This is a genomic window from Mesoflavibacter sp. CH_XMU1422-2 (genome assembly GCF_037029245.1).
Taxonomy (GTDB): domain Bacteria; phylum Bacteroidota; class Bacteroidia; order Flavobacteriales; family Flavobacteriaceae; genus Mesoflavibacter; species Mesoflavibacter zeaxanthinifaciens.
In genome coordinates this window covers 1-57,671 of sequence record NZ_JAYMEE010000005.1, presented here as the reverse complement: position 1 = coordinate 57,671, position 57,671 = coordinate 1, and the positions used below count along the sequence as shown (strand labels likewise).

At 30.6% G+C, this 57,671-nt stretch carries 49 protein-coding genes, 2 tRNA genes, 1 pseudogene and 1 CRISPR repeat array (1 of these 53 running past the window's edge); of the genes and pseudogenes, 19 read left to right on the top strand and 33 right to left on the bottom strand.

Annotated elements, in window-relative coordinates; translation table 11 throughout:
* A CRISPR array of direct repeats spans nucleotides 1-825; the repeat unit is 36 nt; unit sequence AATATCGTGTTTTCTAATCTTTAATCAAACCACAAC (it extends 1,449 nt beyond the left edge of the window).
* A 310-nt stretch (nucleotides 826-1,135) separates the two neighbouring features.
* The 3 genes from cas9 to WA340_RS01390 form a co-directional block, all read right to left on the bottom strand.
* The gene (cas9, locus tag WA340_RS01400) at nucleotides 1,136-5,470 is read right to left on the bottom strand and encodes a type II CRISPR RNA-guided endonuclease Cas9 (RefSeq protein WP_336126991.1); all 4,335 of its coding nucleotides are present in this window, start codon (nucleotides 5,468-5,470) and stop codon (nucleotides 1,136-1,138) included.
* A gap of 283 nt (nucleotides 5,471-5,753) precedes the next feature.
* Nucleotides 5,754-6,491, bottom strand: a complete 738-nt coding sequence (locus tag WA340_RS01395; RefSeq protein WP_336126990.1) for a hypothetical protein — start codon at nucleotides 6,489-6,491, stop codon at nucleotides 5,754-5,756.
* Nucleotides 6,492-6,682: 191 nt separating this feature from the next.
* A complete protein-coding gene (locus WA340_RS01390; RefSeq protein WP_336126989.1) occupies nucleotides 6,683-10,171 on the bottom strand; it encodes a methylmalonyl-CoA mutase family protein in 3,489 nt (1,162 codons plus the stop codon).
* Nucleotides 10,172-10,361: 190 nt separating this feature from the next.
* Here WA340_RS01390 and WA340_RS01385 point away from each other — a divergent pair, with 190 nt between their 5' ends.
* The 4 genes from WA340_RS01385 to WA340_RS01370 all read left to right on the top strand — a co-directional run bounded on the left by WA340_RS01385 (nucleotide 10,362) and on the right by WA340_RS01370 (nucleotide 13,761).
* Entirely contained in the window at nucleotides 10,362-11,945 is a 1,584-nt protein-coding gene (locus WA340_RS01385; protein ID WP_336126988.1) for a sensor histidine kinase, read from the top strand.
* Entirely contained in the window at nucleotides 11,942-12,337 is a 396-nt protein-coding gene (locus WA340_RS01380; protein ID WP_336126987.1) for a response regulator, read from the top strand. The genes WA340_RS01385 and WA340_RS01380 overlap by 4 nt, the downstream gene beginning before the upstream one ends.
* 278 nt (nucleotides 12,338-12,615) lie before the next feature.
* Entirely contained in the window at nucleotides 12,616-13,317 is a 702-nt protein-coding gene (locus tag WA340_RS01375) for a DUF4197 domain-containing protein (protein WP_106679211.1), read from the top strand.
* A gap of 246 nt (nucleotides 13,318-13,563) precedes the next feature.
* Nucleotides 13,564-13,761 (top strand): Lacal_2735 family protein, encoded by a 198-nt coding sequence (locus WA340_RS01370; RefSeq protein ID WP_027880741.1) that lies wholly within the window; start codon nucleotides 13,564-13,566, stop codon nucleotides 13,759-13,761.
* On the opposite strand, the gene WA340_RS01365 is transcribed toward WA340_RS01370, so the two are convergent.
* From WA340_RS01365 to prfA, 5 genes are all read right to left on the bottom strand, one after another.
* Entirely contained in the window at nucleotides 13,729-14,529 is an 801-nt protein-coding gene (locus WA340_RS01365; RefSeq protein WP_336126986.1) for a helical backbone metal receptor, read from the bottom strand. The genes WA340_RS01370 and WA340_RS01365 overlap by 33 nt on opposite strands.
* Entirely contained in the window at nucleotides 14,529-15,344 is an 816-nt protein-coding gene (pyrF, locus tag WA340_RS01360; RefSeq protein ID WP_336126985.1) for an orotidine-5'-phosphate decarboxylase, read from the bottom strand. Before pyrF ends, WA340_RS01365 begins: the two co-directional genes overlap by 1 nt.
* 24 nt (nucleotides 15,345-15,368) lie before the next feature.
* A complete protein-coding gene (locus tag WA340_RS01355) occupies nucleotides 15,369-15,815 on the bottom strand; it encodes a hypothetical protein (protein WP_336126984.1) in 447 nt (148 codons plus the stop codon).
* 128 nt (nucleotides 15,816-15,943) lie between these two features.
* The gene (locus tag WA340_RS01350) at nucleotides 15,944-17,305 is read right to left on the bottom strand and encodes a DUF5723 family protein (RefSeq protein WP_336126983.1); all 1,362 of its coding nucleotides are present in this window, start codon (nucleotides 17,303-17,305) and stop codon (nucleotides 15,944-15,946) included.
* A 20-nt stretch (nucleotides 17,306-17,325) separates the two neighbouring features.
* On the bottom strand, nucleotides 17,326-18,402 hold the full coding sequence (gene prfA, locus WA340_RS01345; RefSeq protein WP_027880737.1) for a peptide chain release factor 1: 1,077 nt from the start codon (nucleotides 18,400-18,402) through the stop codon (nucleotides 17,326-17,328).
* 426 nt (nucleotides 18,403-18,828) lie between these two features.
* On the opposite strand from prfA, the gene WA340_RS01340 reads away from it, so the two are divergent.
* Nucleotides 18,829-19,491, top strand: a complete 663-nt coding sequence (locus WA340_RS01340; RefSeq protein WP_336126982.1) for an ATP-binding cassette domain-containing protein — start codon at nucleotides 18,829-18,831, stop codon at nucleotides 19,489-19,491.
* 25 nt (nucleotides 19,492-19,516) lie between these two features.
* On the opposite strand, the gene WA340_RS01335 is transcribed toward WA340_RS01340, so the two are convergent.
* From WA340_RS01335 to WA340_RS01290, 10 genes are all read right to left on the bottom strand, one after another.
* Nucleotides 19,517-20,215, bottom strand: coding sequence for a hypothetical protein (locus tag WA340_RS01335; protein ID WP_336126981.1), 699 nt, complete (start codon nucleotides 20,213-20,215; stop codon nucleotides 19,517-19,519).
* Between the two features lie 113 nt (nucleotides 20,216-20,328).
* Complete coding sequence (locus WA340_RS01330; RefSeq protein WP_336126980.1) at nucleotides 20,329-21,279, bottom strand: DUF3078 domain-containing protein; 951 nt, start codon at nucleotides 21,277-21,279, stop codon at nucleotides 20,329-20,331.
* Between the two features lie 15 nt (nucleotides 21,280-21,294).
* On the bottom strand, nucleotides 21,295-22,473 hold the full coding sequence (locus WA340_RS01325) for an AIR synthase related protein (RefSeq protein ID WP_223076256.1): 1,179 nt from the start codon (nucleotides 22,471-22,473) through the stop codon (nucleotides 21,295-21,297).
* A gap of 97 nt (nucleotides 22,474-22,570) precedes the next feature.
* Nucleotides 22,571-24,064, bottom strand: a complete 1,494-nt coding sequence (locus tag WA340_RS01320) for a carboxypeptidase regulatory-like domain-containing protein (RefSeq protein ID WP_336126979.1) — start codon at nucleotides 24,062-24,064, stop codon at nucleotides 22,571-22,573.
* Nucleotides 24,065-24,101: 37 nt separating this feature from the next.
* Nucleotides 24,102-25,577 (bottom strand): CsgG/HfaB family protein, encoded by a 1,476-nt coding sequence (locus WA340_RS01315; RefSeq protein WP_106679192.1) that lies wholly within the window; start codon nucleotides 25,575-25,577, stop codon nucleotides 24,102-24,104.
* 13 nt (nucleotides 25,578-25,590) lie between these two features.
* Nucleotides 25,591-25,992 carry a curli production assembly/transport component CsgF gene (locus WA340_RS01310; RefSeq protein WP_027880732.1) on the bottom strand — a complete coding sequence of 134 codons (402 nt, stop codon included), beginning with the start codon at nucleotides 25,990-25,992 and terminating at the stop codon, nucleotides 25,591-25,593.
* Between the two features lies 1 nt (nucleotide 25,993).
* Nucleotides 25,994-26,767 carry a CsgE family curli-type amyloid fiber assembly protein gene (locus tag WA340_RS01305; RefSeq protein ID WP_336126978.1) on the bottom strand — a complete coding sequence of 258 codons (774 nt, stop codon included), beginning with the start codon at nucleotides 26,765-26,767 and terminating at the stop codon, nucleotides 25,994-25,996.
* Between the two features lie 13 nt (nucleotides 26,768-26,780).
* Entirely contained in the window at nucleotides 26,781-27,308 is a 528-nt protein-coding gene (locus WA340_RS01300; RefSeq protein WP_027880730.1) for a hypothetical protein, read from the bottom strand.
* Between the two features lie 90 nt (nucleotides 27,309-27,398).
* Entirely contained in the window at nucleotides 27,399-28,514 is a 1,116-nt protein-coding gene (locus WA340_RS01295) for a hypothetical protein (protein WP_336126977.1), read from the bottom strand.
* A gap of 271 nt (nucleotides 28,515-28,785) precedes the next feature.
* Nucleotides 28,786-30,972, bottom strand: coding sequence for a glutamine synthetase III family protein (locus tag WA340_RS01290; RefSeq protein WP_106679184.1), 2,187 nt, complete (start codon nucleotides 30,970-30,972; stop codon nucleotides 28,786-28,788).
* Between the two features lie 182 nt (nucleotides 30,973-31,154).
* Here WA340_RS01290 and WA340_RS01285 point away from each other — a divergent pair, with 182 nt between their 5' ends.
* Nucleotides 31,155-32,174 carry a glutamine synthetase beta-grasp domain-containing protein gene (locus WA340_RS01285; protein WP_027880727.1) on the top strand — a complete coding sequence of 340 codons (1,020 nt, stop codon included), beginning with the start codon at nucleotides 31,155-31,157 and terminating at the stop codon, nucleotides 32,172-32,174.
* Nucleotides 32,175-32,243: 69 nt separating this feature from the next.
* Here WA340_RS01285 and WA340_RS01280 read toward each other — a convergent pair whose 3' ends face one another.
* Nucleotides 32,244-33,185: a calcium/sodium antiporter gene (locus WA340_RS01280; RefSeq protein WP_336126976.1), complete on the bottom strand. Its 942-nt coding sequence runs from the start codon at nucleotides 33,183-33,185 to the stop codon at nucleotides 32,244-32,246.
* A gap of 157 nt (nucleotides 33,186-33,342) precedes the next feature.
* Between WA340_RS01280 and WA340_RS01275 the strand changes: the two genes are divergently transcribed.
* Together WA340_RS01275 and WA340_RS01270 are read left to right on the top strand one after the other, a co-directional pair.
* Nucleotides 33,343-33,702 carry a BlaI/MecI/CopY family transcriptional regulator gene (locus WA340_RS01275; protein WP_027880725.1) on the top strand — a complete coding sequence of 120 codons (360 nt, stop codon included), beginning with the start codon at nucleotides 33,343-33,345 and terminating at the stop codon, nucleotides 33,700-33,702.
* Nucleotides 33,703-33,704: 2 nt separating this feature from the next.
* On the top strand, nucleotides 33,705-35,771 hold the full coding sequence (locus WA340_RS01270) for a M56 family metallopeptidase (RefSeq protein ID WP_336126975.1): 2,067 nt from the start codon (nucleotides 33,705-33,707) through the stop codon (nucleotides 35,769-35,771).
* A gap of 64 nt (nucleotides 35,772-35,835) precedes the next feature.
* Here WA340_RS01270 and WA340_RS01265 read toward each other — a convergent pair whose 3' ends face one another.
* Nucleotides 35,836-37,785: an endonuclease gene (locus WA340_RS01265; RefSeq protein WP_336126974.1), complete on the bottom strand. Its 1,950-nt coding sequence runs from the start codon at nucleotides 37,783-37,785 to the stop codon at nucleotides 35,836-35,838.
* Nucleotides 37,786-38,338: 553 nt separating this feature from the next.
* On the opposite strand from WA340_RS01265, the gene WA340_RS01260 reads away from it, so the two are divergent.
* The 3 genes from WA340_RS01260 (at nucleotide 38,339) to WA340_RS01250 (ending at nucleotide 38,961) form a co-directional block, all read left to right on the top strand.
* Nucleotides 38,339-38,491: a hypothetical protein gene (locus WA340_RS01260; protein WP_027880722.1), complete on the top strand. Its 153-nt coding sequence runs from the start codon at nucleotides 38,339-38,341 to the stop codon at nucleotides 38,489-38,491.
* 64 nt (nucleotides 38,492-38,555) lie between these two features.
* Nucleotides 38,556-38,629, top strand: a tRNA-Arg gene (locus WA340_RS01255).
* Nucleotides 38,630-38,754: 125 nt separating this feature from the next.
* Nucleotides 38,755-38,961 carry a YgaP family membrane protein gene (locus WA340_RS01250; protein WP_336126973.1) on the top strand — a complete coding sequence of 69 codons (207 nt, stop codon included), beginning with the start codon at nucleotides 38,755-38,757 and terminating at the stop codon, nucleotides 38,959-38,961.
* A 34-nt stretch (nucleotides 38,962-38,995) separates the two neighbouring features.
* Here the strand turns inward: WA340_RS01250 and WA340_RS01245 are convergent, their stop codons facing one another.
* The 6 genes from WA340_RS01245 to WA340_RS01220 all read right to left on the bottom strand — a co-directional run bounded on the left by WA340_RS01245 (nucleotide 38,996) and on the right by WA340_RS01220 (nucleotide 44,174).
* Nucleotides 38,996-39,271 (bottom strand): ATP-dependent Clp protease adaptor ClpS, encoded by a 276-nt coding sequence (locus tag WA340_RS01245; protein WP_336066258.1) that lies wholly within the window; start codon nucleotides 39,269-39,271, stop codon nucleotides 38,996-38,998.
* A gap of 38 nt (nucleotides 39,272-39,309) precedes the next feature.
* On the bottom strand, nucleotides 39,310-40,146 hold the full coding sequence (gene prmA / locus WA340_RS01240; RefSeq protein WP_336126972.1) for a 50S ribosomal protein L11 methyltransferase: 837 nt from the start codon (nucleotides 40,144-40,146) through the stop codon (nucleotides 39,310-39,312).
* Nucleotides 40,147-40,289: 143 nt separating this feature from the next.
* Nucleotides 40,290-41,039: a triose-phosphate isomerase gene (gene tpiA / locus WA340_RS01235; RefSeq protein WP_336126971.1), complete on the bottom strand. Its 750-nt coding sequence runs from the start codon at nucleotides 41,037-41,039 to the stop codon at nucleotides 40,290-40,292.
* Between the two features lie 139 nt (nucleotides 41,040-41,178).
* Nucleotides 41,179-42,255 (bottom strand): ABC transporter permease, encoded by a 1,077-nt coding sequence (locus WA340_RS01230; RefSeq protein WP_336127042.1) that lies wholly within the window; start codon nucleotides 42,253-42,255, stop codon nucleotides 41,179-41,181.
* Between the two features lie 22 nt (nucleotides 42,256-42,277).
* On the bottom strand, nucleotides 42,278-43,609 hold the full coding sequence (locus WA340_RS01225) for a BT_3928 family protein (protein ID WP_336126970.1): 1,332 nt from the start codon (nucleotides 43,607-43,609) through the stop codon (nucleotides 42,278-42,280).
* Between the two features lie 25 nt (nucleotides 43,610-43,634).
* Nucleotides 43,635-44,174 carry a DUF1599 domain-containing protein gene (locus tag WA340_RS01220; protein WP_336126969.1) on the bottom strand — a complete coding sequence of 180 codons (540 nt, stop codon included), beginning with the start codon at nucleotides 44,172-44,174 and terminating at the stop codon, nucleotides 43,635-43,637.
* A 115-nt stretch (nucleotides 44,175-44,289) separates the two neighbouring features.
* On the opposite strand from WA340_RS01220, the gene folP reads away from it, so the two are divergent.
* From folP to cdaA, 3 genes are read left to right on the top strand one after another with little or no spacing between them, the layout of a single operon-like run.
* Complete coding sequence (gene folP, locus WA340_RS01215; protein WP_336126968.1) at nucleotides 44,290-45,114, top strand: dihydropteroate synthase; 825 nt, start codon at nucleotides 44,290-44,292, stop codon at nucleotides 45,112-45,114.
* Nucleotides 45,107-45,763, top strand: a complete 657-nt coding sequence (locus WA340_RS01210) for a hypothetical protein (protein WP_336126967.1) — start codon at nucleotides 45,107-45,109, stop codon at nucleotides 45,761-45,763. Before folP ends, WA340_RS01210 begins: the two co-directional genes overlap by 8 nt.
* Before the next feature lie 36 nt (nucleotides 45,764-45,799).
* Nucleotides 45,800-46,585: a diadenylate cyclase CdaA gene (gene cdaA / locus WA340_RS01205; RefSeq protein WP_336126966.1), complete on the top strand. Its 786-nt coding sequence runs from the start codon at nucleotides 45,800-45,802 to the stop codon at nucleotides 46,583-46,585.
* Here the strand turns inward: cdaA and WA340_RS01200 are convergent.
* Both WA340_RS01200 and truA read right to left on the bottom strand, forming a co-directional pair.
* Nucleotides 46,582-48,348, bottom strand: coding sequence for an ABC transporter ATP-binding protein (locus tag WA340_RS01200; protein WP_336126965.1), 1,767 nt, complete (start codon nucleotides 48,346-48,348; stop codon nucleotides 46,582-46,584). The two genes, cdaA and WA340_RS01200, sit on opposite strands and share 4 nt — an antisense overlap.
* On the bottom strand, nucleotides 48,341-49,090 hold the full coding sequence (gene truA / locus WA340_RS01195; RefSeq protein ID WP_336126964.1) for a tRNA pseudouridine(38-40) synthase TruA: 750 nt from the start codon (nucleotides 49,088-49,090) through the stop codon (nucleotides 48,341-48,343). Before truA ends, WA340_RS01200 begins: the two co-directional genes overlap by 8 nt.
* Before the next feature lie 97 nt (nucleotides 49,091-49,187).
* Here truA and WA340_RS01190 point away from each other — a divergent pair, with 97 nt between their 5' ends.
* Entirely contained in the window at nucleotides 49,188-49,682 is a 495-nt protein-coding gene (locus WA340_RS01190; protein ID WP_336126963.1) for a metallophosphoesterase family protein, read from the top strand.
* A 45-nt stretch (nucleotides 49,683-49,727) separates the two neighbouring features.
* Here the strand turns inward: WA340_RS01190 and WA340_RS01185 are convergent, their stop codons facing one another.
* Complete coding sequence (locus WA340_RS01185) at nucleotides 49,728-50,336, bottom strand: hypothetical protein (RefSeq protein ID WP_336126962.1); 609 nt, start codon at nucleotides 50,334-50,336, stop codon at nucleotides 49,728-49,730.
* Nucleotides 50,337-50,469: 133 nt separating this feature from the next.
* Nucleotides 50,470-50,883 carry a DUF4293 domain-containing protein gene (locus WA340_RS01180; RefSeq protein WP_336126961.1) on the bottom strand — a complete coding sequence of 138 codons (414 nt, stop codon included), beginning with the start codon at nucleotides 50,881-50,883 and terminating at the stop codon, nucleotides 50,470-50,472.
* A 201-nt stretch (nucleotides 50,884-51,084) separates the two neighbouring features.
* Between WA340_RS01180 and rho the strand changes: the two genes are divergently transcribed.
* Nucleotides 51,085-52,731 carry a transcription termination factor Rho gene (gene rho, locus WA340_RS01175; protein WP_106679003.1) on the top strand — a complete coding sequence of 549 codons (1,647 nt, stop codon included), beginning with the start codon at nucleotides 51,085-51,087 and terminating at the stop codon, nucleotides 52,729-52,731.
* Between the two features lie 160 nt (nucleotides 52,732-52,891).
* Here the strand turns inward: rho and rpsT are convergent, their stop codons facing one another.
* From rpsT to proS, 3 genes are all read right to left on the bottom strand, one after another.
* The gene (gene rpsT, locus WA340_RS01170; RefSeq protein ID WP_027880707.1) at nucleotides 52,892-53,143 is read right to left on the bottom strand and encodes a 30S ribosomal protein S20; all 252 of its coding nucleotides are present in this window, start codon (nucleotides 53,141-53,143) and stop codon (nucleotides 52,892-52,894) included.
* Nucleotides 53,144-53,168: 25 nt separating this feature from the next.
* Nucleotides 53,169-53,240: transfer RNA gene (locus WA340_RS01165), tRNA-Glu, on the bottom strand.
* Between the two features lie 158 nt (nucleotides 53,241-53,398).
* Nucleotides 53,399-54,877, bottom strand: coding sequence for a proline--tRNA ligase (gene proS, locus WA340_RS01160; RefSeq protein WP_336126960.1), 1,479 nt, complete (start codon nucleotides 54,875-54,877; stop codon nucleotides 53,399-53,401).
* 100 nt (nucleotides 54,878-54,977) lie between these two features.
* On the opposite strand from proS, the gene WA340_RS01155 reads away from it, so the two are divergent.
* The 3 genes and pseudogenes from WA340_RS01155 to WA340_RS01145 form a co-directional block, all read left to right on the top strand.
* Nucleotides 54,978-55,946: a hypothetical protein gene (locus WA340_RS01155; RefSeq protein ID WP_336126959.1), complete on the top strand. Its 969-nt coding sequence runs from the start codon at nucleotides 54,978-54,980 to the stop codon at nucleotides 55,944-55,946.
* Between the two features lie 70 nt (nucleotides 55,947-56,016).
* The gene (locus WA340_RS01150; RefSeq protein WP_336126958.1) at nucleotides 56,017-57,528 is read left to right on the top strand and encodes an OmpP1/FadL family transporter; all 1,512 of its coding nucleotides are present in this window, start codon (nucleotides 56,017-56,019) and stop codon (nucleotides 57,526-57,528) included.
* Nucleotides 57,529-57,588: 60 nt separating this feature from the next.
* A pseudogene (locus WA340_RS01145) lies at nucleotides 57,589-57,671 on the top strand (dodecin domain-containing protein); the annotation flags it as partial.

Here is a 57,671-nt window from a genome sequence, read left to right as displayed (position 1 = left end):
AATATCGTGTTTTCTAATCTTTAATCAAACCACAACAGTAATCTATAATCGTCTAACGTGCCTAAAAATATCGTGTTTTCTAATCTTTAATCAAACCACAACAAAACAGCTGTCAAGTATTTTAAAAAAAGCAATATCGTGTTTTCTAATCTTTAATCAAACCACAACAACAGATAAAAAAAGTGTATCCAGAAAAAGAATATCGTGTTTTCTAATCTTTAATCAAACCACAACTATTGCAATTCTATATTTTCAGCAATTATGAATATCGTGTTTTCTAATCTTTAATCAAACCACAACTTAATATAAAGCGTGAAGATACATATATTGAATATCGTGTTTTCTAATCTTTAATCAAACCACAACGGTGCAGTAGAAAACAACTACAATACTATAATATCGTGTTTTCTAATCTTTAATCAAACCACAACAAATATAGCTACACAACACCAGATACAAGTAATATCGTGTTTTCTAATCTTTAATCAAACCACAACTATGATAATATCAAAAAACAAATACCAAAAATATCGTGTTTTCTAATCTTTAATCAAACCACAACTACAAGCAGGTACAGAGATAATTAACCGTAAATATCGTGTTTTCTAATCTTTAATCAAACCACAACTGTACTAAATAATCTAAAATTACCAATACTAATATCGTGTTTTCTAATCTTTAATCAAACCACAACTTAACTAAATCTATACCTAGCCAATTACCCAATATCGTGTTTTCTAATCTTTAATCAAACCACAACAAGTCGTGCAGAAACTGACAACGACGGTAAATATCGTGTTTTCTAATCTTTAATCAAATCGACGAAGGAGATTCACAAACACACTTCTATAAAATAAATATGAAGTGTTTGTAAACCACTTATTAATAACTATTGAGTGTTAAAAAAACATAATCATATAACTAAATCGACAAAAGAGATTCACAAACACACTTCTATAAAATAAATATGAAGTGTTTGTGAACCACAACGTGCGCTTTAGGGTTTTAATATAACATTTAAAATTATTAAAGTTATATATCAATAAACTTTTTTGTCATTCCGAGGAACGAGGAATCTCATAATTACTAAGTTGCTTTATAATGTGATTTCTCACTACATACGAAATAATATAGACTATACGCTTTCTATTTTACCTGTGAGTTTAATTTTAAAATCAACATTATTGACAATAAAATTTAAATTCCCTTTAGTCAATCTCAGCCAAGGAACTGGAGTTTTAAAATTAATTTCTGAATTCTTAAGTTCATTTTCTTTCATGTATTTAACGATAGTCATTTCATCGACATTCATACTACTTTGTTGCATTGCTGTTTGATGCAACCTAAATTGTATACGACCATCTCCCTCAAAACCAATTATTTTATAAAGCCTTTTAGTCTTTTCATGGTCTGTTAACTCCCAAATTTCATCAGGATGTTTATCATACATTAACACCGTCATACCTTTTTTTAGGATATACTTTAATGGTAATTCTGATTTTAAATGTGGGTTAGGTACTAAATCGTGATTTGTACGATGAGTTTTATTACTTAACTTGTAATACTCTCCAGCATCTATGTTATTAACAAGTTCAAAATCACGCTTTAATTTTCCTCTTTTATTAATTCCTTCATATATAGCCATACAATAATTTTCATCATTTACCACATTATACTGTTGTTTATAGAGTTTTTTTGATCTAAAATGTTCAGGATGTTTTTTAAAGTCTTTTAATGGCGATTTTACTGTTGGTGTAAATATTCTTACTTTTTTAAGTGGTATGTGTTTGTCTTTATTTTGCCATATCGTTTCATTTACTTTTGCTCCATTATTATTAAATTTTATTAAGCCATCCTTAGCTGCTTGCTCTACAATCGCTCTAATATTATTATCTACTATTTTAGCTACTTCTGTTTTTTTAAGCTTAGTAAGTTCTTTTCTTACTACATAATTTGGTTTTATGTTACCTGCTTCATCTTTTTTTACTTCACCATTATTATCTTTTGCAATAGCACCATAAAAGGTATCTAAGTGCAAAGAACCTCTAACTGTATCGCCTTGTTGATAAATAATTTTTTTATTCTTATTCCTTTGTATCTTTCCTCGCTTTCTAAATTTCTTTTTTGTTTGTATGGGTAACACATCTTTGCTTTGATGCACAATAAATACTTCATTTTCTAAATTTAGAACATCTTGTGTAAACGTGTCCCAAGGTTTTTCTTTCTCTAACGTTTTTTTAGCTCGAGTGTAATCTTCTTTATCTTCTAATCCCCAAGCATGTGCTAATTTGTCATATTTACTTTTATTCATGCAGGCTATAGTAACGGCATCTATACAATGATGGATGTGATTACTTCTGTCTTTAGTTTTGTATTGGGTTCTACCTCTTTTGTCTATAAAAGTATCGTGCAAGCCCCAAGCTTTTCGGTATTCCGAAACCATTTCGCCTTTTACGGAATATACTTTTTTAAAAACCGACTTTAGGTAAGCTCTAGAATATTTAGAAATAATACCTATATCTACTGCTTGACTATTTTTAAACCCTGCTTTTATTTCTTCCATTACAAAACGGTCGTATTTACCTTTCCAGTAATCGTGTTCCATTTTTAAATAATGACGTTCCTGTATTAGTTTATCTTTTTGATCCTTATCGGTTGCGCCTCTTGTACTTCTTTTTTTCTTTTCAATGTCATTGGCTAATGCTTCGTATTTATCTTTCCAATGTTGTATTCTTGGTAATATTTCATCGTTCATCTGCAACTCAAAAGGCATTTTGTTTCCTTTATTTTTTTGATTGAAAGCTTTATCACAAAGCGTTTTATTCATTCGCGAATTATCCCATGAACGGCTTCTAGGCAATGTATGCTCTATATCAAACTGTGGATTTGCTCCTAAAAAGCTTGATAGGCTAATGGTTTTTCCGGTATAAATACAAATGTGGTTTTGTTCTTTCCATAAAGTGTATTTCAAAACATCCTCTTTACTTACCAGTTTACCATCTTTTCTTTGCTCTAAGACAAAGCTAAATTTTTCTATATCAGTATCAGTAACTTCTTTTAGTTCTTCACCTGTTTCAATTCTATAGAGTTCCTTAATCTTTTTTTCGTACGTTTCATAAAGTTCTTTCCTATCGTCTTGCCATTTTTTAATGGCTTTACGTTTATTTGCATCATTTAATTGGCGAGATAGCTCGATGTTTATCTTGGTGTTTTCATCTATTTTTCCCTCTAAGATTAAGGTGTTGATTAGTTTTTTTAATTGATGTAAGGCTTTCATTGCCATAGGATTCTTAATAGAACCTACATCAGGTGAACCAAGTCCTATATATTCATTTCCTTTTTTATCTTTAATGATAGTCGGTTTAAATTTTTCAATATCTGAAGGATGATAAAGTTTGTCTAAGGCATTAGTTTTTAATAAATCATTATCAGATAAAAAATCTTTTATTTTCTCATCTATTCTTTTAATGGCAGGATGGCTTCTTTCTTTTAGATGTTCTTTAAAAACATTAAAAGCCTCTTCAAACATGACAATCTTATCGGTCTTATTTTCCCATGTTTTTATTCCAAACTCCTTTTTAAGTTGTTTTTCAATATCGCCTTTATATAACTTCTCGGCTTCTTTAGAGTAGGTTTGGTGATTATTAAAACAAATTTTCAAAGCACTATTTACAGCAAACAACATTTTGTTTTCTTCTTGATATTTATTGATAATGTTGCCTATTTCCTTTTCAATAAGCTCTCTATCTTCTTTGTTTTTCCATCGCTCTGGTTTAATTACTTTTTCCATATTAGCCATAAAAACAGCATGAGAGTACAATAATCCGTTTTCTAAATACGGAAGTATCTTTTTTATGGCATAAAGACTTAATGAAGCATAATCTTTCTTTAAATGAATTTTAGAGAATTTTTCAGCTTTCTTTTCGTCTAGTTGAAGTTTATTTTTGGCAAAATCAATTAGCTTTTCATCAGACGTAAATGTAGATAATACATGCCACACATCTGCAATTACTTCTTCTTCCGTTTTTACTTCTTCCGATTTATCGTTTTTTATATTTCTAATTGTTTTATCTGTATAGTTTTCATAAATGGTATTCACCCAGTCATTGCCAAATACTGAAATCAAAGCAGAAATAGTAGGACATCCACTTACTGTTGCATTATCCTTATAATTATAGCTGTTTTCATCTCCAAGTGTTTTTTTTATATCAACAAACAAGAATGTTGGCTTTGATTTTCTAAAAAATTTAGATTTAATATTTTCTATTTCATCTCCTCTTAGAAACCTAAAATTTTCAGCAGTCGACTCTTTTAGTTTTATGGTATTTATAAAACTATACATTCTAAACAATTCATATTCTGGACGTGAAACTGAACATCTAACTCTATTTGGTTCAAGTGAACATTTTCCTATCAACCCTTTTTGAGATTTTAATGGGCGTTGGTAAAAAATAGCTTTATACAATTCTTTGACTATAGCTGAATATCTTTCGCTTGGGTCTTTTTTAGCTTCATTGATACCATCTAAACCTTGTGTTTTACAGATGATTTCAAACTCATCTAAATAATGTTCTTCACGTGAAGTATAATTATTTCTTATTTTGTTTTTTGCATCATTTCTGTCTTGTTGGTATAATTTCCAAAAATACTGTCCTAAGGTTTTACAATTTGCTTCAGCGATTGCTGTATTTAGTTCAGAAATATTTCCCTGTACAGCTCCTAGGTTTTCGGGTTTGTTGATGTATTGGTCTATATCTTTGACTGCTTCTTGTGTTGAAAGTTTTTTATCATTTAACTTTTTGATTATAAAATACCTAATACTCCAAAGCTTTTCTTCTGTTGCATTAGTGCAATCTTTTTTCTTTTTCTCTTTAAATTCATAGGTTTCAAAAACACTTTCAATGAAATCAATCAAATCTATTTTATTAAGACTAATATTATCAATAATACTTTGAATTTCATCTTTTTTTGATTTAATTAAGTTGTCATCAGACTGATCTAATCGATTACTTAAAAAACCCCTACGTTGTGCTATATGATAAAAAGCTCTACCCAATTCATATTTGCTTACTTTTTCTCGACTTGCTTTATCTCTAAAATAATAAGGGTTTACATTGTTATCTTCATTTGTTCTTAACCATTCTAAAAACTCTGGCTTAGTAGGGTATTTCTTAAAATTAGATTTGCGCCATTCTTTTACTTCTCCAACACTCAAAGGACACATATTATGCTTTGCTAAAACTAAAAGTGTTTCGTATTTCCTTATTTTTCTTCTAAACTTTATACGTCTAGCACTTCTAAAACTTGTACGTTCTGCTGCTTTAGATTTTTCCTGACCTTTTTCACTTTTAACACCTTGAGAGAAAATTAAAACTCCTTTATCCTCAAGTTTATTTATTTCCTGATTCTTCTCTACAATTGCCCATCCAATACTATTAGTACCAAGATCAAGACCTAAAACTTTTGCCATACTTTTTATATTTTATTATGTTTTGAAAATACAACAATCAAAATAATTTACATTACGGTTTCCCTCATTGTTTATTAAAATTGTTTTTTTATCTTTGAAATAGATTAAACTTTCTAATCTTTAATCTTATCACAATAAGGCTATATGCCGTAGATGAAAATCTTAAGTCCTGCTTCGGTAGGACTTTTTTTGTTTACACAAAAAACATTAAATAACTCCCTTAAAAAATCTCCACTAACTTCTAACCACTAACCACTAACCACTAACTACTAACTACTCACTACTAATAAAACACCTCTACCCCATAAGCACTACCGCCTGATAATAAATAAGATTCACCATTTACATCTTGATAAAAACTAACACGAACTAATGCAAATAACACACCGTCTCCTGTAGGTGTACCAGAAACTTCTATAGAAAAAACATCATTATTATAATCGCGTTCTATAATTAATGGTGTTTCAATAACCTGTGTATAAGTATTAGTTTCAAAATCAAATCGTATCACACCTACCAATACTTCCATATAAGTAGCATCTTTAGGAAATCCAACCATATCTGCATTAAAATCACTCACATTAAAGGTTAAGGTATCCCAATCAAAACCATAACGACAAGACAATAAACTAGACCGCTTAGGCGTAATAATAAAATCTTTAAACAACTGCTTTCCTCGCTCTGATGCTATACCAACTGCAACTTTACGCTGTCCTCTTTCAGAAATAGTATCACAATTTTTAATCTTCAAAAACAACTGCATTAGTCTACTATGTAGCGTTCCGTCTTTATAACCCAATAAAAAAGGACGTATCGCTTGTTTAAACACCTTATTATTTTTTGAACACACTGCAAACTCACTATTACTTTCCCTAACACGTACCATGTTTGCTCCAGTTTTGATAGCTTTCCTTGTAAAGCCTCCTCCGGCAACTCTAGCTGTTGGTACTCCTTTTCTATAATAAAAATTAATACCTCCAAGTGTCCCTTCTATAAAAATAATACCACGTTGTTTAGCCATAATAATAGTTGTTTTCTTATACAAGACCCTAATATAATGAAAATCAAAAACATAAAACATACATATATCATATTTACACTGATTATATATCAACTATATGCCGACTTTATTTCGACTAAAACAAAACTTTTTTATATAAAAAAATCCCGAAAAAACTCGGGATTCTTATATTTTGTAAAGTAAAATAAAGGCTACATGTTACGTCTATACTGTCCACCAACTTCAAATAATGCTGAAGTGATTTGACCTAAACTACAAACTTTACAAACATCCATTAAGGCTTCAAAAATATTTTCGTTGTTAATGGCTTTTTGTTGAAGGTCTTTTAACAAGCTTTCAGTATCATTTCCTTTGTGTAGATTTTCTAAAGTTTTAATCTGATTTTGCTTCTCTTCTTCTGTTGCTCTAATCACTTCTGCAGGAATTACAGTTGGTGATCCTTTACTACTTAAGAAGGTATTTACACCAATTATTGGGAAATCTCCGTTATGCTTCAACGTCTCATAATACAAGCTTTCTTCTTGAATTTTACTACGTTGGTACATGGTTTCCATAGCGCCTAAAACGCCGCCACGTTCTGTAATACGATCAAATTCTGCTAACACAGCTTCTTCAACTAAATCGGTTAATTCTTCGATAATGAAAGAGCCTTGTAACGGATTTTCATTCTTCGCTAATCCTAATTCTTTGTTGATAATTAACTGAATTGCCATAGCACGACGTACAGATTCTTCTGTTGGTGTTGTAATCGCTTCGTCATAGGCATTGGTATGTAACGAGTTACAATTATCGTAAATCGCGTAAAGCGCTTGCAACGTCGTACGAATGTCATTAAAATCAATCTCTTGCGCATGTAAACTACGACCAGACGTTTGGATGTGATATTTTAACATTTGCGCTCTAGCGTTAGCGCCGTATTTATTTTTTAAAGCTTTTGCCCAAATACGTCTTGCTACACGACCAATTACGGCGTATTCTGGATCAATTCCGTTTGAGAAGAAAAACGATAAGTTTGGTCCAAACTTATTGATGTCCATACCACGACTTAAATAATATTCCACGTAAGTAAAACCATTGGATAACGTCAATGCTAACTGCGTAATTGGATTGGCTCCAGCTTCTGCAATATGGTAACCAGAAATAGATACCGAATAGAAGTTACGCACGTTATTGTCTATAAAATACTCTTGCACATCACCCATTAAACGTAATGCAAACTCTGTTGAAAAAATACACGTATTTTGAGCTTGATCTTCTTTTAAAATATCGGCTTGAACTGTACCTCTTACTTGGGCAATGGTTTTGGTTTTAATATCGTTATAAACAGCTTCTGGTAAGACTTGATCACCAGTTACACCTAATAACATTAACCCTAAACCGTCGTTACCTTCCGGTAAATCACCATGATATCTTGGTCGTTCTACGCCTTTATCTTTGTATATCTTGGCTATTTTAGCTTCAACGTCTTTTTCAAGACCGTTTTCTTTAATGTAAATCTCACATTGTTGGTCTATTGCAGCATTCATAAAAAAGCCTAATAGCATCGGTGCAGGACCATTAATAGTCATACTTACCGATGTTTTTACATCTGCCAAATTAAATCCTGAATATAACTTTTTAGCATCGTCTAAGCAACAAATACTAACTCCTGCATTACCAATTTTACCGTAAATGTCAGGACGTAAATCTGGATCGTTACCATAAAGTGTTACACTATCAAAAGCTGTAGATAAACGCTTTGCAGGCATACCTTGACTTACATAATGAAAACGCTTGTTGGTACGTTCTGGTCCACCTTCGCCAGCAAACATACGTGCTGGATCTTCGCCTTTACGTTTAAACGGATATAATCCTGATGTATATGGGAATTCTCCTGGTACATTTTCTTGCAACGTCCATTTTAAAATATCGCCCCAAGCTTGATACTTTGGCAACGCTACTTTTGGAATTTGTAAATGCGAAAGCGATTCGGTATGCGTTTCAATCTTTATGTCTTTATCACGCACTTTAAAGCTATAAATTGGCGCTTTGTATTTGTTTACTTTGTCTTCCCAACCTGTGATGACTTCCCAATTGTATGGATCTAAGTTTAGTTTTACACGGTCAAATTCTTTAAGTAGTAGATGTAAAAATGAATTAGAAGATTCCTCGTCAGTCGTACCTCCTTCTGTCGGAATGACACGATTATTGTCATTCTGAGCAATGCGAAGAATCTCATCAAAATTTAACCCATTTTTATCTAAAAGAGATTTCTCACTTTCGTTCGAAATGACAGCTACAGAACATATCGTCTTATAAATTCCGTATAATTTTTGAGCGACTTCAACTTGGACTTCAACTGTATTATCATATGCGCGATTGCTTTCAGCAATTTCTGATAAGTAACGCGTACGATTTGGTGGAATAACAAAAACCTTCTCACTCATTTGATCTGTAATTTCAAATGTCGAATTTAAATCGGCTTCAGTGTTTTCAACTAATTTATCCATTACCGTTTTGTACAACGTATTCATTCCTGGATCATTAAACTGCGATGCGATAGTCCCGAAAACAGGTAATTTATCTTGTAGAATGTCCCAAAGATTATTGTTACGCATGTATTGTTTACGCACATCTCTTAAAGCATCTAATGCGCCTCTTTTATCAAACTTATTGATGGCTACTAAGTCTGCAAAGTCAAGCATATCAATCTTTTCTAGCTGAGTTGCAGCACCAAATTCTGGCGTCATCACGTAAAGAGAAACATTAGAATGTTCTATAATTTCGGTATCAGATTGACCGATACCAGACGTTTCTAAAATGATTAAATCGTATTCGGCAGCTTTTAAAACCTCAACCGCTTCATTTACATATTTTGATAAAGCTAAATTAGATTGACGCGTTGCCAAACTACGCATATACACACGAGGTGAGTTAATAGCATTCATACGAATACGGTCACCTAACAATGCGCCACCAGTTTTACGTTTTGATGGATCTACTGAAATTAAACCAATGGTTTTCTCTGGAAAATCGATTAAAAAGCGTCTAACAAGCTCGTCTACCAAACTCGATTTTCCTGCGCCACCAGTACCGGTAATACCTAAAACGGGTGTTTTTGATGTTTTATTTTTATTGTGAATTTGATCTAAAGTGTCTTTAGCTACTTCAGGAAAATTTTCGGCAGAAGAAATTACTCGCGCTAAATCTTTTGGGTTTTTCCTTGCTAAATCTTCAACTTTTACCTCAAGCTTATCTCCTATTGCAAAGTCAGATTGTTGCACTAAATCATTAATCATACCTTGTAAACCAAGCTCACGTCCATCGTCTGGCGAGTAGATACGTGTAATCCCGTAATCCATTAATTCTTTAATTTCTGAAGGAAGAATTACTCCGCCTCCACCGCCAAAAATTTTGATGTGTTCAGCGCCTTTTTCATTTAAAAGGTCGTACATGTATTTAAAATACTCGTTATGACCACCTTGATAAGATGTTAATGCTATAGCGTTTACATCTTCTTGAATAGCTGTGTTTACAACTTCTTCTACACTACGGTCGTGACCTAAATGAATAACTTCTACGCCAGTAGATTGAATAATACGGCGCATGATATTTATAGATGCATCGTGCCCATCAAAAAGTGATGCTGCGGTTACGATACGTACTTTATGTTTTGGTTTGTATGGTGCGATTTGTTCCATTCGTAAAAATCTATCTTTTTATGAGCTGCAATTTACGGATAATTCAAAAAAATTGCTATTTATAAAAAAATTTTTCAAGAGGTTTAACTTTTTAATATTTCTTAGAGAGTCAAATATTTAGTAGTTTTAAAAGAAATAGCTTTTTTTAAAGCTATTTATGGGTCTTTTCTGACTTTTAATAACTAAACTTATGCTAAAGCTCTTAAAAAAAATACTAAGCGATAATTTATTTTTTTCTTACAAGTTAACAGCTTTAGTTACCATATTGGCTTCTTTAATCAATTTATACTTTTGGTTTTCTGGGAATTATTATAATGTTTTTTCTGGTTATACAATAAATCCTAATGCAACCATGAAGATTATAACCAGTTTAAGCTTTTTAATAGTTGGGGCTGCATATTACTTTAAAGATAAAAATATCATTAGACTGCTTTTAATTGGTGGATTGCTTATTCAATTTACAGAATTTATACTAATCTTTTTTAATTTGATTGATCCCATTGAGTGGCATTTAAGCTCTCTGGGTACAATATCTATGTTCATATTAACATATTTAGCCATGTATTTTATAAAGATTAGACGACTTAAAGTTGTGTTTTTACTCTTAAATGGTTTACTATATATTCTATCTTCTTTTGCCGTTTTTTATTACTTGTTAGACATGAATGAACTTAATAAAATACCTGGTTTTGAGTCTTTAAGTTGGAATACTGCTATGTTGTTTTTTATGAATGCCATATCACTTTTTGAATTGAAGTTAGTGAAAAGAATAGACACAATAAAGCTTGACGACATTATTAATAAGAAAACGCATCCTTATAATTACTTCCCTTATTTTTTTCTAGTACCCATCATTCTAATCGTTATAATATCTATTCTTGCCTATTATAAAATCATTTCTATAGTTCAAGCTGCTTTTTTTATTATATTATTTCTTAATACCTCTTCGTTTATAAACATGTTTTTCTATTCTTATAACTTTATAAAGTTTTATATGGATATTACTAAAAAATCATCTCAATTAAGAACTAATAACAGAAAGCTAAACGCTTTAAATACAGAATTAGAAAAGCTTAATAAAAACCTGAAGAAAAAAAACACCTACCTAGAGGATTTTGCTACTATAACTTCTCATAACTTAAGAGAACCTATAATTGCTTTAAAAGAACTACAAAAAGTCACTAAGCATGTTGCTACAGAAAACAGTTTTACCAATGAAGAAGTACAAGATATGTACTATACAACAATAAGAAGGCTTAATCAAGGAATTAACTCTTTAGTACAATATCATGATTTTATTAAAAACGAAGAGCAAACGATAGATCAAAAAACATCATTACAAAAAGAAATTAAAAAGATATTTTCTGATTTAGAAAATATTTTACCAAAAGAAGCTACTTTAAGCTTAAATATTGAAGAAGACATTATGCTATCTAAGAATTGTGTAGATACTATTTTTAGAAACTTGCTTACCAACTCTATCAAATACAAAAGAGATAATATTGATTTATTTATAAAAATCATATGCTTTAGAGTTGATAATTCTTACAACATCTTATATAAGGATAATGGTACTGGAATTAATCTTAACTTTTTTAAAAAACAACTATTTAAAAAAAGAAAAAGATTTCATAAAAAAAGTAATAACTCTAACGGTTATGGTCTATACTATACAGAGCTATGTGTAAAAAAGCTTAACGGAAAAATTGATGTATACAGCACACCTGAAAAAGGAACTGCTTTTAGAATAAAACTTAAACTTCCCCTATCATGAATACAACAGCCGTAATTGATGACAACTTGGTCTTTAGAAAAATGACTAAAATATTACTAAAACAAACAGGTATACAAGAAGAAAATATTTTACTCTTTAGCAACGGGAAAGAAATGTATGACTTTATGCAACAACATAGTAATAATACCGCTGTATTACCACAGATTATTTTTTTGGACTTAAACATGCCAATTATGGATGGTTGGGACTTTTTAAATGCCCTTCAAGATTTTAAAAAAGAGCACCATTACTCACCAAAAATATATATAGTGACATCTTCTGTAGACCAAAAAGATTACCATAGTGTTATTAAAATAACTACAATTGAAGACTATATTATAAAACCCTTAAATAATCAAACATTAATTAAGATTTTTAATGATAAGACTTAGTGAAAGTTTAAAGAAAAATCTAACATTAATAATACTTCTGGTGAACTATTTTCAACTAGAAAAATTATTTGTTATAAAGCTATAATTTTTCACAATACTTTACTTTGCAAAAACGATTGAGGCTTTGTTGAAGCTCTTTTTGTGTTGTTGCACCTATGCAACACAAAAAAGCGACTGCCGAAAGCGTGGTATTTTGTTAAACTTACGTTGCAGACAACGTAAGTTTAACAAAATATTTGCCCTAATAATTAGTACCTTTACCGACTAAATATTTTACTATGAAACGAATTTTTGCTCTACTATTATTAATTTCTGTTACCTCTTGTGCAGAACTACAACAAGTTGTTAACCAATTACCACAAGGAGGAACGGTATCTGAATTAGATATTGCCAATGGTTTACGCCAAGCTTTAGATTTAGGGATAGATAAACAAGTCTCTAAACTAACTCAAAAAGATGGGTTTTATAAAAATGAATTGGTAAAAATTTTATTACCTGAAGAATTACAAAAAGTAGACAAGGCTTTAAGAGATATTGGTTTAGACAACCTTGCAGACGAAGGTATTAAAGCACTTAACAGAGCTGCTGAAGATGCTGTTAGCGAAGCTACACCTATCTTTGTTAATGCAGTTAAAGGAATCACTTTTAATGATGCAAAAAACATTTTGTTAGGTAATGATACCGCTGCAACAGATTACTTAGAAAGCAGAACTAAAACTGAACTTTACAACAAATTTAATCCGGTGATTAAAAATAGTTTTGATAAGGTTGGCGCTGATCAAATTTGGGCAAATTTAATTACAAAATACAATGCTATACCTTTTACTAATAATGTAAATCCAGACTTAACAGATTATGTTACTAACGAAGCATTAAAAGGTGTTTACACTATGATTGCTGTTGAAGAAGGAGAAATTAGAAATAAGGTAAGCTCTAGAGGTACAGAATTATTAAAAAAGGTTTTTGCTCTACAAGACTAACTTTATATAATAATTGCATAATGTTAAGGTAACATTTAAACTAGCAATTTGTCACATCTTTGCACTGCAAAAGTGAAGGAGTTATCTCATTTTCTTTTACTTGAGTTAGTTTAGTTAGTTATTAAAAGAGTCTGTTTTGAAGAAAAAGCGAATAGACTCTTTTTTTTATCAAAAAATTAGAGATTTATTTTTTTTCTTCAAATAAATAAACTAATTTAAATAACTAAAAATCAACCTCTAAAAGTTATGAGTCGTAGAGATAAATTAAAACAACAGCAGTTAAAACTTAACAAACGTTACAAACAACTTGTTGAAGAAGCTTATAATTTGCGTCAAACCAACCATGAAGAAAGCGACTTATCTGAATATAGAGCTTTAAAACTTTTAGATAAGCTTAATAAACTTAAGTTTTTAGTTAGAGATAGTCCTCAATCGCTTTCTTAACTCTATAAAATAATCAAACGCTTTTATAAGTCTAGAGCCATACCACGAAAAATACTCTCCATCTACAAAAACGGTTTTTGCATGGTGTGTTTTACGTCCAATTTCAAAAGCGTGTTCATCTTTAAAAGGATAAGGTTCGCTAGACAAAAAGACAATTTCTGGATCGCCTTGTAATCTTATTTTTTTTAGTTCTATTTCTGGATAACGCTCTAAATTTGCGTAAATATTTTGATATTTATTTAGCTCTAATAAATGATTAATAAACGTATTGTTTGCTGCTACCATCCATGGTTCTCTCCAAATAAAATAGGCAACTTTTATAACTTTTTCGGCTTTAATAAATGTTTTAAAATTGTTTAAATGAAATTGAATTTTATTTGAAATACGCTGCGCGTTGGTGCGTTTTTTAAAAATTACACCATAATCTGTTATTAAATCCAAACAGTCTTCTATAGTTACAATATCTGACACATGAACTTGACAAATCTCTTGACAAGCTTCTACAATTTCTGGTGTATTTTCTTCCTTATTGCATAAAATAATATCAGGATTAAGCTGCTTAATCTTTTCTATTTTAATGTTTTTTGTACCACCAACAACTTGTTTTGTACTTTTAAAATGAAATGGATGCACACAAAATTTTGTAATACCTACAATGCTTTCTTCTAAACCTAAATCATAAAGTAGTTCGGTTTGAGAAGGTACCAAACTAACAATACGTTTTGGCGTAACACTTATATCAATATGATTACCTAAATGGTCTGTCATTATGATTCTAAAATGGCTTGCATTTCTTTTTGTAATACTTCTGCTTTTTGTGCTGCTGCTTGTGCAAAGTCTTCTTGGTTTGAAGCATAGATAATACCTCTTGACGAGTTAATTAACAAACCTACATCTTTGGTCATTCCATATTTACATACGTCTTGAAGGTTACCGCCTTGCGCACCGACACCAGGAACTAATAAGAAACTATTTGGTATTATTTGTCTAATTTCAGATAAATACTCAGCTTTTGTAGCACCAACTACGTACATTAAGTTTTCTGAATTAGCGTAAGTTTTAGAGGTTTCTAACACTTGCTTGTAAAGCTCTTTACCATCAACAAGTTTAGTTTGAAAATCAAAAGCACCTTGATTAGAGGTTAACGCTAAAAGTATGGTGTGTTTGTCTTTAAATGCTAAAAAAGGCTCGACTGAATCTTTACCCATATATGGTGCTATGGTTACACTATCAAACGCTAAATCTTCAAAAAAGGCTTTAGCATACATAGTGCTAGTATTACCAATATCACCACGTTTTGCGTCTGCTATAGTAAAAATTTCTGGATGATTTTCGTTTAAATAATTGATTGTTTTTTCTAAAGCTTGCCAACCTTTTAAACCATACGCTTCAAAAAATGCAATATTTGGTTTGTATGCCACACAAAGATGATGTGTTGCATCTATTATAGCTTTATTAAACTCGAAAATAGGATCTTCGGTTTGTAAAAGATGCTGTGGTATTTTATTTAAATCTACATCTAATCCCACACAAAGGAAGGATTTCTTTTTTTTGATTTGGTCTATTAGTTGTTGTGTTGTCATGTTTAGTACTTTAAATAAAAATAATTAATAGATAGTATATGAAACAATAAAAGTTGTTGTTGTATCGCTTTTATAAGACATAAAGTAGCTTTCATAAATTCTTTCATCTAGAAAATTGATAAATAAATTATTTTCATTTTCTTCTGTTATAGAGTATTTTTCTTTCTCCAGACATTCTTTAATAATATCTCCATCAAACTCATTAAGTAAATTTGTAATCCAAATTATATTATCAAATACTAATTTCTTGTTCGTTTTAAAATCTAACGGTCTCTCATAAAAAAACTCAGCAGAAAGCTCAAAATGATCACATCCTCCTCTTTTTATTGCCAATGTCCAATGGTCATTTAGAATAATTTCAGCTTTCTTTTCATCATCAAACCATACATAATCTTTTAATTCTTCAATATTTTTTAAAAACTCGTCAGTTTGAGTTGTTTGGTCAAATATACAATCCTGATTACTACTCAAGAATTTTTGACTGGTAATCATATTATTAGAAGTAATTATAATAAAAAGTATGAATAATAAGTGTTTCAAATTTTATGTAGACAATGTATTAGTTTTATAAAAAAAGCCTCAAAAAGAGGCTTATATTTTTAATTATTACTTGCTTTAGAATATGATTTACCTTTTTTATAGATTGGTATTTTTAAACCAGCGTATATATTTGCTGCTTGACTTGAATCTGATAACAGATTAGTCAAAATTGTTTGAGATCCAATAAATAATGGTCCTGCTCTAAAACCAAAACCTGCTTGAAAACCACTGTATTCTGATACTCCTAAAGGTAAATAAACACTTACCCATTTACGCTCAAATCTTGGCGTAAGTGTAAATGTATTGTCTATTGAGTTTGTGTTAACTTCTCCTTTTTTTCTTAATGATAAATCACTTCTAAAGTTTAAGAAGAATTGAGAGTCTAAATTATAATCTGCTGTTATATGCAATGCTGTTGGAAGCAATACTTTTGTTGCATCTCTTTCTTCTACTAAGGTGTAGAATGCATCTAGTTTATCTTCAAAATCTTCTTCAGAATTAAACTGTGCTTCATTAATAGAGTTAGTTACATCATAAACTTTTACATCTGCATCTTTGTAATTAATGCTTCCTATATCTGTTATACTTATTCCTAATTTAAGTTTGTATGCTGCGTTAGACATATTATCTATATCTAAAGGATCTTTTCGCCACTCGTAAATAAAACCTAAATCTGCACCTAAACCTTGTGCATTATCTTCTAGTTTAAAATCGCCATCTCCATCTGCACTAAATGCATTAGAGCTTCCGTATTGTATGGTTCCTGTTGATGTTATTTGTCCATCTCCATTTATAAAAGTATTAGCATTATAATCTACAAGTAAGTTAGACCCTATAGTATATGCATTACCAAAACCTCTTAAGTACTTTATCGTTGCGCCTCCTTTTAAATAGTGTTGATTATTATCTAACAATACATGTCCGTAAGCAACACCAAATTCTGCCCAACCGTGTGTAGTTATTGTAAAATTATCTTCTTCTATTGTGAAGTCTGAGTTATCATCAAAGTTGTCTTCTACATTTTCAAACAAAACACCACTTAGCTCATTAACGTTAGAAAAAACTCTACCTCTTGTAATGATACCAATACTTGATTTAGGTGAAAGGTTAAGCATAAAAGACGGTCCCATTACATCTGCACTTATAGTGAAGTTGTTATTGTCTTTAGGTTCTGTTCTTGAATCGTCAAAGTCTTCACCTGAAAACAACTCGTTAAAATCTGCAACAAAATAATCATTATTAAATGTTGAAGATGCAGAAGCTAGATTAATTTCTGTCCTAAATTTTGAGTTTACAATATTTGCTGGGTTTAACGCAACACCATGTAAACCGGAATAGTTATCTGAAGTATAACCTATAAATGATTGTGCATTGGCTATATTACAAACCAATAGTATAATAGCGATTTTTAAGAGTTTCATTTTAATTGGTTTAGTTAAGGTTAAATAGTCTCGTCACTAGCTTTTAACTTTTCAGTATTTTCTGCTAATTGTAACTCGTCTATAATTTTTTGGATATCTCCATTAACGATGTTTGATAGATCGTATAAAGTTAAACCAATACGATGGTCTGTAACACGTCCTTGAGGATAGTTATATGTTCTAATTTTTGCACTTCTGTCACCACTTGTCACCATTGTTCCTCTTAAAGCAGCTTCTTCTTCCATCTTTTTTGCTAACTCTAAATCGTATAATCTAGAACGTAATACTTTAAAAGCTTTTTCTTTATTTTTATGTTGCGACTTTTGGTCTTGACATTGTGCTACTAAACCTGTTGGTGTATGCGTTAAACGTACTGCAGAGTAGGTTGTGTTTACAGACTGTCCTCCTGGTCCTGAAGAACAGAAATAGTCTATACGTACATCTTTAGGGTCTATTTCTACATCAAACTCTTCTGCTTCTGGAAATACCATACAAGTTGCAGCACTGGTATGCACACGTCCTTGAGTTTCGGTTTGTGGTACACGTTGTACACGATGTACGCCTGCTTCAAATTTTAATGTACCGTAAACGTCTTCTCCAGATACTTCAAATTGAATTTCTTTAAAACCACCATTTGTACCTTCGCTATAATCTACAACGTCTACTTTCCAACCTTTACCTTCGCAATACTTAGTGTACATTCTAAATAAGTCACCAGCAAAGATACTAGCTTCGTCTCCACCAGTTCCTGCACGTAATTCGACTACCGCATTTTTAGAATCTTGTGGATCTTTTGGTATTAGAAGCATACGTATTTCTTCTTCTAATTTAGGGATACCTGTTTTAGCATCGTCGTATTGCATTTTAGCCATTTCGACCATTTCGGCATCGCTTCCGTCAGAAATAATTTCTTCTGCTTCTTTTAAGTTATTGGTAAGTTCTATATACTCTTCGCGCTTATCCATTAATACACGAAGATCTTTATATTCTTTATTTAACTCTACATAACGCTTTTGATCTGATATAATATCTGGTTGGATTATTAAATCGCTAACCTCATCAAAACGTTGTTTTACAATTTGTAACTTCTCTAACATCTATCTTTTTTGTTGAAAAACAAAAATACGATAATTTATGAATTTGCAATATTTAATTATCCTGATCAAACACTAAATAATTAATACATATCTTTATTACAAACAAAAACTATTTTTACAGCACACATGACCAAACAATTAAAAAGTATTTTCTATTTGTATAAATCATTTTTTATCTGGTCATTACTTATAAATTTAATTTTTGTTTTGCTACAAACTCCTGATATAAGGCTTATTTTAATTGTTAAAATTTTATTACTTCTTTTTACCTATTACGTAATGATTAAAACTTACGGAAACCAAAAATTGATGCTGTATAAAATTTTAGGTATTTCTAATTTTAAGTTATTTGCGTCTATATATGTAATCGATCTTATTTTTAACATATTATTTTTCTCTTTAATTAACTTTATAACTGTATAAATTTTGGTTTTAGAAATAGATAATATCGAATTATATTTTAAAGATAAACGCATTTTAAATGGAATTTATCTAAGAGCTGAAACAGGTAAAATCACAAGTATTTTAGGTAGAAACGGATCAGGAAAAAGTTGCCTAATCAACATAGCTTTTGGAACATTAAAAGCTAAATATTGCAATATTAGAATTGATAAAAAACCGCTAATAAAAAAACTATATCTAACTAAAAAAGCAACATTTTTACCTCAGTTTCATTATACACCAAATCATTCTAAAATAATTTCTATTTTTAACCTATTTAATGTGAAATGGAATAATTTTATTGAAAATTTTCCTGAGTTTTCTAATCTCAAACATTCAAAATTTAATGAGCTCTCTGGTGGACAAAGAAGAATTATTGAAATTTATTTAATCTTAAAAAAAACTTCTGAAATTATTTTTTTAGATGAGCCTTTTTCTAACATTTCACCTTTATATATTGAAAAAATAAAAAGCCTTCTTGAAATAGAGAAAAAACAAAAAGTAATCATTTTGACAGATCATAACTATGAAGTCGTCATAGACATTTCTGATGAAATTTATTTACTTAAAAATGGATGTACTAAACTAATTAAGAACATTAATGAATTAGAGGATTACAACTATTTAATTCCAGGTACTTTAAACTAAAAAGTAAACTTTTTAAAATATATAATTATTCAAAAAGTTTATTTTCTTGATCGTCTAGCTCATTAGTATAAATGAGGTAAAATGCCATATAAAAAAATCCTAAAAAGTAGTAAAAACTCTCTAAATAATTAAAGAAATAAATATCAAAGTAATTAGCGACATAGCCTGAAACATCTGCAAACATGATTAAGTAAACAAAAGTGGTAAAATAGAATGCTCTTTTTGAAGCGTACCTGAAGTAATAATTAGCTACAAAAGTACCTACTAATACCAAAACAAATCCATATATAAAAAGTAAAATCAACTCTAAATTAGATGCTGTTTTTAGAGATACTTGATATAACGACCTAATACCAATAAGTACATTTAGTATTGCTATTGCTGAAACTATTAATACATCTCTTATTTTTACGTTTAAAAAATTAGTCTTTTTTAAAACTCTTTGCAATAAAAGCAGGTAGGCAGATATTTTTACAACAAAATAGTATTCTGGGATAAGCGGGCTATCAAAGTAAAGATCTAAAATATCTGCAGATAAAAGCAGACACACAAAAGAAAGTATTAGATAGTCTTTAATAGTGAAAAGTAAAAAATATATTAGAATAAATAATACAGATATAGCTCTAACAGTTCTAAAAGTTAGCACATCAAAAAAATATACTGATAATAAGTTGACTATTAAGAGTAATGTGATAACAACTTTTATGGCTTGTTTAGAATTCATTAAAAACCCTACTTAATTGGAAAAGGTATTTTGTAAACTGAAACATCTTTTTAATAGACTGTAGCAGATTTATAAACAAAAAAACCTATTAAAAGAAGCAACCATTAAATATACTAAAAATCTACAACAACTCCTATACCTAAAAGCTGTTTCCATTGTACAGACGCACCTCGTTCTAAAGCTTCTGCTTCTTCGGTTTCAGGCTCTTCAATTATTTTAACATCATTATCGTATTTGATATGAGAACCTAAAGTTGCTTTTACAAAGTTATTTACTTTAAAATCGAAAACAACTTCCCAATCCACATCAATATTACCAAAACTGTTTAAATAATCTGTATACAAGCTTAACTGGTTACGTAGGTAAATATTTTCCATAACTTGAGCTTCGTAGGCGTTGGTAATTAAAATTCCCATTTCAGTTCGCATCATTTCTCCATCTTGTATTTTATTTCCGTCTATATCATAAACTGCTGGTGCTACACCAAACGCACCATTGTCTGCTAATTTTTGGTCTAATACAAATGTACCTTTAAAGGTTAGAGGCGATAAATAAAATGAAAGCTTTTCTATATTTTTTCCATACTCTGCTCCACCACCTACAAACACGTATCCTGGTGCCATAAAACGAGAAATAGGATTATCTCTGTTAGGATAGTTATACCCATTAGAGTATTGTGTTTTAAAGTTAAATCTACCTGAAAAATACCAATTAGAGATAGTGTCTTTTCTGTAACCAATTGTAGAGATTAACTCAAGCTCGTCTTCAGTTTTTCTTAGTAATTGATCTTCTTGCTTGTTAATACCATAACGTGTTCTTATAGCATTAAACCATATTAAATTATTCTTCTTGTAACGTAAGCTTGAATTTAAAGCTAAAAGTGCCGAAATTGAATTAGCACCACCAGCACTCCAGTTTACAAACGTAACCTCGTTTATATCTAAACCTACACGATTAACTTGTTTCCAAGTTAAAGTGTCTAAGGTTTTTACAATCGAATCTGTTTCTTGCGCTTGTGTTATTTGGGATACACAAACAGCTAAGATTAAAAGAAAAAATCTCATAATTATAGTTTATTGTTAGTAGGTAAACGTTCCGTATTCGCTTTCTATTGTAAGTTTTTTTGTTGAAGAAGCTTCTACACGTCCAACGATTTGAGCATCAACATTAAATGATTTTGAAATTTTTATAATCTCTTCGGCTACTTCAGGATTAACATACAATTCCATTCTGTGACCACAATTAAATACTTGATACATTTCTTTCCAATCTGTTTTTGACTGCTCTTGTATGAGTTTGAATAATGGTGGAATTGAAAACATGTTATCCTTTATCACATGTAAATTATCTATAAAGTGAAGAATTTTTGTTTGCGCTCCGCCACTACAATGAATCATCCCATGGATATCTTCGCTTGTATATTTTGAAAGAATTTGCTTTATAATTGGTGCATAAGTACGCGTTGGAGACAACACTAATTTACCAGCATCTATAGGCGATTTCTCTACCTTATCTGTTAATTTAATTTGACCAGAATACACTAAATCTTCTGGCACTGAAGCATCAAAACTTTCTGGATATTTCTTAGCTAAATATTTATTAAAAACATCGTGCCTTGCAGAAGTCAAACCGTTACTTCCCATTCCGCCATTATACTCTTTTTCATAAGTAGCTTGACCAAAACTTTCTAATCCAACAATAACATCTCCTGCTTTGATATTTGCATTATCAATAACATCTGCTCTATTCATTCTTGCTGTTACTGTAGAATCTACAATGATTGTTCTTACCAAATCACCAACATCTGCTGTTTCACCACCAGTTGAATGTATCGTTACTCCAAAGTTTTTAAGTTCTTCAATTAACTCTTCTGTACCATTAATTATTGCCGAAATAACTTCACCTGGAATTAAGTTTTTATTTCTTCCTATGGTTGAAGATAACATAATATTATCTGTTGCTCCTACACAAAGTAGATCGTCAATATTCATTATTAAAGCATCTTGCGCTATACCTTTCCAAACTGATAAATCTCCAGTTTCTTTCCAGTACATGTATGCTAAAGACGACTTTGTTCCTGCACCGTCTGCGTGCATTATTAAACAATAGTCAGAATTATTAGTTAGGTAATCTGGTACAATTTTACAAAAGGCTTTCGGGAATAATCCTTTATCTATGTTTTTTATGGCGTTGTGCACATCTTCTTTTGAAGCAGAAACACCTCTTTGACTGTAGCGTTTAGAAATTTCGGAACTCATTGTGTTGTGTTAAGCTACAAAGATATTTATAAAAAAAAAGCACACAAATATTTATGTGTGCTTTTAAGGGTTATTTTGATGTGGTTGGTAAACTTTTTTATTTCCAATCAGGCATTTTTGCATCTTCTTCTATCAACTCTCTTCCGTTAACCTGACCTAATGTTAGTTTATAAATATTACTTTGCGACAATCCATCATTTGGTGTGTTTTCTATTATAATTTCTGCTTCTGTTGGAGAAAATTTAGCATCTAAATCATTAGTCCCTGGTGGTTTTTCAAAAGACACAGCACTATTTGTTGTCATCGTTGTTAAATCATAAATAAATACTTGAGAGTTTAATTGTCTATACTCTTGATTTTCGTTGCCGGTAACGTCTCTTGTATATAATAGTTTTGTACCGTCAAAAGATAAATCAATTCCTCCTGCAGCTCCTGTTACACCTTGTAAAATTATATCCTGAACTACTCCAGATGTATTTATTGTAAAAATCTCTACCTCATAACCATTACTATTGTTTGTCTTTAAGGCTATTGTGGATGTGTTTTGATTCCAATCTACTTCGGTTATAAAATTACCATTAGATGTTTGATATATTTGATTTAATCCAGATCCGTCTGAATCTATTACATACAATTTATCAAAACTTGGATATAAAATTTGAGAATCATTATTTGTCCATTCAAAGTCTATTTCTTCAAAATTAAATCCATTTACTGGTACAGCAGATGTTATTTGCTGAACATCTGAACCATCTAAATTCATAGTAAAAACATGTGTTTGTCCTCCATTACTTCTTAAAAATGCAATTTTATTTAAAGATTGTGCTTTACGAGGTCTCCATGAATTGTTATTTTGAGAGGTTAACTGAATCTCATTCCCGTCATCATCTGTAGAAAAGATAACATTATTTCCGTTTATTTTTCGAGTGAAGAAAATTCTATTTTCTGGAAACTCAATAGTTCTAAAGTTGAAAACATTGCTAGATACAGAATTATTAATACCATCATTAGCGGTTACTTGCCAAAAATATTTTGTGTTATACATTAAACCAGAAACTGTTAATGTAGTATCTGTAATTTCTGTAAAACTTATTACATCTGCATTTTGATCATTTAAAATCTCTACAGAGTAAGTTAACTCATCCTCTTCTGGATCTGATCCGGACCAAACTAAATCTATGCTTAGTCCAACTTCTACACTATCATTTAAAGGCTCTAGCAATATAGGTGCGTTTGGTGCATCATTATTTGCTGTTTCAATTTCAAGTTCAAAAATAACATTAGCAGAAACGGACTCTTGGATAGTTGTTCCTTCAAATTTAACTATATACCCTTCTTTTTCTGCTTTGACTGAATAATCTCCTACATCTATATTAGAAATTTGAAAATTCCCTTCCGAATCAGAAAAAATTGTACTAGTATTTGGATTAGTAGAGATTTTTACATTTTCTAATGGTATGTTCGTACTTTTTTCTACTACTTTACCTGTTAAAGTACCTTGTCCTGTTATTGTGATAGTTTCTTCACTACAAGCACAAAAAAGAACTAAAGCGCTTATTGTAAAAAATATTTTGAATATGTGATTTTTCATGGTTAATTTAATTAATAGCTAATCGATTTAAACAAGTTTATTCTTCTTTTGTTGAATCCTTTTTTTGTTTAAGATTCTCTTTTCTAATCCTACGCTTTTCTTGTTTTAATTCTCTTCTCTGTTGTTTTTTCAGATCTTTATTACTCTTTGGAGCTGAGAAATAATAATTAACACCAATCCCAAACCTGTAATACATATCATCTCTTTTACCTGCCTCTACAAAGTCTAATTGATCTGTAAATGCAGTATTGTGCTCTGCATAGCCAAATACACCTATATTATTATTCACCATATATTCTAAACCTGCTCCAAATTGCATTTTTAAATCTATAGTATCAAAATAATTTGAAGCATTAGATCCTACTCCTGCGAAAACATAAGGTGTAAACTTATCGTATGGTAACATGACATATTCTGCATTCAAATCAAAAGACATGTAACCTTCATTAAGCAGCTGTTTATTTTTTAAATTAAATTTGTTGTAGGTAAAATTTACATTTATAGCAGGATTTAAAAAGTATTTAAACCCAATCTTACTATTAAACTCAAATTCTGGATTTGGTAAATCACCACTAATCCTAGATAAACCTAAAGCACCTGTAACTGCTGTCTTACCTCTTCTTTTTATTAATAACCTATCGTAAATCTCTGTAGACATAGCATCAGATTTTTCTAAGAGATAATCATCAACTAACTTCTTAGAAGCCTCTTGTGTTGCTTGAGGAGCCCATAATTGATCTTTAATTCCTTCAATAATTAAAGCCTCTACCGCTTTTTCAATTGCTTCTGTAACTGCCATTTGTCCTGGTTCATTTTTTGTAATTCCAGTTTCTGCCTCTAATAATCTTTTAAATTTTACATATCTAAATAAACTTGCATCTATAGCTTGAGACAATATAGTTTTTGAAACATAAACGGTTTTTAACACTTCTCCGTTAGATGTAGAAACTGCTCTAAGATATACTGTTATTCTATCTTGTCGATATTGTGTTGATCCTCCTAAACCAAAATATCTTGCTCCAAAACCACCAGTTATAATATTAGAGTCATAAGAAATTATACCTCCTTCTAACAACACACCTGCATATAATAATGGTGGTAATTGAGGTTCGTTTGGATTGGTAGTTTGCCTATATTGCTTTCTTGTTGATCTAATTATATTCCTCTCTGTAGAAAGATTTGTAAAGTTTTCTCTTTCTATTACAGTAAACCATTTAGAATCTTCTAACGCTTTTGTTAAAATTGTTGTAGCGCCTTGTGTTACAGCTGTACTAAAAGAACTACCGTTTTCTGTTGGTTTATATTGACCTGTTTGATCTCTAAAATTGTAAACACCAACAACTATTGGTTCTTTTGGTGGCGGTAGGTTTATTAAGTTTTTATTAGCCTTAGTTTGTTCTCCTAATTTTGCTCGTTCTTGTTGATATGGTTGGTTAAAATAAGTTCCACAAGACGTTAATATAATAGCACAAATAATTAGAACAACAATGTTTAAATTATTGATTTTAGTCATTTAAAATTATTGATTAATTGGGGATAATAAGCTGTGTTTGTTCTCCTGTTCCTGTATCTAATATATCTACCACTAAACCATTACCAGAAGGATATACTTCTACAGATAACGTACCGAAGGTATATGTACCTTCAGACAATCCATCTGCACCTATTTGATCTGCAAATAATGATCTAGAAAGTTGATTTAAAATTTGACTGTTTAAGTTTTCTGAAAAGTTTTCTAATTCTGAGCCATCATTATCATCTTGTGCATCAGGATCCTCTAACAAGTTTTGAGATTCTGCAGAACTTAATAACCAATTATAATTAAATGTATCTCCTCCAAAAGCAGGATTTTTTGGTTTGTAAACCAAATCCTGACTAAAACTAGTCATACTAATTAGTAAACCTACAAGTGTTATTAAACTTTTCATGTTAATACTCTTTTATTCGTTTAGCATTTTCTTTTTCTCTTATAAGATACCTTTTTACGTATCTTAAACAAGACTCCGAATGCTTTCTTATTGATTCTGGATCTGGTTTAATCAAAAATTGATAAACTAAATTATCATCAATCTTTACTTCTATTATTGTTCTTCTTCCTAGACTAAATTTTTCTTCTACTACAATAACTTTTGCAGCATTAACACCATCTTCTCTATATCTATTTGCAAAAACTTCATAAAACTCTCTTCCAAATTTGGTTCGTGTTTCATCTGTTACTAATCCTCTAATTTCTACTCCATCTTCACTTGTATCATCAACATCTATAGTTAAACTTTCTTCTTTAGGTTTAACTGTTTTTTTTAAATTATTAGAAGTTGATAGGTTAACTATTTTTTTACCAACCAGATTTTCTTCTTCGTAAATTAGTAAAAAAATAACAACTTCGTCATTTTCTGACAAATTTATTGATGTTTGAGACAGCTCCATTGTCTGGTTAGGCTCTAAAGCAAATAATCCTTCTTGTTTATTTTTTGAGGAGTTATTAGTCTTTTTATTTTTTTTTATAACACTAAAATCATATTTAAGTGTTTTGTAAACCTCTGTTTTATTAAAGGCTATACTTTTGATTTGATATATACCGTTTAAGCTAGACGTATCTATTTTTGCTTCTATATCTCTATTAGTTATTCTTTGCGCAACCAAATTTGATATTGAAAACAACAAAACAATAATTAATAGTTTGTATTTATAAATAGAAACCATCTAGTTTTTAAGTTTATTTATAATTATTTATGGTTATTGTTCTACTTTGTCCAGTCATATTGATTTGTAATTTTTCTGAAATAGAGTTTGAACCATAATTTTCTATTTTTAAATTATCACCTATTTGATTAAAAGATGAATTTATAACTTTTTGATTACCAAAATTATAATCTATTACCGTATTATTATCTCCTACTTGTAACACCTGATAATCTATAAGCTTAGTTGCTTTTAATTTTACATCTATTAAATTATCATCTCCTACCTGATTTAAATCTACATTATATTTTGGCGCAGAGACTACTGCTTCTACTGTATTATAATCTCCTATTTGTGTAACATAAACACTCTTACTATTTATTTGTAATTGTGATGCGTTTTGTTGACTATTATTTACAGCATTACTAACTATAGCTAATTCTTGATTTTGATCTATTACATTACCATCTTCATCAGTTTCTGTTGATGACAAAATAGCATTTTGAGAAAAAGAAAAAACGCTAAACAATGAAAGTAATATTAATATTAGTTGCTTTTTCATAATTATTTAAATTTAAAAAATAAGGCAGGATTGTTACCTCCTGCCTCACTTTATCATAATAATTTGTAATTAAATTTATTTAAAATTTAATTAGTCTTTTTGTACAGTAATACTTGAATTATTCAAACCAATTTGGTCAACTAAAGAAGTATGGAAGCTTCCTGTTTGGAAAACTCTACCTTCATTATCATTCCCAACTTGAATAATTTCAGAGTAGTTATCATCTCCATTTTGTACTGATCTTGCAAAGTTGCTAGTACCGTCTTGGTAAACATCAGAACCATTACGATCTCCATCTTGTTCTTGACGAGACTTATTCATTAAACCATCTTGGTAAACATAAGCATCGTTATCATCTCCCATTTGAGTTTGCCAAGCTTTATTTTTCTTATCATAGTTAATACCTTGGTCCACAACAGCATAGTTTCTATCACCATCTTGCATTTGATCAGAGAAGTTTCTTCCACCAGAACCTATATCATTTTGGTATGATAATGCAAAGTTATCATCACCTATTTGAGTTTGAAAAGCTTTGTTTCTAGAGTCTCCTTGAACAATGCTTGCACTGTTATAGTTACCATTTTGGTCTTGATCTGCAACGTTTAAGTTACCTATTTGAGATACATAAGCTCCTGCTAATGCTCCAACCATATTGTAACCACCACCATTGTGACCAACTTGTTTTTGATCAGAATCGTTACCATTTCCTACTTGATAAGCATCTGCAAAGTTACCAGGTGTAGTTTGGTTAGGGTTACTGTTTTGATCTTGACTTGCGCTGTTGTTATTACCTGATTGGTAAACATAAGCTTCATTAAAATCGTAACGTTGTTTTTGGTAAGAATCGTTGTTGTTACCTAATTGCTCTGTCATTGCAGTATTTTCTTGAGCATAACCAACACCTGTATCTATTTCTGCAGTGTTATCGTTACCAACTTGTCTTACATCAGCGATGTTTTGATCACCATCTTGCTTAACTTTAGACCAGTTGTCGTTACCTCTTTGTTCTACATCGGCATCGTTCATCCAACCACTTAATGCGTTTACTGAACCTTTTTGATCAACTGTAGATTCGTTGCTCATACCCTTTTGGAATACGTCAGAGTCGTTACTTGTACCATTTTGATACACTTTACTGTCGTTGTCTTGTGCGAACATCATAGACGCACACATTAGTGCTGCTGCACTGAAAATTAATTTTTTCATTGTGAATAAATTTTATTGATTAATAGCTGTTACAAATATATAGAAATATTGAGATGCTATTTTTGAATAACCATAATTAATTATTGTTTTTAACCAATTATTCGTTATCACAAATAAATTTATCGCTGAAATGCAAAAATCACTTCAGAAAATTCCTACAAATAAAAACTTTAAAAATTGAAGAAAAATCATATCTACGTAGACCTACGTAGATATAATTTAAAAATTTTTATATAAAATTGACAATTTGATAACTTTTAAGTAAAACTCTTTATTTAGTAAATAGCAATTCACGGTATTTTGTGAGTGGCCAAATCTTGTCATCAACTAATAATTCTAACTTATCACAATGGTATCTAATTTCATTAAAAAGAGGTTTTACATCATTGCAATAGGCTATAGCTTTTTTATAAACATCTTCTATATTGTTTGATGTTTTTCTAGCAGTAATCATTTTTGTTACTCCAGAGTTTATCGCTTCTATATGATTTGATATTGATTCTATTAACATCAATTGCTCTTTTGCTAGTTTTTTAAAATCCTTATCATAAATAGCTTTTAAGCCTTGTACGTTTTTAATTAGTGTGTTTTGATACTTTACAGCTGTTGGCACTACATGGTTTCTTGCTATGTCACCTAAGACTCTTCCTTCTATTTGAATGCGCATAGCATATTCTTCCATTTCTATTTCATAACGTGCTTCCGATTCTACTTTATTCATTACTCCTAATTCTTCAAAAAGTGTCAACGCTTTTTTAGATACTTTTGCTTTTAAAGCTTCTGGTGTTGTCTTATTATTACTTAAACCTCGTTTTTTTGCTTCTTTTTCCCAAGCTTCTCCATAACCATTTCCTTCAAAAAGGATATTTTTAGACTTTTTAATATACTCTCTTAACACATTAAAGATAGCATCGTCTTTTTTCATTTTCTTATTGTCGATTAATTTATCAACCTCAACTTTAAAATCTATTAACTGCTTTGCGACGATAGTATTTAAGACCGTCATTGGATTAGCACAGTTTGCTGTAGATCCTACTGCTCTAAACTCAAATTTATTTCCTGTAAAAGCAAATGGAGATGTTCTGTTTCTATCTGTATTATCTAAAAGTACATCAGGAATTTTACCAACTACATTTAATTTTAGATCTGTTTTTTCTTCAGGTGAAAGTTTTCCATCGGTAACATTTTCAAGCTCTTTTAAAGTTTTTGTAAGTTGCTCTCCTATAAACACCGAAATTATTGCTGGTGGCGCTTCATTTGCTCCTAACCTATGATCATTACTTGCAGAAGCGATTGAAGCACGAAGCAACTCTTCATTATCACCAACCGCTTTAATTGTATTTATAAAAAAGGTTAAAAACTGAAGGTTACTCATTGGTGTTTTACCTGGACTTAAAAGATTAACTCCTGTATCTGTACTTAAACTCCAATTATTATGCTTTCCAGATCCGTTTACACCTGCAAAAGGTTTTTCATGAAATAACACCTTAAAGTTATGTCTTCCTGCTATTTTTTCCATCACATCCATTAATAATGAATTATGATCTACCGCAAGATTAGCTTCTTCAAAAATTGGCGCTAATTCAAATTGATTTGGAGCAACTTCATTATGTCTTGTTTTTACAGGAATACCTAGTAACATACATTCGGTTTCTAAATCTCTCATAAAAGACATAGCTCGATTAGGAATTGTTCCAAAATAATGATCATCTAACTGCTGACCTTTTGCGGCTGCATGACCTAACAATGTTCTACCTGTTAAAACAATATCTGGTCTAGACATGGCTAGACTTCTATCAATTAAAAAGTATTCTTGCTCCCAACCTAAAGACGCATTTACCTTTTTTACATTTTTATCAAAATACTTACAAACTGCTACAGCCGCACTATCTACAGCTTGCAACGCTCTTAATAATGGTGTTTTATAATCTAAAGCTTCACCTGTATATGATACAAATACAGTAGGAATACATAAAGTTGTACCATAAATAAAAGCTGGAGATGTAGGATCCCAAGCGGTATAACCTCTTGCTTCAAAGGTGTTTCTAATACCTCCATTAGGAAAACTAGAGGCATCTGGTTCTTGTTGCACTAATTGACTACCTTCAAATTTTTCTATTGACATGCCACCACCAACAGTTTCAAAAAAAGCATCGTGTTTTTCTGCTGTTGCTCCTGTTAAAGGTTGAAACCAATGCGTATAATGTGTAGCACCTTTTGAGATTGCCCATTCTTTCATTCCTGTTGAGATATGATCTGCAACTACTCTATCTATTTTTTTTCCTAATTGAATAGCATCTATAACACTATTAAAAGCATCTTTTGTTAAATATTGACGCATTGTTGCTTCATTAAAAACATGAGAAGCAAATAATTCTGAACGTCGTTGTTTTTCTTCTATAAATACAGGCTTATGTTGTAGCGACTGTTTAACTGCATGAAATCTTAATGTAGACATAAAATTGTAATTGTTTTTTGCGAAATTACAATTTTTTGCATCATAAATTTATTATACCCTAAAAAAAATAGGGTTATCGACACTCTTTTAATAAATTTAAAAATATCACCCTTATTTTTTTATAGGTAAAATCATAATTTATATATATTTGCATCAACATAACTAATAAAAATTTTTATACCATGAGTAAATCTAAATTAGAGTACATCTGGTTGGATGGTTACTATCCAACACAAAACATGAGGAGCAAAACTAAGGTTGAAGACAACTTTAGCGGTAAATTAGAAGACTGCCCTATTTGGTCTTTTGATGGTAGCTCTACAAAGCAAGCCACAGGAGATTCTTCTGACTGCTTACTTAAACCAGTTGCTATTTATCCTGACCCTGCAAGAAAAGATGGCTATTTAGTAATGACTGAAGTTTTAAATCCAGATGGTACACCACACGTTTCTAATGGAAGAGCTACAATAGATGATGATGACAACGACTTCTGGTTTGGATTTGAGCAAGAATACTTTATCATGGATAAAAAGACACAACTACCTTTAGGTTTCCCTGTTGGTGGTTATCCTGCTCCTCAAGGTTTATACTACTGTTCTGTTGGAGGAAGAAACACTCATGGTAGAGCTTTAGTAGAAGAACATGCAGATTTATGCATTGAAGCTGGATTAAACTTTGAAGGTATCAATCAAGAGGTTGCTGCTGGACAATGGGAATTTCAATTATTTGCTAAAGGCGCTAAAAAAGCTGGTGATGAAATTTGGGTTGCTAGATACCTATTAGATAGATTAACAGAAAAATATGGCTACTATATTGAATACCATCCAAAACCATTAGGAAAGGATATGGATTGGAATGGTTCTGGTATGCACGCCAACTTCTCTAACACTGTATTAAGAACTTGTGGTAGTAAAGAAATTTATGAAAAAATTTGTGAAGCATTTAGACCTGTAGTAAAAGAACATATTGCTGTTTATGGTGAGTTTAACGACCAACGTTTAACAGGAGAACACGAAACAGCTAGTATAGATGACTTTAGTTATGGTATATCTGACAGAGGCGCATCCATAAGAATACCAATTATCACTGTGGAAAAAGGTTGGAAAGGTTGGTTAGAAGACCGTCGTCCAGCATCTAACGGTGATCCTTACAAAATTGCAGGAAGAATTGTAAAAACAGTAAAATCTGCTAATATTAGTTAATAACATTTTTTGTTAAAATCCATTAAAAAACGCTTTCAACAATTTGAAAGCGTTTTTTTTATTTCTGTTTTAACCTTTAAAAACTAAAAAGATAAATGTGGCGTAAACTACTACTAAAGCAAACCCTTTAAATTTATCTATAGTATTCTTTTTAGGAATTAACCCTAACGGAAGTATAACCGCTGCAAACAAAAGCATCCAAAAAATATCTCGACTCAAAATTAAATGCTCTTCAATAGGGATAGTTTTTATTATTGATGTTAAACCCAATACAGAACCTATATTAAAAATATTTGAACCTATTAAATTACCTAAAGAAATTGCTTTTTCTTGTTTAGCTGCAGCAATAACAGAAGCAGCTAATTCTGGTACACTTGTACCAATTGCAATCATTGTTACACCAATAACAGCTTCACTTACACCTAATTTCTGAGCTATTTCTGTTGCTCCTTTTACCAGCCATTCGCTTCCAAAGTAAAGCGCTAAAGCACCAATAAGCAACCATATAATGATTTTAACATTAGAAACTACAGATAGCGCATCATCTACTTCTTCAACTTCTTCAGTAGATTTTTGACCTTTAATTAAGTAAACAATAAACAACAGTAAACCTACAAACAATACTGCTCCTTCTATTGGAGTTAATTGACTGTCATTCCATAAAAAATAATACAATGCGAAAGAAAACACCATCATGACAGGCCAAGTTAGCCTGTAAAATGATTTATCTATTGCAATAGCTCCTACAATTGCTGTAACACCTAAAACTAATCCAATATTAGCTATATTTGATCCTACTACATTATTAATTGCAATTGCTGGCGAACCTTTTAAGGCAGCTTGTAAACTTACCAACAATTCTGGTGCAGACGTTGCAAAAGATACAACCGTCATACCAATTACTATTTTTGAAATATTAAGTTTAAAGGATAATGCTACCGAAGATCTTACTAAATACTCGCCTCCTACAACCAAAAGCACAAATCCTAAGATTAAAAAAACAATACTCATAAATTATATTTTATGCGAAGATACATTTTGAATTTTAAAATCTAACACTCTCTTTTTTATTTATCACGAGCTATTAAAAACTAAAAAAATAGTTAAAAAACTATTTTTTTAGTTACATAACTATTTTTATAGTTATATTAGCGTAAAATTCATTTTCATGGAAAAACTAACTAATAAAGAAGAAGAAATAATGCACATTTTATGGAAGCTAGAAAAAGCTTTTGTAAAGGATATTTTAGCTGAATATAAAGACAATAAACCACATTACAACACTTTATCTACAATGGTAAGAAACCTTGAAGACAAAGGTTACGTTAGTCATGAAGCATTTGGAAAAACACACAGATACTACCCTATTGTTAAAAAAGAGAATTACCGAAAAAACTTTATAAACACAGCTATCGACAATTATTTTAATAGTTCTTATAAAAATGTAGTTTCATTTTTTGCAAAAGAAGAAAAAATCTCTGTAGAAGAGTTAAAAGACATTATTCGTTTAATAGAAGAACAAAAATAATTATGGAATATCTAATAGAATCTTCTGCGATTACAATTATTTTTTACGTTTGTTACAAACTGTTTTTACAAAAGGAAACCTTTTTCCAATCTAACAGATGGTTTTTACTTTCAGGAATTATTATAGCATTTTCTTTACCTTTTTTAGTCATTCCAATATATGTAGAATACACTCCAGAAACATTTCAATTTGTAACTACAAACCAATTAACTAGTAACAATACACAAGAACCAACTAGTCAATTAAATATTGAAAATATTTTACTTTCAGCTTACCTATTGGTATCTTCTATTTTATTGGCAAGACTTGTACTTCAATACCTTTCATTAAACAAGATATTAAAAAGCGGCATTTCTAAAAGCGAAAACAAGTACAAGCTAATAGAAACAACAAGCAATATCGCACCGTTTTCATTCTTTAATAACATTGTAGTCAACCCAAAAAATTTTAACGAAAAAGAATTAGAACAAGTTATTGCACATGAAAAAACTCACGCCAAACAACTTCACTCTATAGACGTATTAATCTGTAATTTATTAACTGTTGTTTTATGGTTTAATCCGTTTTCTTGGCTTTATAAAAAGGAAATAATTCAAAATTTAGAATTTATAGCAGACCAACAAGCAAATGCAAAAAGCAAATCTGTAAAAAGCTACCAAAAACTACTTTTAAAAACCAGTTTATCACAAAATCAATTATCAATATCAAATAACTTTTATCAATCATTAATCAAAAAACGAATTATTATGCTACAAAAATCAAAATCAAAAAATGTCAACTTATTAAAGCTAACATTGGTTATACCTGTTATAGTTTTATTCTTAATGAGTTTTAACACAAAAGAAGTTTATATCGCAAATAACAACACTAGCGCTAATAACATTGTGCAAACTGAACTTTCAGTTATCACATCAAAATCTACAGACAAAGATTTAAAATCAATAAAAAAAGACTTAGAAAAACAAGGTGATGGAATAGAAATTAAATTTTCTGAAATAGAAAGAAATAATAATCAAGAAATTACAAGTATTTCAATTGAAGCTAAGTTTAAAGACAACGAGGACTTCAAAACAGTGAAAGTTTTTAGTTATAAAAACAAACCTATTGATAACATCGCTTTAAAAGTAGAAAACAACGAACTTATTTTTGCTTCTAAGCAAAACAAATTCAATCAAAAATACACCAATTCTGGTTGGGTATTTGAAAAAACGAATACTACTAAAACTAAAGAAATAGATGAAGATTTATTAATTATCATCGATAAAAAAGAATCTAATAAAGAACAATTAGAAAAAATAAGTCCAGAAGATATCAACTCTGTAAACGTTTTAAAAGAAGAAAAAGCAATTACCAAATACGGAGACAAAGGTAAAAACGGTGTTATTGAAGTTTTTACTAAAGACAAAAAACCTTGGAAGATCGAAGAAGAAGTAAATGTAGTTACAGTTTCTGAGGTTGAAGAAAACCCATGGAAAATAAATCCTGGTGTTACAGAGGTTAACGTTTTTGAAGCAGATAGAACAAACCCTGAAGACATTAATTTTTTATCAAAAAAATTAAATGACCCAAATTCTAAAATTTTAATAATTAAAAATAAAGAAGAAATAACTAAAGAAGAGTTTTTTAAAATACCAAGTTACTCAATTAAAAGTATTACTATTTTAAAAGACGAAAAAGCAGTTATTAAATACGGTGACAAAGGAAAAGATGGAGTTATAGAAATAACAGCAACAGACAAAAATCCTTGGAAAATATCTTACGAAGTCTCTGAAGTTGCATATTCTGAAAATGATATTGTAAATAAAAATGCTGCAGTATTTACACTTTCTAAAACAACAACTGACAAATCTATTGCCATAAATAAAAATTTTATGAAAGAGCACTATGATTTAGAGGTAAAAACCAGTAAAATAAAAAGAAATAAAGAAGGAGAAATAATTAAAATCAAAATTACTTTAGAAGATAAAAAAGGGCAAAAAGCAAGTGCTACTTTTGCATCTGAAGATGGAATACCTACCATTAAATACGGTAATGATTTAAAAGGAAATTTAATTATTAGTTCTAAATAATTATTAGCTCTAAAATAAAGAAAGACCTTCAAATGAAGGTCTTTTTTTATTTTCATATTTAGTCTTAATCGACTAAAATCTTTTTAACCAAACTTTGATTATTTTCAGTTTCAATTTTGACTAAATATAAGCCGCTAGCAACTTTTAAATCTATATAGTTGTTATTAGCGACTTGTTGCTTTAGCACTAATCGTCCTTCTGAAGAAAACATAGAGATATTGTAATTTTGTTCTTTTCCAGAAACGTATAATTTATCTGTTGTTGGATTTGGATAAATTTTAACAAAAGAAGTTTCAAAAGTATCTGTACTTAAGTTTTGATTCCACGTATCACCAACATTTGTTCCCCAAATATATTCTACTAAATCTGGTTGATCTATAAATGGGTTACGGTTAAATTGCCAGTTATAGACTACATTATTTCGATTCATTTCAAAATCGTCTGGTGGATCATTTCTATGCCAATCTAAAATAGTTGCTAAATCTCCCATTTGTCCAGTAGTTGAAGGATAACCATTAACTACACTTAGTCCATTATATCTTATTTGCATATATAAAACACTACGAGCAACATCTCCTTTAAAACTTCCTAAATTACCGCTTGGTCCTGTATATTGTCCGTAATGCTGATTTCCTCTTGAGCTATTTTCTTGCCCGTCTACAGCTCTTAATGCATGCGCATCACTATTGCCATGACGTAAAGAATCAGCTGATGTTGTCCAATAAACATCAATACCATTACTAGTATCATCAGCACCAATATTGTTATAACCCGCTAGAGATCTAGGAAACGTATGCTCTCTATTCCATTTACCAACATTACTTGCATTGGTTTGAAAATCTAATTTTGCACGACCTTGCTCTGTGTAAACCATCCAAATTTGATTTGAATTTTCTGGGTTTTGATCAGCTTCTTTTAAAATATCAATAACATCTGTATAAGTTTGCGCTCTTACAACGGTAGGGTCCGCAATAATATCTTGTAAAGCTTGCTCTAAAGCAGCTCCAGATAAGCCATCTAAACTATCATAATAACCAGTAGGTTGCGTACTTGAAACTACTCCGAAAGTTGGGTTTACTGGCGTACCAAATGGAGCGATAACAAAATCGTTATCTACAATTCTTATCTTAATATTATTGTTAAAAGGTATTAATGGTGTTGGTAAGTTATCAAACCTAATTAAAGGCTCTTCATCTCCTTCATTTAGAGCATCATCAATTAAGGTAATTGTTGTGCTAACTTGATTTTGCCCACTTAATATGGTTAAAGATGTATTTCCTGTATAATCTGAAGTATCAAAACCTTGATTACTCATTACAAAGCTAAACGAGTAATCAGAATCCACATTGCTTTGCGCTGTAAAAGTAATATCGAAAGATGCACCTTCATCAACTTGTGATTGACTTACAGTGATTTCTAAAGCATTTAAAATTACTCCAGAACCATCATTTAATTGTCTTGGTGTTGGTGTTGTAGATGTGTAAGACCCATCGTTGTTACGCTGTATTGAGTTAGTATTATTTCCTGGTCCTTCATTAATTTGTTCTGTAACACCTAATAAAGACATTAAAACAGTATCATCAGCGTCACTAGTATCATAAACTAAAGCATCTACTAGATTAGTTGTTGTTGCTAAAGTCCCTTCAGGAAAATCATAATCATTACCTTGATAAATAGCTATAGCATCGGCTCCATTCTGAATCAAATTTTCACCAATAAAAACTTGCGGATAAGGTGTAACCGTATCACTTCCTATCAAAAGTAATCCATTAATATCTGTAACTGCTCCATCTAAATCTAACGCAAAATAACTGCTATCTCCGCCAGAAGTAGAGCCATTAAAAAACACTAGAACATATCCATCTAAAGGAAAGTTTGGTGTTGCAGACTTTAGCTCTACAAACTCACCATAATCAATTCCTGGTGTGTCGCAATCTAATTCGTTTATAACAACTGCTTGACTGTAACTAATAGACACAATAAACAGTGATAAAATAGTAATTATCTTTTTCATTTTTGGGAGAATTATTTTTACAAATATACCACTATAAACGAGTTACAATTTTATATGAACGTTAATTAACCTTTTTATGAGTAGAAAAATAATGAAAATCTCTAAAATCGGTGTTTTTTAAATAAAAATTGCCTTGTAAAAAATTTTCACCCTAAAAAAAACCCTACAATTATTACATTTTTAAACAATAAATATATTTTATTATTTCAATTAAAAACTTTGTTGAAGGCATATTTTTAAAAGTTGAAACTTTTTTGATTTTTTTACTTCATATTTAATAGTCAAATTCATAGATTTTATTTCTTTTGCTTGTAGGTTAATATTGAAAAAATATATATTAAAAAAACAATCATTTAAATGGTTGTTTTTATTAACCCTTAAACCTTAAAAACTATGCTAACAATTGCCAAATTAATAATTGATATTATTACATCAATTATTTACTAAAAACCAAAAAAGTAAAACTTAGTCTAGAATAAGTTTTACATTTTTTTTTAAAATTCGCTATTTGGCAAGCATTAATTAAACCAGTAGTTTTGTAAAAAGGTTTACCATGAAAAAGATTTTTTTTAAACTTTTAGCCAAACTAAACAAGTTAATCTTACCCAGTTATACAAAACAAGGTTTAGACCTTAGTAAAGCTAGTAAATTACAATTAGCCATTTTTGGATGGAAACTTTATGTAACTAAAAATGCTTTAGATTAAATTTTTATAACATAAATTTTGATGTTTATATAAAAAAGGAATATATTTGCACCCACAAAAAAAAGGCCTCGTGGCGCAACTGAATAGCGCATCTGATTACGGCTCAGAAGGTTACAGGTTTGAATCCTGTCGAGGTCACTACAATAAAAACCACGTCTATTTGACGTGGTTTTTTTGTTTTACAAACACTATAAACAAAACAAGTTGTTTATTATTAAGTATATAGCTATATTTATTTATAACTAATCAATACTATTTAGGTTATGAAAAAAAATATGGGAGCTTTAGATAAAAGCCTACGCGTGCTTATTGCTATTATTATTGCTTTATTATATTATTTAGATGTAATAGAAGGTACATTAGCTTACGTTTTAATGGCTATTTCTATTATCTTTTTAATTACAAGTTTTGTTAATTTTTGCCCATTGTATAAAATTTTAGGCATTAACACTAATAGACGTAAATCATAAAACAAAAAAAGAGCCTTTTAAAAAAGGCTCTTTTTTATACTATTTCTGCGCTTAATCCTGCATCAAGAAGCATGGAACAACGTGGTTTTAAATCGTCATAGTCACCAGTTTTTACTGTACACTTTCCTTTGTAATGCACTAAAATAGAACATTGCTCTGCTTGTTCTGGTGTGTGATCACACGCATACATTAATGTATTTATAACGTGATCAAAGGTGTTAACATCATCATTATACAAAACAATTTCGTTATTGTTTTTTTCTAATGTGTCTACTTCAAATTGTTCTTGAATTTTTTCTTTTGTACTCATATATGCAATGATTTTGAGTGTATTACACTTCTAAAATATTAATTTTTAAAATGTAATGCAACCCAATTATTACGTTTTAACGTTTTTGTATGCTGTAAATTATGAGTATTACATTCTTTTTCGATTAACGGAATGTCATCTTCATAAAAACCGCTTAAAAACAAACTTCCGTTAGGGTTTAAGCATTTTGCATACGTAGCTATATCTTGCAACAAAATATTTCTATTAATGTTTGCAATTATTATGTCGTAATGTTTGTTATTTAATAACGAAGCGTCACCTTCGTAAACTGAAATATAATTACAGTTATTACGTTCTACATTTTCTAAACTGTTTAAATAACACCAATTATCGATATCTATAGCATCTATAGATTGTGCGCCTTTCATCTCGGCTAAAATGGCTAAAACTGCTGTACCGCAACCCATATCTAAGACTGATTTATCTTTAAAATCGTTTTGTAAGATATGCTGGATCATCATGTGTGTTGTTTCATGATGACCTGTCCCAAAACTCATTTTTGGTTCGATAATGATATCGTATTCTGTGTCAAATTTTTCATGAAATGGTGCGCGAACAGCACAAACATCATCTACTATAATTGGGTTAAAGTTTTTTTCCCATTCTGCATTCCAGTTGGTTTGCTCTATATCTTCGTGTGTGTAAGTAATATCAAATTCATCAGAATTTAATATTTGAATATCTTCTAAGATATTCTGGTTCCATTCTTCTTTTTGAATGTATGCTGTTACACCTTCTTCGGTTTCTACAAAGCTTTCAAATCCTGCATAACCTAACTCGGCGATTAAAATTTCTACTGCTGGTTGTAATGGTTCTACTTTAAAATAGTAACCTTTATAAATAATATTAGACATTGTTGTTGCTATGTTTTTGCGGTTTTATCCGCGTTAGCGATAGTAGTGGCATCCTTTTTTGAGGTACGAGAAAAAGATATAACGAATAGCGCGACGCTTTGCCTGACTTATATCAGGCAAAGGGTAACGCCCAAATTAATATTTTAAAATGCGTTTACAATTGCAAAAAAGTCTTCTGCTTTTAGCGATGCACCACCTATTAATCCGCCATCTACGTCTGGTTTAGAGAAAATTTCTTTAGCGTTGTTTGGTTTTACGCTACCTCCGTAAAGTATCGATACATTATCTGCTATATCATCACCATATTTATCTGCTAATGTTTTACGGATAAATGCGTGCATGTCTTGTGCTTGCTCTGGGCTAGCTGTCTCGCCTGTTCCTATTGCCCATACTGGCTCGTATGCTAAAACGATATTTTTAAATGCTGATGCGTCTAAATGAAATAATGCATTACTTATTTGGTTACCTACTACGGTTTCTTCTTTTCCAGATTTACGGTCTTCTAACTCTTCTCCGAAGCAAAATATTACTCGCATATTATTTGCTAATGCTGCGTCTACTTTTTTTGCTAAAGTTGCGTCTGTCTCGTTAAAGTATGCTCTACGCTCGCTATGTCCTAAGATTACGGTTTGTATACCAACGCTTTTTAGCATTGATGCACTTACTTCTCCTGTGTATGCTCCGTTTTCTGCAAAGTGCATGTTTTGAGCGATTACTTCTATATCTGATGTACGTAATGACTGAAATGAATGCCAAAGATTTGTAAATGAAGGCGCTACCATTACTTCTGCATCACTTGTTTGCGTTTGCTTTTGTAAATCTGTTAATAAGCCTTCTGTTTGGGCTAAATCATTATTCATTTTCCAGTTTCCTGCGACGATGTTTTTTCTCATTGTTTTTCCTGCGAAAGCAGGAATCTCTGCTTTCTTTTTAATTAAACTTAATATTTTTTTAGTGCCAACTGCTTATTACGGTTTAAAGCACTATTTATTTTTATTTGTCTATTATGAGATTCCTGCTTTCGCAGGAATTTTACTCTAATTTTACCTTTGGATCTAACCAACCGTAGATTATATCTACAAAAATATTAATTATTATGAAGAGTAGCGCTATAATTAGCACCGAACCCATAATTACTGGTAAGTCTAATGTGTTTAAAGCGTTTACAATTTCTTTACCTAAGCCATTCCACCCAAAAATATATTCTACAAAAACTGCTCCTGCTAACATACTTGCAAACCAACCTGATATTGCTGTAACTACAGGATTTAATGCGTTTTTTATAGCATGATTTTTTATAATTTGAAATTCTGAAAGTCCTTTTGCTTTGGCTGTACGAATGTAATCTTGGTTAAATACTTCTAATAGTGAATTTCGCATTAACTGAATAACTACAGCTAATGGTCTAATCCCTAAAACAAGCGCAGGAAGAATTAAATTTTTCCATTTGATGTGCATTTTTTCTCCAAAATCGTCAAGTTCGTATAAACTTCCTGTCATTTCTAAATTTGTGTATTTGTGCAATATAAAACCAAAAAACCACGCAAATAATATGGCACTAAAAAAGGAAGGTACACTCATCCCTAAAGTACTGATAACTTGTATAGATTTATCTAATAATGAATCTTTTTTTAATGCTGAAATAACACCTAAAAATACACCCAAAAATAAAGCTATTGTTATTGCCGAAATTGCTAAAACAAAAGTATTTGGTAATGTTTCTGAAAGTACTTGACTTACTTTTTTACCTTGTTTAGTATAGCTTTCTCTTAAATATGGAAATTTTAAAACTATGGTTGTATTGGCTACAGAAAACAGTTTGGTTGCTGCGTATTTATTTTGACTTAAAAACGTATAATCTCCTTCTGTTTTTGAGTGAAATGAAATTGGCGACAAATCGTTTAAATAGTACAAATATTGCGTACTTATGGGTTTATCAAATCCATATTTTTTTTTAACAATAGCTAACTGTTCGCTATCTTCATTTTGCCCCAACATCATTTGTGCTGGATCACCTGGCAATACACTAAATAAAAAGAAAATAACAGTAACTACTCCAAATAATGTGAGTAATGCATAAAAGATTTTATTTAGTAAGTAGCTTAACAGATGTTATATTTTTATGATTAGGTTATTCTTGTTTAAGTTCAAAACTTGAGACACCAATATATTTTTTACCTTTTACAGTGTTTACTGAATCTAAATATTTTTCGAAAGAACCTTCTTTTTGAACAGGAACAAGCTTATACTTATCTTTATCTAAAGCTTTAACTTCTTCTAGCGTAGCTTCTTTTCCTTCAATTAAATATAAAACTTCTCCTTGATCAACCAAAGACATATTTTTGGTAGGCTCTGGTCGCTTTACTTTTGGTAATTCAATTTCATCGGCATCATTCCAATGTTTCTTTTGGATAATAGTTCCTTCTTCAAGTTTTAAAATACCTGGATTAGAACGTACTATTGTTTTTAAAGCAGTTTCGTCACAGAAATAATAATCAAAATTTAGATTATATTCTTTTTTAAATGTATTTGCTTCTTCTGGTCCTGTTGCTGTAATACCAATAACATCGTAGCCGTTTTCTATAGCTTTATCGGTTAATACTTTTATTGTTTTAAGACCTTCGTTTTCGGCTTTAGCCAAATTATAATTGATAATTAATAAAACGTGTGGACGACTTAAAATATCCTCGGTATAATTTTCTCCATCTTTTTCTATTGAAAAATCATGAATTGGAGCTTCATAACCTTCTTCTATTACATTGGTTTCTACTCCAATATAAGTCCCCGAAGATTCTGGATAACTTCCATTTGTTATGTACTCTATTTCTTCTCCGTTTTCTTTAAACGTCCAAGTATATTCTATGACTGGTTGTGGTGCATCTTCTGGAATGGTCATTTTTTCGGTAATATTATTACCTACTTTAAATGGTCTAAAATCTATACTTGGCAAGTGCATTAAGACATGATAAGCAAACCCTAAGCATGCAATAAAACTTAATAATGCTATTACGGTTGTAATAAATTTACTAAAGAATGGCTTAATATATTTTTGACCTGCAAAAATGATAAGAATCATAACTAGCAAAATAACGTCTTTACCAAAACTTTCCCAAGGATCCATTTTCATAGCGTCACCAAAACATCCACAGTCTTTTACTTTGTCAAAATATGCTGAATAGAATGTTAGGAATGTAAAGAAAACTATCATTAATAACAAACTCCATAATGTAAATTTCTTTTTGTAACCAATAATTAAGAACACTCCTAAAAGCACTTCAAAAACTACAACTACTATAGAAATTCCTAGAGCATAAGGCGTAAAAAATGGTAAATCTAAAACTGTTGGACCAAAATATTCTTCTAGTTTAAAAGCAAATCCTATTGGGTCATTAAGCTTTATAAACCCTGAAATGATAAAAAATATTCCGACAAAAATTCTTAAAAATCCTGTGATGTATTTCATAGCTATACTGTAACCTTTTTTTATTTTATTTTTCGTTCAAATGAATCATCGCAAAAACCGCGTAATTAACCATATCTTGGTAATTAGCATCTATTCCTTCGCTAACAATAGTTTTTCCTGCATTATCTTCAATTTGTTTAACGCGTAGTAATTTTTGCAAGATTAAATCAGTAAGACTACTTACACGCATATCGCGCCAAGCTTCACCATAATCGTGGTTTTTGTCTTCCATTAATTTTTTAGTGATTGCAACATGCTTATCGTATAATTCTGTCGCTTCATTTACATCCATATCTGGCTGTTCTACAACACCTTTTTCTATTTGTATTAATGCCATAATACAGTAATTGATAATGCCTATAAATTCGCTTTGCTCACCTTCATCAACTTTTCTAACGTCATTTTGTTGCAAACTTCTTATACGTTGCGCTTTGATAAAAATTTGATCGGTTAAAGATGGTAATCTTAAAATTCGCCATGCGCTTCCGTAATCAGACATTTTTTTGGTAAAAAGATCACGACAGGTTTTTATTACCGCATCGTATTGTTTAGAAGTATCTTGCATAAATGGTGTTCTTATCTTGATAATTTCCGTAAATTTCGCATAAAATTATTTAAAGTTCAAGGTTTAGGTATTAAAGTTTTTATAAGTTGCCCTAACACCTATTAACTATATAGCAATGACAATAAATTGTAAAGGAAAACTTATCGATTTAAGCACACCAAAAGTGATGGGAATTTTAAACGTAACACCAGATTCTTTTTATGATGGTGGACGTTATAAAGACGAAAATTCTATATTAAATCAAGTTGAAAGTATGCTTAATCAAGGCGCTACTTTTATAGATATTGGCGCTTATAGCTCTAGGCCAAATGCAGATTTTGTAACAGAAGATGAAGAACTGCAACGCATTGTACCTATTGTTGAGTTACTAGTGAAACATTTTCCTGAAATTATTATTTCTGTAGACACCTTTAGAAGTGAAGTTGCAAAACAAACCATTAAAGCTGGTGCGGGTTTGATTAATGATATTTCGGCAGGATTTTTAGATGAAAAAATGCTGCAAACAGTTGCAAACCTAAGCGTGCCTTACATTATGATGCATATGCGTGGTACACCACAAACCATGCAAACGCTGACAGATTATGATAACTTGACAAAAGACGTTAATTTTTATTTTTCTGAACGTATTAGCAAAGCAAGAGCTTTAGGTATAATAGATTTAATTTTGGATCCTGGTTTTGGATTTGCAAAAACAACACAGCTAAATTTTGAACTTTTAAACCAATTAGAGCTTTTAAATATTGCCGATTTACCATTTTTAGTTGGCGTGTCTCGTAAGTCTATGATTTACAAAACACTAGACACAACAGCTCAAAACGCACTAAACGGAACAACTGCTTTACACATGATTGCTTTACAAAAAGGCGCAAAAATTTTACGCGTACATGATGTAAAAGAAGCTAAAGAATGTATCACACTTTATAATCAATTACATGCTTAAAAAAATAGGATTTATAGGATTAATCACGCTCTTTTTATGGTCTTGCGGAAACGAAAAAGTCATCCAATTACCAGAAGTACAACACGCTAAAATTACTAAAATTTTAGATGTGTCGCCTGCATATATTTTTTATAACGAAACACAACCAGATAGTGTTGAACTTAACAGAAAAAATCTAATCATCTCTACCAATTGGTTATTTAATGTAGATAAACGCTTGACTTTAAAGCAAGCAATACCTAAAATTAAATTTTTGCAAGACAAAAAACGAAATGCAAAAATGCATAAAAATGAAGCTGCAAAAAACTATTACACTTGTAATGATACTAGCATTAAAAATTTAGGATTTATTGAGTTTACAGATATAAATTATATTGAAGAAACCAATCCTAAAAACAATAGCATAATAGCAATTAATGGTTTAAATGATATTACAATTCAACATCAAGACTTAAAGCTTTCTGGAGTTGAAATTGATGATTTAATTATTCAACTTGAGAAAAATTTTAATAAAAATGTAGAAAATACTGTTTTGACACTTCATTTAAATAAGCAATTAAAATTTCAAGATTACATTACAGTAAAAAACAGACTTCAAAACTTAAATTTTGAAACTATAGTTATTGACAACAACGAGTATATTTTTTAATTCAATTTCATTAAATTTACAAAAACCGACTTCACTTTGGAGATATTAGATGATATTTTAAAATTCAGTTTAATAGACGTTATCGATGTTATTTTAGTTGCATTACTTCTCTACTATGTTTACAAATTAGTAAAAGGTACTGTGGCTATCAATATTTTTATTGGTATTGTTATTATTTACATTATTTGGAAGGTTACGCAAGCACTACAAATGCAAATGCTTAGTAATATTTTAGGCGGATTTATTAGCGTAGGAATGTTTGCGTTAATTGTGGTTTTTCAGCAAGAAATTAGAAAATTTTTATTAATGATAGGTTCTACCAATTTTGCTAGCAGACGCAAGTTTTTCAGTCAGCTTAAATTTTTAAAAATGGAAGAAAACGCTACAACAAATATTGATGCTATTATTGCTGCTTGTAATAAAATGAGTGCTTCAAAAACTGGTGCGTTAATTGTTTTAGAACGCAATAACAACCTAGACTTTTTAGCCAATACTGGTGACGAAATGAATATAAAAGTAACACAACCTATCATAGAAAGTATCTTTTTTAAGAATAGTCCTTTACATGATGGTGCGATTATTATTCAAGACAATATTGTAAAAGCAACGCGTGTTATTTTACCAGTTAATAACGAAAAAAATATCCCACAGCGTTTTGGGCTTCGTCATCGCGCAGCTGTTGGTGTTACCGAGCGTACAGATGCTGTAGCTATTGCAGTAAGTGAAGAAACCGGACAAATATCTTGTTTTAGAGATGGTGAATTTGTGCCATTTTCTGACACTACAGAATTAGCTGAAATTTTGAAAAAAGATTTGGTTTAAGCCACTTCAGATTGCAAAAACTGAACTTCATAAAGGTTTCTGTAGTAGCCATTTTCCTTTTTAAGTAATTCTTGATGTGTACCTTGCTCTACAATTTGACCATTATCCATTACAATAATATTATCTGCTTTTTGTATGGTTGCCAAACGGTGAGCAATAACAATAGATGTACGACCTTTAGTTATCTTATCGGTAGCATTTTGGATTAATTGTTCTGAATACGAATCTACAGAAGACGTTGCTTCATCTAAAATTAAAATACTTGGATTAGTTACGTACGCACGCAAAAATGATATTAATTGGCGTTGACCAGAAGATAACATAACACCTCGTTCTTTAACATTATAGTGGTATCCGTTTGGAAGACTCATTATAAAATCGTGTATACCTATATCTTTTGCAGCTTGTATGACTTGTGCTTCTGTAATTTCTGGATGATTTAAAGTAATATTACTTAAAATAGTATCTGCAAACAAAAACACATCTTGTAACACAACTGCAGTTTGTTGCCTCAAAGAACTTAGTGTGTAGTCTTTAATATTGGTGTTATCTATTTTAATTTCACCTTTATTAATTTCGTAAAAACGATTTAATAAATTAATGACTGTACTTTTTCCTGCGCCAGTCGCACCAACAATAGCAACGGTTTGACCTGCGGTAACTTCAAAAGAAATTCCTTTTAAAACTTCTTCGTCTTCAACATATCTAAAATGAACATCTTTAAAACTAATGCTTCCTTTTAAATCTTCAGCAACGATGGTTCCTGAGTTATCAATTTGCGAAGTGGTATCTAATATTTTGAATACTCTGTTAGCAGCTACAAGTCCCATTTGAAGCGTACTAAACTTATCTGCTATTTGACGTAAAGGTCTAAATAACATAGGAATCATAGTTATGAACATAAACAAATCTCCTGCTGAAACAGAACCGTCAATTATCACTCTTAATCCACCAAAATATACTACTGTACCAACAGTTAATGCCGATAAAACTTCTAAAATCGCAAAGAAAATAGAGTTATACCAAACAGTTTTTAACCAAGCGTTTTTGTGTCTTGTATTTATCTCTTGAAAGTTTTTATACTCGGTTACTTCTCGGGTAAATAATTGCAGAATTTTCATTCCTGTAACGCGTTCTTGCACAAACGAATTTAGATTAGAAACTTCATTTCTAATATCTTCAAAAGCTTGTTTCATATAACGCTGAAACACTTTTGTAGCATACAATATTATAGGAAGCATTACAAAAACGATTAACGCTAATTTCCAGTTTACATAAAGCATAGCGCTAGACACAACAATCATAATTAACAAGTCTCTTATAATTGAAAACAGTCCATCACCAAATACAGACGAGATGCGCTCCATATCTGTTACTGCTCTAGTAATTAAAACTCCAACTGAAGAATTGTTAAAGTATTTCATTCTAAAATTAAGCATGTGATCAAATAACTTAACTCTAATATCTTTAACCATTTTTAAACCCAGCCAAGAAGAATAGTAGATAAATAACAATTGAAAAACAACTGTTGCTAATAATAGCAAAGCCATAATAGTGATCAAGTTGACAAAGCCATCATAATCCTGCTTAACCAAATGCTGGTCTACAATTTCTCTTACTAATAAAGGTGTAGCAATACTTAATGCTCCTAAAATTAGAACCGAAACTATTAAACCGTAAAAAACTACACGGTAAGGTTTTGTATATTTAAAAAGACGTTTAAATAAGTTAACGTCAAATATGTTTTCTTTTTTCTTAGTCATCTATTTTAATGAAATCTGGATATTCTACAGCTGTTAAATATAACCCTTGTGCTGGTACAGAATAACCTGCTTCTCCTCTATTTTTTGATTTTATAATTTGATGCATATCGGCAACTTCAATTTTACCAACACCAATATTTATTAACGTACCAACTATGGCACGCACCATATTACGCAAAAAACGATCTGCTTTTATGGTGAAATGAAGCTCGTCTTCAACAATATTAAATTCAGCTTCTTTGATATCACAATTATACGTTTTTACATCTGTATGCACTTTAGAAAAGCATTGAAAATCTTTATAATCCAATAAGATTTTTGCTGCTTCTTTCATCTTTTCAACATCTAATTGCTGTTTTACAAAATACGCTTGCTCTGTGTTAAATGCATTTTTTTTAAGTGAAATTCTGTATAAATAACTTCTGCTTAAAGCATCAAAACGTGCATGCGCATCAGGCTTTACTTTAAAAACATTGTGTATAGCAATGTCTTTTGGTAAAAATGAATTCAATTTATAAACTAATTGCGCTTTTTCAACAATTTGTTCTGTATCAAAATGAGCAAAAATTTGTTTAGCATGTACACCTGCATCGGTACGTCCTGCTCCGACAATAGCGACAGATTCACCTAATAAAGTACTTAACGCATTTTCTAAAACTTCTTGAACAGAAATAGCATTAGGTTGATTTTGCCAACCGTGATAGGCTTTTCCGTTGTATGATAATTCTATGAAATATCTCAATTAATCGCTTATTTTTACAAATTGAAATGCAAAGATAAGATAAAGCATTAAGTTAAAAACTTGATGATACAAGTTTTAAGAATAGTTTAATTAAGAGATGAAAAAAATACTGCTACTTTCTGATACACATAGTTACATTGACGACACTATATTAAAACACGTAAAAAATGCTGATGAAGTCTGGCACGCTGGTGATATTGGTGACTTAAGTGTTACAGATCAAATACAAAAGCTAAAACCTTTACGTGCTGTTTGGGGAAATATTGATGGTGATAAAGCACGAGTAGAATTCCCAGAACATAATCGTTTTACTATTGAAGGTATTGATGTTTGGATTACGCATATTGGTGGTTATCCTGGTAGATATAATATTAGAGTTAGAGACGCTATTAAAGCAAATCCACCACAATTATTTATTTGCGGTCATTCTCATATTTTAAAAGTTATGCCTGATAAAAAATTAGGTTTATTACATATGAATCCGGGAGCAATTGGCATACATGGTTTTCATAAAGTACGTACCATGTTACGTTTTACAATAGATAATGGTAAGATTGATAATTTAGAAGTTATTCAATATGATAGAAAATAAAAAAACCGAAGTTATTCACTTCGGTTTTTATCTTATATTGAATGATCAAATATGTGTTAAAGTTTCTGTTTTATCACATCTTGAATTATTAATCTGACAATCTGTACAATATCCATCTCCATTAGAATCTCTTCTAGGGTTACAACCTCTTCGACATCCTTCACAAACTACAGTTGAACCATCAGCTAAACGAAAAGAATTATCCTCTTTATAAATATTTAAAGCAAGCTTAATATTAACATTCTTAAAATTGCAATAACTATCACCAATAAGTATATTAAATCCATTGTTTTCAATAGCTGGGATATATATATATTCTTTGTCAAAACTTGAATCAAATCCAGAATTTAATGCTGCTAATCTAAATACTAAATTCAAATACTCTTCATTTTTAACAATAAACTCATTATTCAATATTTTCCCGATAGTAATCTCTTCTTTAGATTTACCTAACTTGCTCTCAAGTTTCGATATTGCTTCTTTTGTTTTTTTTATTTCATCTATAAAAAAAGCTCCACTATCATAATTACGTGCTTTAATTAAACTATTTTCAGAAGCAGAATTGACTTCATTTTTATTTTCAGTAGTTGTTTCTTCTGAACATGAGAAAATGAAGAATAGTAAAATAATTTGTAAAAGTGTGGTTGTTTTCATTTTATTATATTATTGATTATTCACTCAAACATAATAATAATAATAATAATAATAACATGCAAACAATAAAATAAAAAACCGAAGTTATTCACTTCGGTTTTTCTTTCGCACTAATACTACTAAGATGATAGGTTTATCGTAATCTATCTACTGATTTTACAAGATCTTCATCCTTTTTAATGGCTCTATTGGCAAGAACCAAAAATACGATAGAAATGACTGGAATAAAAATCCCAACACCTTTCTCTGAAACTCCATTAGCTTCTCCAGGTGAGTTAAGTATTCGATACACGAAAAATCCTAGTAAAATTAAGTTTAATATCATATTTAGACGTCCCAACATAAATTGAGACTTTCTATTTTTGAAATTGAAAATCGAGATAATTGCTAAAATAGCTGAACCTACAAAAAGTCCTAAAGCAAGCACTTCGTCTTTAGCATACACAACAGTTCCTTCTGCAGTGGTCCACAGATTAAATGCAAATATTAATCCGCCAGAGATAATAGCAACAATTAATAAATATACAGTTTGGATGCGTTGTAGCATAATAATTTTTAAATTTTAGGATTACAAAAATATAGTTTCTTTTAGAATTATAGAACTAAAAATTAAAATAAAAGTTGTATAATTGCATTAACGTTACGCAACACTCACAATAGCAAAGCGTTAATTCTTCAGAAATATCTTATTTTCTTTAAGAAACAATCAATTAAAAATTATAACATTACATAAGTTAATTCAACATCAATGTTTGAAATCTCACAATTAAAAGCCATGAAGCTTCCTGAATTACAGGAAATTGCTAAAAAATTGAGCGTTCCTAAATTTCGCTCTATGAAAAAATTAGATTTAGTATATCAAATACTAGACAAACAAGCAGCAGATCCAAAAGCTGTCTTAGAAGTAAAAAAGGAAGACACAGAGGATAAACCAAAACCTCAAAGACAAAAAAGAACAAGAGTTAGCAAAGCTTCAGCAGACAAGAAAACTTCAACAGAAAAAAAAGATGATAACCAAAGTAAATTAGATTTAGAGTCTGATAAATCTAAAGAAAAGAAGGAACAGCCTAAAAAAGCTACCCAACAAAATCATCAAAAAAATAAACAGTCAAATAACAACGACAACAAAAAAGACGATAAGCAACAAAAGGACAATAAAGCTAACAAACCTAATAATAACAATCGTCAAAAAAATAACAACAAGAATAACAACAACAATCAAAAAGGTAATAACGGAAACAAAGATAACCGCAACCGTTATAGAGAACCTGATTTTGAGTTTGATGCTATTATTGAAAGTGAAGGTGTTTTAGACATCATGCAGGACGGTTATGGTTTTTTAAGAAGCTCTGATTACAATTACCTTTCTTCTCCAGATGATATTTATGTATCACAATCTCAAATTAGATTATTTGGATTAAAAACAGGGGACACTGTTTTAGGTAATGTTCGTCCTCCAAAAGAAGGTGAAAAGTATTTTCCTCTTATAAAAATTAATAAAATAAACGGTCAAAGTCCTAATGTGGTTAGAGATCGTGTATCTTTTGAACATTTAACACCACTTTTTCCAAAAGAGAAATTTAATATAGCAGAAAAGCAAAGTACAATTTCTACTAGAATTATGGATCTATTCTCTCCTATAGGGAAAGGTCAACGTGGTATGATTGTATCACAACCAAAAACAGGTAAAACCATGTTACTAAAGGACGTAGCAAATGCAATAGCTGCTAACCATCCAGAAGTATATCAAATGATTTTACTTATCGATGAGCGTCCTGAAGAAGTTACAGACATGCAACGTAATGTACGCGGAGAAGTAATTGCTTCTACTTTTGATAAAGAAGCTCATGAACACGTAAGAATCGCTAATATAGTTTTAGAAAAAGCTAAAAGATTAGTAGAATGTGGACACGATGTTGTTATTCTTTTAGATTCTATTACCCGTTTAGCTAGAGCTTATAATACTGTACAACCAGCTTCAGGAAAAATACTTTCTGGTGGTGTAGATGCAAATGCTTTACACAAACCTAAGCGTTTCTTTGGTGCAGCTAGAAATATTGAAAATGGGGGATCTTTAACTATAATAGCTACAGCTTTAACAGATACTGGTTCTAAAATGGACGAAGTTATCTTTGAAGAGTTTAAAGGAACAGGAAACATGGAACTACAATTAGATAGAAAAATTGCTAATAGACGTATTTTCCCTGCTATTGATTTAACTTCTTCTAGTACACGTCGAGACGACTTATTATTAGACGACAACACAGTACAACGCATGTGGGTAATGAGAAAATACCTAGCAGATATGAATCCTGTTGAAGCGATGGAATTTATTAATGAAAGATTTAAACAAACAAAAAACAATGAAGAGTTTTTAATCTCTATGAATGGTTAAGACTTAAAGAATGTTATATATAAAAAAAGCCTTGAAATTATTCAAGGCTTTTTTTATAATCTTAAAATACGCTAATATTATAACTGAAAATTATTAAAAACAAAAAAACGCTTCATAAAATGAAGCGTTAAAATAATATTATATAACTAATAATAATTTCTTATAATGCAGCTACGTGCTTAGCTAATTTAGATTTAATATTAGCTGCTTTGTTAGCATGAATAATGTTTTTCTTAGCTAACTTATCTAACATAGATACAACAGAAGGTAATAACTCTTCAGCTTCTTTCTTGTTATCTAAGTCACGTAATTTTTTCACAGCATTACGAGTTGTCTTATGCTGATATCTATTTCTTAAGCGCTTAGCTTCGTTACTTCTTATTCTTTTTAATGCTGACTTATGATTTGCCATTAGTTCTTTTTTTATTAAAAAATTGTAGCCCGTAGGGGAATCGAACCCCTCTTACCAGGATGAAAACCTGGCGTCCTAGCCGATAGACGAACGGGCCATTTGTTATTTTGAGAGCGCAAATATAAATTATTTTTTAATACTTGCAAAACTTTTTTTATTTCAAAACAACTAACAATGTTTCCATTGCGGATGCAAAAATACAACTATTTTTGACTATTGCAACAACTAATTAAAAAAAATTAAAAAAATTTTTTATTAGTATGCTTTTGCAAACAATACTCTACGGTTTGAAGGCTTACCAGTAAGCACACATTTACCTTCTTCTTCCTTTCCATCTAAAGGAATACATCTTATTGTTGCTTTAGTAAGTTCTTTTATTTTTTCTTCTGTTTCTGGTGTACCATCCCAATGAGCAGAAATAAAACCTCCTTTTTCTTTAAGTATAGTTTTAAACTCTTCAAAAGTATCTACTTTAGTTATATGATTATTTCTGTAATCTAATGCCTTATTAAATAGAGACTCTTGTATTTCTGTCATTAAACCTTCTACTTTTTCTGTCAAGCCATTTAGGTTTACTATTTCTTTAGTTAAGGTATCTCTTCTTGCTAATTCTACAGTTCTGTTTTCTAAGTCTCTTGCTCCTATTGCTATTCTTAGAGGAACTCCTTGAAGTTCATGCTGTGCAAATTTTGCTCCTGGTCTTAATGTATCTCGATTATCAAACTTAACTGTAATGTTTTTACTTCTTAAGTCTTTCATTATACCATTTACAACCTTTGTTACAGCTTCTAGCTGTTCTTCATTTTTATATATAGGAACTATTACAACTTGATTTGGTGCTAAATTTGGTGGTAAAACTAAACCTTTATCATCACTATGCGTCATAATTAATGCTCCCATTAATCGTGTTGAAACTCCCCAAGAAGTTGCCCATACGTAATCTTGCTTTCCTTCTTTAGAAGTAAACTTTACATCAAAAGCTTTAGCAAAGTTTTGACCTAAAAAGTGCGATGTACCAGCTTGTAAAGCTTTACCATCTTGCATAAGTGCTTCTATACAGTATGTTTCTACTGCACCCGCAAACCTTTCACTTTCTGTTTTTAATCCTTGCACTACAGGTATAGCCATGAAGTTTTCTGCAAAGTCTGCGTAAACATTATTCATTTGTTCGGCTTCTGCAACTGCTTCTTTTTTTGTTGCATGCGCAGTATGACCTTCTTGCCATAAAAATTCTGCTGTTCGTAAGAACAATCGTGTACGCATTTCCCACCTTACAACATTAGCCCATTGATTTACTAGCAAAGGAAGATCTCTATAGGACTGTATCCAGCCTTTATATGTATTCCATATTATAGCTTCACTTGTTGGCCTTACCACAAGTTCTTCTTCTAGTTTTGCCTCTGGATCTACTCTTAATTTACCTGGATTATCAGGATCGTTTTGAAGTCTATAATGAGTAACTACTGCACATTCTTTAGCAAACCCTTCTGCATTTTTCTCTTCAGCTTCAAAAAGTTTTTTTGGTACAAATATTGGAAAATATGCATTTTCATGACCTGTTTCTTTAAACATTCTGTCTAACTCTGCTTGCATTTTTTCCCAAATTGCATAACCGTAAGGTTTTATAACCATACAACCTCTAACTGCTGAATTTTCAGCTAAATTAGCTTCTACAACCAATTCATTATACCATTTGGAATAATCTTCGGCTCTACTTGTCAATTTTTTACTCATATCGGTATTTTGGCACAAATATTGTGTCTATGTTAAATAATAGAATAGTTTAGCAAAACTAACTATTTTTGTATAGTTCAACAATTAAAAATAAAGCGTTATGAAATTATTTACTTTTTTATCTAACAAATTAAACGCACTTACAGCTATAATGGCTGCAATTGCACTAACCTCGTGTGGGTCTTATCAATATGTTGGACAAACAAATGATGGTATTTATGAAACATCTGACGCTTATGGGCAACAAACAGTTGTTATAGAAGAAGGAAGTAATAATAATAACAATGATTATTACACTAACTATTTTAGAGAGAAAGCTTTAGAAGCTGAAGCTTATGACAATAATAACAACGAAATTTTTACAGATATTGACACCTATGAAGGCACATACTCTGATACTACTTCTGTTGTCCAAAAAGCTGGTTGGGGAGATTCTAATGACCAAGTTGTTATTAACGTTTACAATGACGTCTATTCAAACCAAATAGCTAGATACGGTTGGAACAATTGGGGATGGAATTCTTGGGGTATGACACCTTGGGGATGGAACTCATGGAGATGGAACAGACCATGGGGATGGAATTCTTGGGGATGGAATGCTGGTTTCTACGACCCTTTTTGGAATAGAGGTTTTTACGGATATGGTCCATTCTTTTATGGATATGGTTACGGAAATTACTATAATGGATACGCTTACAATGGTATATACACTAGAAGAGGTATTTCTTATAATGCTGGAAGAAGAGGATCTATATTAAGAAACTCGTCAGTTCTAAATGGTAGAAGTAACATAAATAGAGGTAACACAAATGTAAGACCAAGATCTGTAACAAGACCAAGAACTAACTCTGCAACTAGACCTAGAACAAATACCACAAGACCAAGAACTAATTCTACTACTAGACCTAGAACAAACACTACTAGACCTAGAACAAATACTACTAGACCAAGGACTAGCACAACAAGACCTAGTAGAAGTTCTCCAACAAGATCTTTTGGAGGAACAAGAAGTGGTGGATCCTCTTCTAGAGGAACATCTTCAAGATCTTCTGGTCGTAGAGGTGGATGATTAGAATATAAATAAGTCATTACTATTTAACCTTATTTATTCAAATTTATAATTACTTAAAAAAATTGAAATGAAAAAAATTGTTATGCTTGCCATAAGCAGCTTTGTTATGTCCTTTAGTTTTGGCCAAACAGTTACAGATGCTTTAAGATACTCTAATGATGATTTAAAAGGAACTGCTAGATTTAGAGCTTTAAGCGGTGCATTTGGTGCACTAGGAGGAGATTTAAGCGCTATAAGTATAAATCCTGCAGGTTCTGCTGTTTTTACAAGCAGTCATGCCACATTTACTTTAGAAAATCAAAACATTGATAATGAAACAAATTATTTTAATGTAAACAACACATCATCTGAATCTAATTTTGATTTTACTCAAGGTGGAGCCGTATTTGTCTTTAGAAATAATCGACAAGATTCACCTTGGAAGAAATTTTCAGTTGGAATAAATTTTGAAAATTCAAAACATTATGATGATAATTGGAGAGCTTCTGGAGTAAGTCAAAACTCTGTTGACCAATACTTTTTAGCTAATGCGCAAGGTTTACCTTTAGGTGAAATTTCTGCTTATGAGGATGAATTTTTAGAAGATGCATATGCTGACATTGGTTCTTCATATGGATTTCAGCATCAACAAGCTTTTTTAGGTTATTATTCTGGTATTTTTGACCCTGAATTTGACACAAATGATAATTTCACAGGAAATTACATTTCAAATATTGATGAAGGAATTTTTAACCAAGTCTATAATTATTCTGCAACAGGATATAATGGTAAAGTAACTTTTAATGCTGCCGCTCAATATACTGATGACTTATACATTGGCTTAAATTTAAACTCACACTTTTTAAATTATGAAAAGTATTCAAGTTTTTTTGAATCTAACAACAACCCTAACTCTTTAGTCAATGAGGTATATTTTGATAATATTTTAACATCAAATGGTACAGGTTTTTCATTTCAATTAGGTACAATTTATAAAGTTACACCAGAGCTTAGAATTGGTTTCACCTACGATTCTCCTACATGGATGACTATCGAAGAGGAACTTATTCAAGACATAAATACAAATTATGCTGATCCTGAAATAATTTACATATCTGATATAGTTAACATATTTCCTAGCTACAAATTACAAACACCTTCTAGATTTTCTTCTAGTATAGCATATGTATTTGGACAAAAAGGTCTTATTAGTTTTGACTATTCTACTAAAGACTTTAGTAACACAAAGTTTAAACCAACTTCTGATCCTTATTATAGCGCACAAAACAATATTATGTCTAATTTACTAACTAGAGCAAATACTTACAGAATTGGAGGAGAGTACAAAATAAAGCAGTTTAGTTTAAGAGGTGGTTACCGCTTTGAAGAAAGTCCTTATAAAAACAACGAAATTATTGGCGATTTAACTGGTTATTCTTTTGGATTAGGTTACGACTTTGGAAACACCGTATTAGATTTGGCTTATAGTAATTCTTCTCAAGAAAGACAGGAGCAATTTTTTGATGTTGGTTTTACCAATGCAGCAAATATTGATAGAACAAACTCTAACATAACACTTTCTTTAAGTTTTAAGCTTTAATTCTAATAAAAACATAAATATAAAAGCTTGAGTTTTTACTCAAGCTTTTTTTACATATTAAAAGCAGTAAAACACGCATCAAAAAGTGTAAAAAACATACGCTCTGTATATGTACAAGACCAAAGCGCTATTGTTAAAAGTGG

What these genes read in the sequence shown, in the direction of transcription:
- WA340_RS01190 (WP_336126963.1), top strand. Translation starts at nt 49,188, where the DNA reads ATGAAAAAAATACTGCTACTTTCTGATACACATAGTTACATTGACGAC.
- WA340_RS01305 (WP_336126978.1), bottom strand. Translation starts at nt 26,767, where the DNA reads ATGGTTTCTATTTATAAATACAAACTATTAATTATTGTTTTGTTGTTT.
- tpiA (WP_336126971.1), bottom strand. Translation starts at nt 41,039, where the DNA reads ATGAGAAAAAACATCGTCGCAGGAAACTGGAAAATGAATAATGATTTA.
- prmA (WP_336126972.1), bottom strand. Translation starts at nt 40,146, where the DNA reads ATGTCTAATATTATTTATAAAGGTTACTATTTTAAAGTAGAACCATTA.
- WA340_RS01285 (WP_027880727.1), top strand. Translation starts at nt 31,155, where the DNA reads ATGAGTAAATCTAAATTAGAGTACATCTGGTTGGATGGTTACTATCCA.
- WA340_RS01370 (WP_027880741.1), top strand. Translation starts at nt 13,564, where the DNA reads ATGAGTCGTAGAGATAAATTAAAACAACAGCAGTTAAAACTTAACAAA.
- WA340_RS01210 (WP_336126967.1), top strand. Translation starts at nt 45,107, where the DNA reads ATGCTTAAAAAAATAGGATTTATAGGATTAATCACGCTCTTTTTATGG.
- WA340_RS01265 (WP_336126974.1), bottom strand. Translation starts at nt 37,785, where the DNA reads ATGAAAAAGATAATTACTATTTTATCACTGTTTATTGTGTCTATTAGT.
- WA340_RS01245 (WP_336066258.1), bottom strand. Translation starts at nt 39,271, where the DNA reads ATGAGTACAAAAGAAAAAATTCAAGAACAATTTGAAGTAGACACATTA.
- WA340_RS01395 (WP_336126990.1), bottom strand. Translation starts at nt 6,491, where the DNA reads ATGGCTAAACAACGTGGTATTATTTTTATAGAAGGGACACTTGGAGGT.
- WA340_RS01280 (WP_336126976.1), bottom strand. Translation starts at nt 33,185, where the DNA reads ATGAGTATTGTTTTTTTAATCTTAGGATTTGTGCTTTTGGTTGTAGGA.
- WA340_RS01310 (WP_027880732.1), bottom strand. Translation starts at nt 25,992, where the DNA reads ATGAAAAGTTTAATAACACTTGTAGGTTTACTAATTAGTATGACTAGT.
- WA340_RS01365 (WP_336126986.1), bottom strand. Translation starts at nt 14,529, where the DNA reads ATGACAGACCATTTAGGTAATCATATTGATATAAGTGTTACGCCAAAA.
- WA340_RS01270 (WP_336126975.1), top strand. Translation starts at nt 33,705, where the DNA reads ATGGAATATCTAATAGAATCTTCTGCGATTACAATTATTTTTTACGTT.
- WA340_RS01220 (WP_336126969.1), bottom strand. Translation starts at nt 44,174, where the DNA reads ATGCAAGATACTTCTAAACAATACGATGCGGTAATAAAAACCTGTCGT.
- WA340_RS01180 (WP_336126961.1), bottom strand. Translation starts at nt 50,883, where the DNA reads ATGCTACAACGCATCCAAACTGTATATTTATTAATTGTTGCTATTATC.
- cas9 (WP_336126991.1), bottom strand. Translation starts at nt 5,470, where the DNA reads ATGGCAAAAGTTTTAGGTCTTGATCTTGGTACTAATAGTATTGGATGG.
- WA340_RS01290 (WP_106679184.1), bottom strand. Translation starts at nt 30,972, where the DNA reads ATGTCTACATTAAGATTTCATGCAGTTAAACAGTCGCTACAACATAAG.
- WA340_RS01260 (WP_027880722.1), top strand. Translation starts at nt 38,339, where the DNA reads ATGAAAAAGATTTTTTTTAAACTTTTAGCCAAACTAAACAAGTTAATC.
- WA340_RS01385 (WP_336126988.1), top strand. Translation starts at nt 10,362, where the DNA reads ATGCTAAAGCTCTTAAAAAAAATACTAAGCGATAATTTATTTTTTTCT.
- WA340_RS01325 (WP_223076256.1), bottom strand. Translation starts at nt 22,473, where the DNA reads ATGAGTTCCGAAATTTCTAAACGCTACAGTCAAAGAGGTGTTTCTGCT.
- prfA (WP_027880737.1), bottom strand. Translation starts at nt 18,402, where the DNA reads ATGTTAGAGAAGTTACAAATTGTAAAACAACGTTTTGATGAGGTTAGC.
- WA340_RS01330 (WP_336126980.1), bottom strand. Translation starts at nt 21,279, where the DNA reads ATGAGATTTTTTCTTTTAATCTTAGCTGTTTGTGTATCCCAAATAACA.
- proS (WP_336126960.1), bottom strand. Translation starts at nt 54,877, where the DNA reads ATGAGTAAAAAATTGACAAGTAGAGCCGAAGATTATTCCAAATGGTAT.
- WA340_RS01225 (WP_336126970.1), bottom strand. Translation starts at nt 43,609, where the DNA reads ATGAAATACATCACAGGATTTTTAAGAATTTTTGTCGGAATATTTTTT.
- WA340_RS01335 (WP_336126981.1), bottom strand. Translation starts at nt 20,215, where the DNA reads ATGAATTCTAAACAAGCCATAAAAGTTGTTATCACATTACTCTTAATA.
- WA340_RS01380 (WP_336126987.1), top strand. Translation starts at nt 11,942, where the DNA reads ATGAATACAACAGCCGTAATTGATGACAACTTGGTCTTTAGAAAAATG.
- pyrF (WP_336126985.1), bottom strand. Translation starts at nt 15,344, where the DNA reads ATGACAACACAACAACTAATAGACCAAATCAAAAAAAAGAAATCCTTC.
- WA340_RS01150 (WP_336126958.1), top strand. Translation starts at nt 56,017, where the DNA reads ATGAAAAAAATTGTTATGCTTGCCATAAGCAGCTTTGTTATGTCCTTT.
- folP (WP_336126968.1), top strand. Translation starts at nt 44,290, where the DNA reads ATGACAATAAATTGTAAAGGAAAACTTATCGATTTAAGCACACCAAAA.
- WA340_RS01250 (WP_336126973.1), top strand. Translation starts at nt 38,755, where the DNA reads ATGAAAAAAAATATGGGAGCTTTAGATAAAAGCCTACGCGTGCTTATT.
- rpsT (WP_027880707.1), bottom strand. Translation starts at nt 53,143, where the DNA reads ATGGCAAATCATAAGTCAGCATTAAAAAGAATAAGAAGTAACGAAGCT.
- WA340_RS01375 (WP_106679211.1), top strand. Translation starts at nt 12,616, where the DNA reads ATGAAACGAATTTTTGCTCTACTATTATTAATTTCTGTTACCTCTTGT.
- WA340_RS01300 (WP_027880730.1), bottom strand. Translation starts at nt 27,308, where the DNA reads ATGAAAAAGCAACTAATATTAATATTACTTTCATTGTTTAGCGTTTTT.
- WA340_RS01185 (WP_336126962.1), bottom strand. Translation starts at nt 50,336, where the DNA reads ATGAAAACAACCACACTTTTACAAATTATTTTACTATTCTTCATTTTC.
- WA340_RS01200 (WP_336126965.1), bottom strand. Translation starts at nt 48,348, where the DNA reads ATGACTAAGAAAAAAGAAAACATATTTGACGTTAACTTATTTAAACGT.
- WA340_RS01155 (WP_336126959.1), top strand. Translation starts at nt 54,978, where the DNA reads ATGAAATTATTTACTTTTTTATCTAACAAATTAAACGCACTTACAGCT.
- WA340_RS01390 (WP_336126989.1), bottom strand. Translation starts at nt 10,171, where the DNA reads ATGGAACAAATCGCACCATACAAACCAAAACATAAAGTACGTATCGTA.
- WA340_RS01275 (WP_027880725.1), top strand. Translation starts at nt 33,343, where the DNA reads ATGGAAAAACTAACTAATAAAGAAGAAGAAATAATGCACATTTTATGG.
- WA340_RS01320 (WP_336126979.1), bottom strand. Translation starts at nt 24,064, where the DNA reads ATGAAAAATCACATATTCAAAATATTTTTTACAATAAGCGCTTTAGTT.
- WA340_RS01350 (WP_336126983.1), bottom strand. Translation starts at nt 17,305, where the DNA reads ATGAAACTCTTAAAAATCGCTATTATACTATTGGTTTGTAATATAGCC.
- WA340_RS01315 (WP_106679192.1), bottom strand. Translation starts at nt 25,577, where the DNA reads ATGACTAAAATCAATAATTTAAACATTGTTGTTCTAATTATTTGTGCT.
- WA340_RS01295 (WP_336126977.1), bottom strand. Translation starts at nt 28,514, where the DNA reads ATGAAAAAATTAATTTTCAGTGCAGCAGCACTAATGTGTGCGTCTATG.
- rho (WP_106679003.1), top strand. Translation starts at nt 51,085, where the DNA reads ATGTTTGAAATCTCACAATTAAAAGCCATGAAGCTTCCTGAATTACAG.